Raw genomic sequence first — 57,671 nt, forward strand, 5'->3', positions numbered from 1 at the left:
ACGGGCTTTATGGCTCAGATACAGAGAAGTGAGGGAAACCTTTTACAAAGTTGTTGGTGCCATCCAGTGGGTCAACGATCCATTGTACATCAGAGTCTTTACCTTCAGTCAGGCCTTTCTCTTCAGAAATAATGCTGTGCTCTGGGTAAGATGCTTTGATTGTCTCAATGATCATGTACTCAGCTTCTTGAGCAATGTTAGTAACGTAATCGTTGTTACCTTTTAGAGACGATTCGATCTTATCAGTTGTTTCTAGAGATTTAGCAATATGGTTGCCAGCTTTACGCGCAGCGCGTATCGCAATGTTTAGCATTGGATGCATATGGTTTTTCCCACAAGATGTTAAAGAACAATTTAAAGCGGCGGCGAGTATACCAAAGTTTTACCAAAAGGGAAGTGGTTATTTTTTGAACTCTTGGTTTCACATTACGCGAAGGGTCTGACCATTTTACTTTGCTATGTGTTAATATCTCGCGATTATTTTTAAAGTGGTGTCATATAGCATGTTAGACAATGTAAAAGTCGTTCTGGTTGGTACGTCTCATTCGGGAAATATCGGATCAGCAGCTCGCGCAATGAAAGTGATGGGTTTGAGTCAATTAGTTCTTGTAGACCCTCAATGTGAAGTTGACGAGCAGACCTTAGCACTGGCTGCGGGTGCAGGTGACATCGCAGAAAACGCGACCATCGTTTCTACATTAGACGAAGCCGTAAAAGACTGTGGTTTGGTGGTTGGTTCGAGTGCACGTTCACGTACGCTTGAATGGCCAATGCTTGAGCCTCGTGAGTGTGGACAAAAGTTTGCGATTGAAGGTCAAAAGCACCCAGTCGCATTAGTGTTCGGCCGTGAACGTACTGGCTTGACTAACGATGAGCTTCAGAAGTGCCACTTCCATGTATGTATCCCAGCTAACCCTGAATACAGCTCGCTAAACCTAGCAATGGCAGTGCAGACTCTGAGCTACGAAGTGCGTGTCGCCCACCTTGATATGGTCGCTAGCCAATATCAGCCACAGCAACAAGATGAGTACCCTCGTCACGAAGAACTAGAAATGTTCTATGAGCACCTTGAAAAAGTGATCATTGATACCCAATTTATCTCTAAGGATAAGCCAGGTCAGGTGATGAATAAACTACGTCGTCTGTTCAGTCGAGCTCGTCCAGAGTTGCAAGAGATCAACACTCTACGCGGCATTTTGACTTCAATTGAGAAGAGCAAAAACGACAAATAAAAACCACACAAACTCTAAGGGTGAATACTTGACTAAAATAGTCAACTAAATACTTGACCAATTTAGTCAGGTATGGGAAGATTCCAACCACATAAACAATGTGGATTCGGTGTGATATGAAACTTACATCTAAAGGAAGATATGCGGTAACAGCTATGCTAGATGTAGCACTGCATTCGCAAAAAAGCCCAGTTCCTCTGGCTGATATTTCAGAGCGACAGGGCATCTCATTATCTTACTTAGAACAGCTATTTTCTAAGTTACGTAAAGCTGGCTTAGTTGCTAGTGTTCGTGGTCCTGGCGGTGGTTACCGTTTAGGTGCTGAAGCGAGCGACATCGCTGTCGGAACTGTAATTGCTGCAGTAGACGAATCAGTTGATGCAACTAAGTGTCACGGTCGAGCAGATTGCCAAGGTGGTAGTCGTTGTTTAACTCACACTCTTTGGCGTGATTTAAGCTCCCGAATCAGCAGCTTCTTAAATGACATTACGCTCGGTGAGCTAATGAAAGATAACGAAGTTTTAGAGATTTCTGATCGTCAAGATATCGATCTTGCGGTTAATAATGGTTTTGCACATAAAAATACGAGCACTACAACGATTAGTGCAGCACCTCACGGTGTTAATGCCCGCTCTTAGCGGTCAGTTTTTACATTGGAGTAGAAAATGAAACTGCCTATTTACTTTGACTATTCAGCTACATGCCCAGTCGATCCACGTGTTGCTGAAAAAATGGTTCAGTGCATGACGATGGACGGTAACTTCGGTAACCCTGCATCTCGTTCACACCGTTACGGCTGGCAGGCAGAAGAATCAGTAGATAATGCTCGTGAGCAAATTGCCGATCTACTAAATGCAGACCCACGTGAGATTGTTTTCACGTCAGGTGCTACAGAGTCAGACAACCTTGCTATCAAAGGTGCAGCGCACTTTTACGAGAAGAAAGGTAAGCACGTAATCACGTGTAAAACAGAACATAAAGCGGTTCTTGATCCATGTCGCCAACTAGAGCGTGAAGGTTTTGAGGTGACTTACCTTGAGCCTGAAGCAAACGGCATCATTGATTTAGACAAGCTACAAGCAGCAATGCGTGAAGATACGGTTCTTGTTTCTATCATGCACGTAAACAACGAGATTGGTGTAATCCAAGATATCTCTGCAATCGGCGAATTATGTCGTTCACGCAAGATCATCTTCCACGTTGATGCGGCTCAGTCTGCGGGTAAAATCCCACTAGATGTAAAAGAGATGAAAGTTGACCTTATCTCTCTTTCTGCACACAAAGCATACGGCCCTAAAGGCATTGGTGCTTTGTACGTTCGTCGTAAGCCACGTATTCGTCTTGAAGCACAGATGCACGGTGGAGGTCACGAACGTGGTTTCCGTTCTGGTACGCTTGCTACTCACCAAATCGTGGGTATGGGTGAAGCTTTTGCTGTCGCTAAACAAGACATGCAGAAAGATTATGACCACGCACTAGCACTTCGCGAGCGTCTATTGAAAGGGGTTCAAGATCTAGAAGCAGTAACGGTAAATGGCGACTTAGATCAACGTGTACCACATAACCTAAACGTGAGCTTTGCTTTCGTTGAAGGTGAATCTCTGCTTATGTCTTTAAAAGACTTAGCGGTATCATCAGGTTCTGCATGTACATCAGCGAGTCTTGAGCCTTCATACGTTTTACGCGCTCTTGGCTTAAACGATGAACTGGCACACAGCTCAGTACGTTTTTCATTCGGCCGTTTCACTACGGAAGAAGAAATCGACTACGCGATTGCACAAATCCGTGTAGCAGTAAATAAATTACGCGACATGTCTCCTCTATGGGATATGTATAAAGAAGGGATTGATTTGAACACTGTTGAGTGGGCTCATCACTAATCTCACGGAAATAGAGGATTCGAGGTAACTATCATGGCATATAGCGAAAAAGTAATTGATCACTACGAAAACCCACGTAACGTAGGTTCGTTTGATAAAGAAGATCCAAGTGTAGGTAGCGGCATGGTTGGCGCACCAGCTTGTGGTGACGTAATGAAACTGCAAATCAAAGTATCTGCAGAAGGTATTATTGAAGACGCAAAATTCAAGACTTACGGTTGCGGTAGCGCAATCGCTTCTAGCTCACTAGTCACTGAGTGGGTTAAAGGTAAAAGTATTGATGAAGCAGCTGCTATTAAAAACTCTGAAATCGCAGAAGAGCTAGAGTTGCCACCAGTGAAAGTTCACTGTTCAATTCTTGCTGAAGATGCAATCAAAGCAGCGGTTGCGGATTACAAAAAGAAGCACTAATCGTTTCTACAACGTAATCACTTCAAAAAAGTAATATTTGGGAGCACCCTTTGTGCTCCCCCTGAGTTCTCAATTTATATAAAACACAAGGTTGTAGTATGGCCATCACCATGACAGATACGGCAGCAAGCCGAGTTCAAGCTTTCCTAGATAACCGAGGTAAAGGTATCGGGTTGCGCTTAGCAGTAAAAACTACTGGCTGTTCGGGTATGGCGTATGTACTGGAATTCGTTGACGAGCTCAACGAAGAAGACGAAGTGTTCGAGCATTCAGGTGTTAAGGTCATCATTGATCCAAAGAGCCTAGTTTACCTAGACGGTACTGAGCTTGATTACGTAAAAGAAGGCCTAAACGAAGGTTTTGAATTCAACAACCCTAACGCGAAAGGCGAATGTGGTTGTGGTGAGAGCTTCAATGTATAAACGCCTCAATCGTTGAGCGTTTATAATGAGCGAAGAATAAAATTAGGCTCTAAGTAAAGAGCCTAAACTTAGGACCACCGTTACATGAATCATTTCGAATTATTTGGGCTACCACTTCAGTTTCAACTGGATGGTAGCCTTCTTTCTTCTCAGTTTAGAGATCTGCAACGCCAATTCCACCCTGATAAATTTGCCACGGCTTCTGAGCGAGATCGCTTGCTGGCTGTGCAAAAAGCTGCGCAAATCAATGATGCGTACCAGGTGTTGAAAAATCCAGTCAGCCGCGCTGAATACCTGTTAGTTCAACATGGTGAGGATATTCGTGGTGAGCAGCAGACTATGCAAGATCCTATGTTCCTGATGGAGCAAATGGAATTGCGTGAAGAGCTGGAAGATATCGCCGACAGTTCTGATCCTGAAGATGCTTTGTTTGCATTTGAAGGAAAGGTTAGCAAAATGTATAAACAACAATTAAGCGCTATCCAACAAGAACTCGACAGCGAAGCTTGGTTAGAAGCTGCAGACCGAGTAAGAAAGCTTAAGTTTATTGCAAAATTAAAGAATGAAATCGAGTTAGTTGAAGATCGTTTGATCGGCTAGTTCGTATAACAAGGACACATCCATGGCACTACTTCAGATTGCAGAACCAGGGCAAAGCGCCGCTCCTCACCAGCACAAGCTTGCAGTGGGTATTGATTTAGGTACAACAAACTCATTGGTTGCGTCAGTGCGCAGTGGTGAGGCAAGCACGCTTGTTGATCAACAAGGTCGCAGTATTCTCCCTTCCGTTGTTCACTATCAGTCAGAGTCGTACACCACTGGTGATGAAGCGCGTGTAAATGCACAAACTGATCCTAAAAATACCATTATCTCAGTTAAGCGATTAATCGGTCGTTCACTGTCAGATATTCAACAGCGATACCCATCTCTGCCATATCAGTTTGAAGAAAGTGATAATGGCCTGCCTGTGATTAACACAGCGCAAGGAAATAAGAACCCAATTCAAGTATCTGCAGATATTCTTCGTGCACTCGGTCAACGTGCTGAGTCGACGTTAGGTGGTGAATTGGCTGGTGCCGTGATTACCGTCCCTGCGTACTTTGATGATGCACAACGTGCAGGTACCAAAGACGCAGCGCAACTTGCTGGTCTTCATGTGTTACGTCTTCTTAATGAACCCACTGCAGCCGCGATTGCTTATGGCTTGGATTCAGGTAAAGAAGGGGTAATCGCTGTTTATGACTTAGGCGGTGGTACGTTTGATATCTCTATCCTACGCCTGTCTAAAGGTGTCTTCGAAGTTTTAGCAACCGGTGGTGACTCTGCATTAGGCGGCGATGACTTTGACCATTTAATTGCGGATCATTTCCAAGAGCAAATGGGCTTGTTAGAGCTGACAGCAGAACAGAACCGTATTCTTCTAGACGCAGCAACAGAAGCGAAGATTGGCTTATCTGAAGCTGAAAGCGTTAATGTTGAAGCACTAGGTTGGTCTGGCTCTTTAACTCGTGAAGAGTTCGAAGAGATCATCAAGCCACTAGTTAAGAAAACGCTGCTTTCGTGCCGCCGAGCACTGAAAGATGCGGAAGTTGACGCGGATGAAGTACTAGAAGTCGTGATGGTAGGTGGTTCAACTCGTACCTTACTTGTTCGTGAAATGGTCGGTGGCTTCTTTGGTCGTACTCCATTAACCAGTATTAACCCTGATGAAGTGGTTGCGATTGGCGCATCGATTCAAGCGGATATCTTAGTTGGCAACAAGCCTGACTCTGAGATGCTGCTATTGGATGTTATCCCTCTGTCACTGGGTATCGAAACCATGGGTGGCTTAGTCGAAAAGATCATCCCTCGTAATACCACGATCCCAGTTGCTCGTGCACAAGAGTTTACCACGTTCAAAGACGGTCAAACTGCAATGACAGTACACACCGTGCAAGGCGAGCGTGAGATGGTTGATGACTGTCGTTCACTGGCTCGATTTGCTCTGAAAGGCATCCCGCCGATGACTGCAGGTGCTGCTCATATTCGTGTTACTTACCAAGTGGATGCTGATGGCCTGCTATCGGTTACCGCAATGGAGAAGAGCACTGGCGTTCAAGCTGAAATCCAAGTTAAGCCTTCTTACGGTCTAAGCGACAACGAAGTGGCTAGCATGCTGAAAGATTCGATGACGTTTGCAAAAGAAGACATGCAAGCGCGTGCTCTTGCTGAGCAACGCGTAGAAGCGGATCGCGTTATCGAAGGCCTTATCGCTGCAATGCAAGCCGACGGTGACGAGCTACTTGATGAGCAAGGCAAACAACAACTTGTTCAAGCGATTGAAGCACTGATTGAAGTGCGTAATGGCGACAACGCTGATGCTATTGAACTAGAAATTAAGAATACCGACAAAGCGAGCCAAGACTTTGCTTCTCGTCGTATGGATAAATCAATTCGTGCTGCACTGTCAGGTCAGTCAGTCGATAATATTTAATAGTTAGAGAATAGATAAACATGCCAAAGATTATTGTTTTACCTCACGAAGATCTATGTCCAGAAGGCGCTGTTTTAGAAGCAAAAACTGGTGAGACGGTTCTTGATGTTGCACTGAAGGCCGGTATTGGTATTGAACACGCATGTGAGAAATCGTGCGCATGTACAACATGTCACGTTGTGATTCGTGAAGGTTTTGATTCTTTAGAAGAGAGTGATGATCTAGAAGACGACATGCTAGATAAAGCATGGGGCTTAGAGATGGAATCTCGCTTGGGTTGCCAAGCTAAAGTGGCTGATACGGATCTTGTTGTAGAGATTCCAAAGTACACGTTGAACCTGGCTTCTGAAGACCATTAAGAACCTGTTCTCAGTCATGGCTAATACAGCGATGACTGAGAGAGTTATTGCTTAGACAAACATACTAAGAAAACTGGCCTAGAATATAGATCATAAAGGTGACCAAGCGTCGCTGATAAATATAAGGAAGTGTTATGAGCTTGAAGTGGATTGATTCGCGAGATATCGCAATTGAGCTATGTGATTTGTACCCTGATACTGATCCTAAAACGGTACGTTTTACCGATCTGCATCAATGGGTGCTAGACCTTGAAGAGTTCGACGACGAGCCTAACCACTCGAATGAGAAAATCTTAGAGGCTATTATTTTGTGCTGGATGGATGAGATGGATTAATCCTCTTGTCTAATGATTTGGTCGCGGGTTGGCATCAGTCCAATATAAAACGCAGCCAAGTTAACAATTCTTACTAAAAAAAGCGGACCTTATGGTCCGTTTTTTTATCAAAATGACATTTTCCTCCTACATAATGCTAACATCAGTGAGCTAATAAAAAATAATCAGAATCACACTCTCGAAGTGGTTCATGACAAGGAGAAATCATGTCTACACAGATGTCAGTATTTTTAAGTCAAGAAGCTGCCCAGCCTCAGTGGGGAGCAAGAGCTATTTTATCGTTCTCAGAAGCGGGAGCGACAATTCACATTGGTGAAGGCCACGATCTAGGCGCAGTTCAACGTGCGGGTCGTACGCTTGACGGACAAGGTATCGCATTCGTTTCACTTCGTGGTGAAGGTTGGGATCTAGAAAGCGTTTGGGCTTTCTACCAAGGCTACCGTGGACCAAAGAAAAAGAATGCATTGGAATGGGATGCACTTTCAGAAGCCGATCAAACTGAGCTTGAAGCTCGTATTCGCGCAACTGACTGGACGCGTGACATTATCAATAAAACCGCTGAAGAAGTGGCACCTCGTCAACTTGCGACAATGGCTGCAGAATACATCAAGTCAGTGGCACCAGCGGGCACTGTTAAAGCGAAGATTGTTAAAGACAAGGATCTACTAACCGAAGGTTGGGAAGGCATCTACGCGGTAGGTCGTGGCTCTGAGCGTACATCAGCAATGCTGCAACTGGACTTCAACCCAACAGGCGATGAAAACGCACCTGTATTTGCCTGTTTAGTCGGTAAAGGTATTACGTTCGATTCGGGCGGTTACAGTATCAAGCCAGGCCAATTCATGACAGCGATGAAAGCTGACATGGGTGGCGCAGCAACGATTACTGGTGGTTTAGGTCTTGCGATTGAACGCGGTCTTAACAAGCGCATCAAGCTTATTCTATGTTGCGCAGAGAACATGATCTCTGGTCGCGCATTGAAGCTTGGCGATATCATTACCTACAAAAACGGTAAAACAGTTGAGATCATGAACACTGATGCGGAAGGTCGCTTAGTGCTAGCTGATGGCCTGATGTACGCAAGTGCACAAAGCCCTGAGCTGATCATCGACTGTGCAACGCTAACCGGCGCGGCTAAAAATGCATTAGGTAACGACTACCACGCACTATTGAGCTTTGATGATGAGTTGTCTCACCAAGCACTAACGGCTGCAAACCAAGAGAAAGAAGGCCTATGGCCATTGCCTCTTGCTGATTTCCACCGTGGCATGTTGCCTTCAAATTTTGCTGATCTATCAAACATCAGCTCTGGTGATTACACTCCGGGTGCAAGTACCGCTGCTGCGTTCCTTTCTTACTTTGTAGACGACTACAAAAAAGGTTGGATTCACATGGACTGCGCGGGTACTTACCGTAAGTCATCAAGTGATAAGTGGGCTGCAGGCGCAACGGGTATGGGCGTTCGCACACTGGCTCGTCTTCTTATCGACCAAGCAAAATAATAATAAGGGTGAGCGGTATTTTGTGCCGCTCATTCATAAAGCTCAGATCGAAAGATCTCAGTAATTTCAGTATTTAATAACAAAAAAATGAAGTGAAGGAATCCCTATGGCTCTAGAAAGAACGTTCTCAATTGTTAAGCCGGATGCAGTTAAGCGTAACCTTGTTGGTGAAATCTACCACCGTATCGAAAAAGCAGGCCTAGAAATTATTGCTGCTAAAATGGTTCGTCTTACTGAAGAGCAAGCGAGTGGCTTCTACGCTGAACATGAAGGCAAAGAGTTCTTCCCAGCTCTTAAAGAGTTTATGACTTCTGGTCCTATCATGGTTCAAGTGCTTGAAGGCGAAAACGCTATCGCTCGTTACCGTGAACTTATGGGTAAAACAAACCCAGAAGAAGCGGCATGTGGCACTATCCGTGCTGACTACGCAATCAGCATGCGTTACAACTCAGTTCACGGCAGCGACAGCCCTGAGTCTGCAGCTCGCGAAATCGAATTCTTCTTCCCAGAATCTGAAATTTGCCCACGCCCAGCTCAATAATCGGCACTGCAAATTATTCTAAAGGCTTCACCTCGATGAGGCCTTTTTTGTAAGTGGATTTTACGCTCTCGATAATCAATTTAGTCGTCATTCTCGAAAGCGACGAAGGAGCGTAATCGGGAATCTGTTTTTGTTATTGGAGATTCCAGATACTTCGTTCCTCAGTTCTGGAATGACGGGGAACTTTGGAGCAACCATCTCGTGGTAAATATTATCGAGCAATTGGTGATTATTTACGTCATTCCCGAAAGCGACGAAGGAGTGTAATCGGGAATCTTTGTTTAAATTGGGTAATCTCAGGCCGATAAATACAATTGTTCAAATTTTAATCGCTTAAGTTTGAATGTCTTAATAAACACAGGGTTTTACAATGCTTGTTGAAGTTGCGTAAAGCCTGTACAATTCGCGCCCTTAATTATTGTTCCGTCATTGAGAGGCATCATGACCACAGCTAAAGTCAATCTACTCGATTTTGATCGTAAAGGTCTTCGTAAATTTTTCACAGAAGAACTGAATGAGAAAGCGTTTCGAGCAGAGCAAGTGATGAAGTGGATTTATCACTTCGGTGTCGATGACTTCGAACAAATGAACAACATCAACAAAAAGTTACGTGAGAAACTTCAACGTCGCTGTGAGATTGTTGCACCTGTTGTTTCTGAAGCTCAACACTCTTCAGATGGCACAATTAAATGGGCGATGAGCGTTGGCGACCAAGACGTTGAAACGGTATACATCCCAGATGGTGACCGTGCGACGCTATGTGTATCTTCACAGGTTGGTTGTGCACTTGAATGTAAGTTCTGTTCTACAGCTCAACAAGGCTTCAACCGTAACCTAAAAGTTTCAGAGATTGTTGGCCAAATCTGGCGTGCATCTCGCGAAATCGGCCTAGAAAAAGAAACCGGTCGTCGTCCAATTACTAACGTTGTAATGATGGGTATGGGCGAGCCTCTATTGAACATGAAGAACCTAATGCCATCATTAGAAATCATGCTTGATGATCTAGGTTTCGCACTGTCTAAGCGTCGTGTAACCGTATCAACTTCTGGTGTTGTTTCTGGCCTTGACCAAATGACAGACAACATCGATGTCGCATTGGCTATTTCTCTACATGCGCCAAACGATGCACTACGTAGCCAAATCATGCCGATCAACGACCGTTGGGATATCCAAGACTTCCTAGCATCTGTTCGTCGTTACATTGCATCTTCAAATGCTAACCGCGGTAAAGTAACGGTTGAGTACGTGTTATTGGATCATGTGAATGATGATATGGACCACGCACGTGAACTTGCTGAGCTAATGAAAGAGACGCCTTGTAAGATCAACTTGATTCCATTCAACCCTTACCCGGGGTCGCCTTATAAGAAGCCAAGCAACTCTCGTATTGATCGCTTCCAAAAAACGCTGATGGAATACAACTACACAGTAACCGTTCGTAAGACTCGTGGTGATGATATTGATGCCGCGTGTGGTCAGTTAGTCGGTGATGTGATTGATAGAACCAAGCGTACTAAAATGCTTAAAGCAGCCTCTGAAGCGAACTTGATTGCCGGTGGTGTGATTGAAGTAAAAGCGGTATAAAACGCGATTAGAACCTAAACAAGCCAGAAGTCTTACTTCTGGCTTGTTGCTTTTCTGGGGTGCAGTTTTTGATTTTTTGGACTTCTTGCCCATGCTTTCTTACATTTTTCGTCAAATTTTGGACAAAACCATGAGCTGACGGTAAATTTTGTTTAAAGTGTTTTTGCCTTGTAATGGCATTAGCTTATGATTAACTAATCTTAAATTAATTTAAGTGCTCGCTTGCTACTGATCATCAATATGTCTATTTAGGTTGGCTACTTGATAAACTAGCTTCCTGAGAAGGTCATCCATAATAAATGAATGATGTTCGCCTTTAAGGGTTGATGATTTAGATAGCAGGAAAAATTCCACATAACGTGGGTTGTTAGATTGAGCTTAAACGACAATAAGAAAACGCTCTCCTCAACCTGCGATAATACTTTAGAAGTTCACTCTCTATGAACACAGAACAAGATACACAAGCGCAAGAAAACGTAGCTCCAGCTTTGGAAGCGGGAACGCTGCTTAAGAACAAACGAGAATCTCTTGGTTTAACGCAAAAGCAGATTTCTGATCGCTTGAAACTTCGCGTTACTCTGATCCAACAAATTGAAGAAAACCAATTCGAGTCAGATCAAGTGGCGACGTTTATGCGTGGCTATATTCGTTCATACGCGAAATACGTCAATCTTGACGAAAAAGTCGTATTGAGTGCGCTGCATCATGCCGGTGATGCTCAGCATCAAGAGCAAGAAATGCTGAGTTTTTCTCGTAAGACCAAAACCGAGAAGCACAACAGCCGTATTATGATCCTGACTTGGAGCATTTTTGCGGTCATTGCGGGTATCTCCTCACTTTGGTGGTGGCAGAACCAACAGCAAGACACCCTATCTCAATCTTTAGCGAATACTGAAAGCTCAGAAGAGCTAGCGGTAGAAGAATCACTTGCCCCTGAATTCACCTCTTTGGAAGTGATTGAAGCTGAACAAAACGAAGCGGGTGCTTCTGTTGTTGAAGGTGCTGAAGGCCTTGCTGCGATAAGCGATGCGGAAGAAAGTTCAGATGCTGTTACTCCAGCTGACGAAACTTCTGCACAGCAAGCAACAGAGACTGAACCAACTGCTGAAGTTGCTGCGAATGCAGAAACGGTTGAAGCTAGCACGGCTCCTGAAGCTGTGGCTAACGAACTAGTGATGCAGTTCACCGCTGATTGCTGGATCCAAGTAAAAGATGCAACGGGTAAAACCTTGTCGACTGGCATCAAAAAAGCAGGTCAGTCGTTAAATCTATCAGGAACTGCGCCATATAAAGTGATTCTAGGTGCGCCAGAAGGCGTATCAATGACATTTGCAAGTGAACCTGTCGACCTTTCTGGGTATACTTCAGGCAAAGTAGCTAGAATAACCTTACCTTAGAGTTAATATGCAACACGAATCTCCTATTATTCGTCGCAAATCAACCCGTATTTATGTGGGTGATGTGCCGATCGGTGATGGTGCACCAATTGCTGTGCAATCCATGACCAACACAAGAACAACAGATGTAGCCGCGACCGTTGCTCAAATTAGAGCTCTGGAAAAAGTTGGCGCTGATATCGTTCGCGTATCTGTACCGACTATGGATGCCGCTGAAGCCTTTAAGCTAATCAAGCAGCAGGTCTCTGTTCCTTTGGTTGCTGATATTCACTTCGACTACCGTATCGCCCTAAAAGTGGCCGAATACGGCGTTGACTGTCTGCGTATTAACCCAGGCAACATCGGTAACGAAAGCCGTATCCGCTCAGTTGTTGATTGTGCACGTGATATGAATATTCCGATTCGTATTGGTGTTAACGGCGGTTCTCTTGAGAAAGAGATCCAAGAGAAATACACAGAACCTACAGCAGAAGCGCTTGTTGAATCAGCAATGCGTCACGTAGATATCCTAGACCGTCTGAACTTTGATCAATTCAAAGTCAGCGTTAAGGCGTCTGATGTATTCCTTGCTGTCGGTTCTTACCGTTTGCTGGCTAAGCAGATTGATCAACCTCTCCACCTTGGTATTACCGAAGCGGGTGGTGCGCGTGCAGGCTCTGTGAAGTCAGCGGTAGGTTTAGGTATGCTTCTTTCTGAAGGTATCGGCGATACGCTGCGTATATCGCTAGCGGCTGATCCGGTTGAAGAGATCAAAGTTGGCTTTGATATTCTTAAATCTTTGCGCATTCGTTCGCGTGGCATCAACTTCATTGCGTGTCCGAGCTGTTCTCGTCAAGAGTTCGATGTTATCAACACCGTTAATGCCCTTGAAGAGCGCCTAGAAGACGTGATCACTCCAATGGACGTATCTATCATCGGTTGTGTGGTTAACGGCCCTGGTGAAGCTGAAGTGTCTCACTTAGGTTTAGCTGGTAGTGCACGTAAGAGTGCCTTCTACGAAGATGGTAAGCGTCAGAAAGAGCGCTTCGACAACGATGACCTTGTCGACAAACTTGAAGCTAAGATTCGTGCAAAAGCGTCAGTGCTTGATAAAGCAAATCGCATTGATGTAGAAAACTTAGAAGATTAATACAACGCGATGGGGTGTGATTGTCTATTCGCACTAACACCTGGTCGTGAGAAATTACGGAATAAATACTGTGGCTAAAAATATTCAAGCAATTCGAGGCATGAACGACTGCCTTCCAACTCAATCACCACTGTGGCAGAAAGTAGAAAGCGCAGTTAAAAACGTGGTGAGTGCATACGGTTACAACGAAGTACGTATGCCTATCGTTGAAGAAACAAACCTATTTAGCCGTGCAGTTGGTGAAGAGACAGACGTTGTTTCTAAAGAGATGTACACCTTTGACGACCGCAATGGCGATAGCCTAACGCTGCGTCCAGAAGGCACAGCAGGTTGTGTTCGTTCATGTATTCAAAACAGCCTTATCAACCGTGATGAACAGCGCCTATGGTACATGGGCCCTATGTTCCGTCACGAGCGTCCTCAAAAAGGTCGTTACCGTCAATTCCACCAATGTGGTGTTGAAGTGTTTGGCCTAGACGGTCCAGACGTTGACGCAGAACTTATCATGATGACAGCACGTCTATGGCGTGAGCTAGGCATCGACAAGCACGTTCGCCTAGAGCTGAACTCAATCGGTTCTCAAGAAGATCGCGTTAGCTACCGCACTGCGTTAGTGGCTTTCCTTGAGCAACACATTGATGTGCTTGACGAAGACTGCAAACGTCGCATGCACACTAACCCTCTACGTGTACTTGATACTAAGAACCCTGATGTTCAAGCTATCTTAGGTGACGCACCTCGACTATCTGAATATCTAGGTGAAGAATCGAAGCAACATTTTGCTGGTTTGTGTGAACTTCTTGACGCTGTTGGTATCGAATACCAAGTTAATGAGCGTCTAGTACGTGGCCTAGATTACTACAACCGCACTGTATTTGAGTGGATCACAGACAGCCTTGGTGCTCAAGGTACAGTATGTGGCGGCGGTCGTTACGATGGTCTTGTTGAGCAACTAGGCGGCAAAGCAACCAATGCAGTTGGCTTCGCAATGGGTCTAGAGCGTCTGGTTCTGATGATGGAAACGCTAGAGCTAACAGAAGTTCGTCGTAGCGTTGATGTATACGTAGTTGCTGCTGGCGAAGGTACTATGATCGCGGGCATGCAGTTAGCGAATCAATTACGCGACACCGTTGAAGGCGTGCGTGTAATGAACCACTTCGGTGGTGGTAACTTCAAGAAGCAATTCAAACGTGCTGACAAAGTAGGTGCTGTTGTGGCGCTGGTACTTGGTGAGAACGAAGTTGCTGACAATACAGTTGTGCTAAAAGATCTGGTTGGCGGCGAGCAAGAAACCGTGTCTCAAACGGAAGTTGCAGAGAAAGTTGCTGCGCTAATCTAATTAGCCATTGAGCAAACGCTCATAATGAATACTAACGTCAGCACTATGCTGGCGTTTAAAGAATTAAAGAGGACAGGAAGTGGAACTTTACGATAGCGAAGAGCAACAAGTTGAAGCCATTAAAGATTGGTGGAAAGAGAACGGTAAAGCCGTAATCTTTGGTGCGGTTATTGGTTTAGGTGGTCTATTTGGCTGGCGCTATTACCAAGATTCAGTAGTTGAAGCGCGTGAAGCAGCTTCAGAAAGCTACACCTCTGTAATTTCAGCTCTTGATGTGAAGGGTGTTGATGCTCAATCTGATATTCAAGCTTTCATCGACGCAAACAAAGATGCTGAGTACTCAGTACTTGCTGCTATGCAACTAGCAAAAGTACAAGTACAAGCAGGCGATCTAGCGGCGGCACTTGAACAGCTCGAGTGGGCAAAATCGGCAACTAAGGACGCGGCACTTGCGCCACTACTTACTTACCGTGTTGCACGTATTAAAGCTGAGCAAGGTGAATTTGACGCAGCACTGACTGATCTTGCTGCTATGACAGACGAATCTTGGAAAGGCCGTGTTGCTGAACTGCGTGGTGATATCTCACTTCGTAAAGGCGACACAGACGCAGCATACAGTGCTTACACAGAAGCACAGCAAGCTGTTGACGCTAGCCAAACGCTTCAAATCAAACTTGACGACCTAGCTAAATAAGGCGCTTTGAATGAAGAAGATGTTTCCAAAAGCGGCGTTGTGTGCGATTGCTCTTGGCCTACTAGCTGGCTGTGCGGGTGAAGAAGACACCGTAATCATGGCTCCAGTCCCAACGGTAAACAGCGAGTTCACTCCTAGTCAGGAATGGTCTACGTCGGTTGGTGATGGTGTTGGTCACTACTTTTCAAAACTAACGCCAGAATTGGCTTACGACAAAGTGTTTGTTGCAAGCCGTGAAGGTATGGTTAAAGCGCTTGATCCTGATACAGGTAAAGCGCTGTGGAAAGTCGATCTTGAGAAAGACGTATTGGCTCGTTTATCGGGTGGCTTAACGGCGGCTTACGGTAAAGTTTTTGTTGGTTCTGAAAATGGCGAAGTGATCGCACTGGAAGAATCGACCGGTGAAGAGCTGTGGCGTGTATCAGTCAATGGCGAGGTGCTTGCATCCCCAGCAACTGATAGCAACATGGTCATTGTTCATACCAGTCGCGGTATGTTGATCGCGTTAGATCAAGCAAGCGGTGAACAAAAATGGACCATCAGTACGGAAGTACCAAGCCTAACACTGCGTGGCGATAGCTCGCCTGTTGCAGTTTCTGGTGGTGTATTCTGGGGTACAGCAAATGGTCGTCTAGCTGCGGCTATCGTTGATCGTGGTCAGCTTATTTGGCAACAGCCAGTAGGCACACCAAAAGGTGCAACGGAAATTGATCGTTTGGTTGATGTTGATGCATCTCCAATTGTTCTTGGTGGCACCCTGTATACCGTAGGTATCAATGGTCAGCTGATTGCTATCGACCTTCGTTCTGGTAAGCCAATTTGGAAACGTAACTACTCATCAGCGATTGATTTAGCAAGTGATGGTAGCCGTTTGTTCGTTGTTACCGACAAAGACCATGTGGTTGCGGTTGATGCGCGTAGTGGTACTGAACTGTGGAGCACTCCATTGTTAGAAAACCGCTTACTGACAGCACCTGCTATTATTAATGGTTATGTAGTCGTGGGTGATACTGAAGGTTATCTGCACTGGTTGGATCGTTCATCGGGTGAGTTTGTTGCTCAACAGCTTGTCGATGATAGCGGCTTTGCGGTTGCACCAATTGAACTGCCTGAAGGCTACTTAGTGACGACTCGCAATGGCGATGTAAAGAAACTAACGATTAGCCAATAAAAGCGTGATATAATTCACAGTCGGCTCCTGGTTGGTAACAGCCAGGAGCCGTTTTGTTGTTAAAAATTAATAAACCGTGTGGTTATAGGTAAGAGTTTAAACTTGCGAACAAGTGCTTACCTATAACTACATTTAGAGAAGAAATTGTAGAGGTTGTTATGGTACCTGTTGTTGCTCTAGTAGGGCGTCCGAACGTAGGTAAATCTACGTTATTTAACCGATTGACTCGAACTCGTGATGCATTGGTTGCGGATTTCCCTGGCTTAACGCGTGACCGTAAATACGGTCATGCTCATTTTAGCGAGCATGACTTTATTGTTATTGACACTGGCGGTATCGACGGTACTGAAGAAGGTGTTGAAACTAAAATGGCTGAACAGTCGCTAGCGGCGATTGATGAAGCTGATGTCGTTCTATTTATGGTAGATGGCCGTGCGGGTCTAACACCTTCAGACGTGGCGATTGCTAAGCACCTACGTCAACTAGAAAAGCCTTCAATGCTAGTAGTAAACAAGGTTGACGGTATCGACCCTGATGCTGCAAGTGCTGACTTCTGGCAACTAGGTGTAGAAGACATGTACCAAATCGCTGCGGCGCATGGTCGTGGTGTTACTGCACTTATTGACCTTGCTCTTAACCCATTCGCAGAAGCGCTAAAAGCTGAGAATGGCGAAGTAAGCGACTTAACTGAGTTTGAAGACGAAGAAGAAGATCAGGTTGAATTTACAGAAGAAGAAGCTGAAGCAGAATTCAAGCGTCTTCAAGATCAACCGATCAAACTAGCGATCATTGGCCGTCCTAACGTAGGTAAATCAACGCTAACGAACCGTATTCTTGGTGAAGAGCGTGTGGTTGTTTACGATATGCCAGGTACGACTCGTGACTCTATCTACATCCCAATGCAGCGTGACGAGCGTGAATACGTTCTAATCGATACTGCGGGTGTTCGTCGTCGTAAAAACATCAACGAAACGGTAGAGAAGTTCTCAGTGGTTAAAACACTGAAAGCGATTGAAGATGCTAACGTTGTATTGCTGCTTATCGATGCTCGCGAAAACATCTCTGATCAAGATCTAAGCTTGCTAGGCTTTGCGTTGAACGCTGGTCGTTCAATTGTTATTGCCGTAAACAAGTGGGATGGCCTAGATAACGACGTTAAAGAACGCGTTAAGAAAGAGCTAGACCGTCGCTTAGGCTTCGTTGATTTCGCACGTATTCACTTTATCTCTGCACTTCACGGTACAGGTGTTGGTCACTTGTTTGAGTCTGTACAAGAAGCTTACAAATCAGCGACTACTCGTGTTGGTACTTCTGTGCTAACTCGTATCATGAAGATGGCGACTGATGATCACCAACCGCCTATGGTTCGTGGCCGTCGTGTGAAACTGAAATACGCGCACGCTGGTGGCTACAACCCACCGATTATCGTTATCCACGGCAACCAAGTTCGTAACTTGCCAGATTCATACAAACGATTCTTGATGAACTACTACCGTCGTTCACTAGAAATCATGGGTACACCTATTCGCATTCAATTCCAGAACAGCGAGAACCCATTTGAAGCTAAGACTAACAAGCTGACAATTTCTCAAGAACGTAAACGTAAACGTATGATGAGCATGGTTAAAGGTCGTAAGTAAACCTTTCCAATAGATTTGATACCCGAGCCTGTCTCGGGTATTTTTTTAAGCAAAATTCACGTTAAGCCATAACAATACGTTTTTATCATCATGGCTCAACGAATCAGACTAGATTCCAGAAGAAGAACGATATGACTACTAGCGATTTGATTACACCTGTGTCAGCAATCACACCAACCATCACTCAATTTTGTCATCAGGCTTGGCAGCTCAATGCTAAAGCGCAGTACGTTGAAAGCGATGACAGCAAAACTTACCTGATCACCGACGTGACACCTTTCCACCCAGTGAGTCATATTTGGCCCGATCACCCTGCAGACCAAGGCTTTGTGAATGTTGGTGACGTGCAATTTCCCGTTGAAGACTGCCTTGTTGGTGCTATAGAACAATCTACTGGCAAGCTTCATATCGCAGCAGATATCCCTGTTAAGCGTGATACGGAAGGGTGGGCGTTTGTTGTTGTCCACCAGCTACCTACATCTGCTTCTATGATTAAGGTTAACGACGAAGTCGTGTTGTCGGTTGATAAAGAGTACCAAGCCAGTTTGAGCCGTGGTCACAGTGCTGGCCACATCGCTTTCCTAGCCTTGAATAAAGTATTGGCTGAGAGCTACTGGCGTAAAGATGCGGACAGAAAAGATCCGCTTGGCAGTTACGACTTCAATAGTTATGCACAAGTGACGAGCTTTGTGACTCCAGAGCTGTGTACCGATAAGTATCGCTTAGGCAAAACCCTGAAGAAGCGCGGTTTGAACGTTGCAGACATGCTAGCAAATCTTGATGACATCGAAGCTGATATCAACCAAATGCTTGCGGGCTGGCTTGCAGAGCCGACGCCAGTTGCGATGAGACTAGAAGGCGAGGCGTTAACAGACTCTCGTTACTGGGAGTGGCAGCTTGACGCAGATACTCAGGTCACTATTCCTTGTGGTGGCACACACATTGGAAATACCTCAGAACTTGGTGCGCTGTCCGTTAAGCTGACCCAGCTAGATGGCCAAAACATTGAAATGCTGACGCATGTAATTCGATGATTTAGACTACAGATCGAAATGGCTTGTGCTGTTTATTTTATTTTTACATGTCACTTTTGATATAAATGACTATTTGAAATTGAAATGCAGCATATGTAACTTATGCTTTCGGTGTGTGGTGATATAAATATTCTTTTTGGGGTAGATCGCTGATCAAAATAGATAAAGCGAAAGATCAACCTATGATCTTCGATTGTGTGTCGTACTAATTTAGTGTGTTATTATTAACCAATAACAAGCTTGCATAAGAACAAGTTGTACCCGATTACACAATTGAAAGCCTTAGTGAATGGAACAACAATTTTTATTAGAAGGTCATCGAGCCGTCAATAGCTTGCTACGGAAGCTTGCGCTTGGGATGGATCGCAAAGATTTAAATCACAAGATTATTCAGCTTACCGAGCAGCTTTTTGGGCAGCGCATGGCTTCAATTCTACTGCTCAACTCAGAGTCTAAAACGTTACACCTTGAATATGCCCCAAACCTGCCTGATTTTTACAATCAACAGATTGAAGGGGTAGGAATTGGTGCGGGGATAGGCTCTTGTGGCGAGGCAGCTGCGCTTAAGAAAGCAGTGATGATCTCCAACATAAATGCACACCCAAACTGGGCACCTTTTCTGGCCCTCACCAATCAAGCGAATTTGCATGCCTGTTGGTCGGTCCCCATTATCTCGTCACGCGGTAATGTGTTGGGTACCTTCGCTATTTATAGTCAGTACATCTCTGAACCACATGAATTTGAGCTCGAGATCTTAGAACTACTGGCCTCCCTGTATTCGGTAGCACTAGAAAAGTTCGAGTTGGAGAATCAGCTTAACTTTTTCGCCAATCGAGATTCTTTAACCCATTGCTTGAATCCTCGTGCACTGTTCAATGAAGCCGAAAAAGTGTTGGCTAAGCGATGTTTTTCAGAAAAGGTGATGGCGTGTCTGTTTGTGGATGTCGATAAGTTCAAATCAATAAATGATACCTATGGCCACAGTTTCGGTGATGATGTGCTGTTGGCGGTTGCCGAAGTTCTTGATGAGGCAACCACAGCATGTGCCAAGATAGGGCGTTATGGTGGCGATGAGTTTGTGGTGTTCTCTTGCTTTGATGATCAAGAAAGCGTTGTTAGCTTCTACCACAGCTTAGAGAAAGCACTGCAACAAGCGCTTTTTATCAATGATGTGCAGTTCTCAGTGAGTGTTGGGTTGTCTTGTGACAAAGATCCTCAAGGATTAGACCAGTTGATCGCACAAGCTGATAAGAACATGTACCAAATCAAGCAAGCGAAGTCTCAGCGGTAGTAGATTGTAAAAATAGTAGTGAATTAGGAAATGCTAATGAGTGAAAATATCTGCCCTAAATGCCAGTCTGAGCTAGCTTGGGATGGCAAGTATCACTGTGAAAGTTGTCAGGCTCACTTTACTAAAGTTGGGTTTTGTCCTGAGTGCAGCAGCCAACTTGAGAAGCTTCAAGCCTGTGGTGCGGCGAGCTATTTTTGCAACGGTGATTGCAACGAGTTGAAATCTAAGTCGAGAGTAAAATTCGAATTTCAACCTGCGGAATAGCCTTAAACAGCATGGTTTGAACGACCATCGGTGATGTTATACCAGAGACCCAATACCAAAGTGTTGGGTCTTTTTTGTATCTGAAGAACAGGAATGTGTCATCTTGGTTCATTCCCACCGTCACTGCACCAGTATGAAACATAGTTACATGATTGCTATGCACTCTATTGGTGTGAGTTTCTTTTAAATTCTATTAATACAATTACTTATAAATAATTTCATTGGTTTATAAGTTTGGCACTCTTCTTGTAATTCTGTAATTGAATAACAAAAATACAATTATGGAGTAATATCATGAACAAGGTGTTCAATTTATCGCTAGCTGCACTGTGTACAACACTTTCATTTTCTTCTGCAACAGTGTTTGCTGCTGATGAGACCATCAAGGTCGGTGTTCTACACTCACTCTCTGGCACCATGGCGATCAGTGAGACAACGCTAAAAGATACCGTGCTAATGCTCATCGAAGAGCAGAACAAAAAGGGCGGTTTGCTTGGTAAGAAGCTAGAGCCTGTCGTGGTTGACCCTGCGTCAAACTGGCCGCTATTTGCTGAGAAAGCGCGTGAGCTTATCGAAAAAGAGAAAGTGGATGTGGTGTTCGGTGGTTGGACGTCGGTATCACGTAAATCCATGCTACCTGTCTTTGAAGAACTCAACAGCATCCTTTTCTACCCAGTACAGTATGAAGGTGAAGAGTCTTCTAAAAACGTTTTCTACACCGGTGCCGCGCCAAACCAACAAGCGATCCCAGCAGTGGATTACTTGATGGAAGAGCTTGAAGTCGAGCGCTGGGTACTTGCAGGTACCGATTACGTTTATCCACGTACAACCAATAAGATCTTAGAAGCCTACCTAAAAGATAAAGGTGTCGCAGAAGAAGACATCATGATCAACTACACGCCATTTGGTCACTCTGATTGGCAATCTATCGTTTCAGACATCAAAAAGTTCGGTGAAGCTGGCAAGAAAACCGCTGTGGTTTCTACTGTAAACGGCGATGCGAACGTACCTTTCTATAAAGAGCTAGGCGCTCAAGGCATTTCATCTGAAGACATCCCAGTTATTGCATTCTCTGTTGGTGAAGAAGAACTGTCAGGCATGGACACAGAACCATTGGTTGGTCATCTAGCAGCATGGAATTACTTCATGAGTGTTGATACTGAAGCTAATGAAGAGTTCGTTGAAACGTGGCAGTCGTTCATCAAGAGTGAAAAGCGTGTCACCAATGACCCAATGGAAGCGCACTATGTTGGCTTCAATATGTGGGCTCAAGCGGTCACTAATGCGGGCACAACCGATCCTGAATCTGTGCAAGATGCCTTGATTGGCGTGTCTGTACCTAACCTTTCTGGCGGCTACTCTACCATGCTGCCAAACCACCACATTACTAAACCAGTCCTGATCGGTGAAATCCAAGACGATGGTCAATTCGATATCGTTTGGGAAACCACTGGACTAGTGGCGGGTGATGCTTGGTCGAGTTACTTACCTGAATCGGCAAAACTGTTCTCTAGCTGGTCGAAGCCATTCTCATGTGGTGCGTTTAACGTCGAAACGAAGAAGTGTTCTGGCGGTAACTAGATCGTCAATTCAGGAATATTGAGCCTTCCGGTTTGGGAAGAACGCGTCTGTTTAACGGGCGAAGCGAACGGAAGGCTCATCGTTTCAGGTAACAACCACTATCCACACATCCTCCAAGTAAAAATAACAATATCTAACTTGGTTGGTTAAGGAAGCAGGGATGAAAAACGTATTAAACGTATTTAAAGTGCTGTTGCTCATGGCAGTCAGTGCTCAGTTGGCTTTTGCTGGAATAACGGATGAAGCTAGCTTTACCAAGGCGCTAGTTGGCAAGAAAACATCGGATAAAGAATTAGCTATCGATTGGGTGATTGAGACGCAAACGGGAGACGTGTCGAAAGCTATTTTAGATGGCTGGTTAAACGGAAACCTTTACTACTTCAATGAGAAACAGAGCGAGCAGTACAAACAGCTCTACCTCATTCAAAGTATCAAAACAGCGACGTCAGCTCAGTCAGTATGGGATGATTCAACGCTTAATATCGAGAATGCGAGACAGTTTAAAAAGGTTCGTGTGAATAACAAACTTCGCGGGATATTACGCGGGGAAATAGCCTCGATTGGACTGAACAGCGGCAACCCTGATGTGCGTTATAAGGCGGTTTTGGATTTGTTAGGAACCAAAGACGCTGACATTATCGAACGACTAACTGAACTCAGAGCCAATGAATCAGATGGCAAAGTAGCTGAGCTAATGGATTTGTCGTTAGCGATTGCCACTTCTCTTAATAACAGTGCCACCATTGAAGATCGTGTGGCTTCAATTGAACGAGTTGGCGACTTCAAACAATCCGTCGTGCTAAGGACGCTAAACCAACTGCTCAACAGCGAGCAAGATCCAAAAGTATTGGCCGCGGCAGAGCGTGCTCTTGATAGCTATCAACAGAGCCAAGCACTCTATTCGGGCGTTGAGACCGTATTCTTCGGTTTGAGCTTAGGCTCGGTATTGGTACTGGCAGGCATTGGCTTAGCGATTACCTTTGGTGTGATGGGCGTTATCAACATGGCTCATGGTGAGCTGATCATGATTGGCGCTTACACCACCTATGTATTGCAGTTGTTGATGCCGAATCATATTGGCCTAGCGCTGATACTTTCCATTCCTGCGGCATTCATTGTTTCTGGCTTAGTGGGCATTGCGATTGAGCGCAGTGTGATTCGTCATCTTTATGGTCGCCCATTGGAAACCTTACTCGCGACCTTTGGTATTAGCTTAATCTTGCAGCAGGCTGTTCGTTCTATTTTCTCTCCTTTGAACCGCTCAGTGAGCACGCCTGAATGGATGTCTGGAGCACTTCAATTAAACCCAATGTTGTCCCTGACCTACAACCGCCTTTACATCATTCTCTTCTGTGGTTTGGTGTTTATGGGCTTATTAATGGTTCTGAAAAAGACACCACTAGGTTTGCAGGTTCGTGCGGTTTCTCAAAACCGTGGCATGGCTCGTGCGATGGGTATTCGTTCAGAGCGAGTTGATGCGATGACCTTCGGTTTAGGCTCTGGCGTTGCGGGTGTTGCAGGCGTGGCACTGTCTCAACTGACCAACGTTGGCCCTAATATGGGACAGGCGTACATCATCGACTCATTCATGGTGGTGGTATTCGGCGGTGTTGGCAACCTATGGGGCACGCTAGTCGCAGGCTTAAGCCTTGGTCTGTTCAATAAAATTTTAGAACCATGGGCTGGTGCGGTTCTCGCCAAGATTCTGGTACTGGTTTTCATCATTCTATTTATTCAAAAACGCCCACGCGGACTCTTCCCGCAACGTGGTCGTGCGGCTGAAGGTTAAGGACAACATCATGCAGTCAAAATCATTTGTACTTTCGGCAATGCGTGGTGACAAAGGTGGCCAACTGACCATCCTTGCCATTCTAGCGGCCGTTATTCTTATCCCACTGGCTAACACCATGTTACCAAGTGGGCACCCGCTCCATGTAGAGACTTTTACTATCTCGCTGATGGGCAAATATCTGAGCTACGCAATGTTGGCGTTGGCGCTCGATCTGGTGTGGGGCTATCTCGGAATCTTGAGCCTTGGCCACGGTGCTTTCTTTGCGCTTGGTGGTTATGCGATGGGCATGTACTTGATGCGTCAGATTGGTGACCGTGGGGTTTATGGTGATCCAGTCTTACCAGATTTCATGGTGTTCCTTGATTGGTCTGCGTTGCCGTGGTTCTGGCAGGGCTTTGACCAGTTCTGGTTTGCTTGCCTGATGGTGGTGCTAGTGCCGGGCGCATTGGCTTACTTGTTCGGTTATTTAGCTTTCCGCTCTCGTGTGTCCGGGGTGTATCTTTCTATCATGACTCAGGCATTAACTTACGCATTGATGCTGGCATTTTTCCGCAACGAAATGGGCTTTGGTGGCAACAACGGACTGACGGATTTCAAAGACATCATCGGTCTGAGTTTGCAGAGTGATGCGGTCAAGATAGGTCTGTTTGTCGCGACTGGTATTGCGCTTATTCTCAGCTACATAGCTTGTCGCATGGTGGTGACCAGTCGATTAGGTCGTGTGGCATTAGCGATTCGTGATACGGAATCACGCACTCGCTTTATGGGCTATGACGTCGATGGCATCAAGCTGTGGGTCTTCGTTCTTTCTGCGGTTATCGCCGGTATTGCCGGGGCTTTATATGTCCCTCAAGTGGGTATTATCAATCCGGGAGAATTTGCTCCTCTTAACTCGATTGAGATTGTGGTTTGGGTAGCCTTAGGCGGTCGTGCCACTCTGTTTGGTGCCATTGTCGGTGCATTGATCATCAACTACGCCAAGAGTTGGTTTACGGTTGAGTTCCCGGAGGTGTGGCTGTTTGCTCTGGGTGGACTATTCGTACTCTCAACCATGTACTTCCCACAAGGTGTGATTGGCTTTGTCAGTGAAAAGTGGCAGCAGCTGCGCAAGGCATCAAATGGGAAAAACCAAGATAAAGATAAGGATGATCAGCACAAGGCCAAGGAGGTGATCGCATGACCACATTTAATAGCGTAAAGGAATCGGTTCAGGCGTTGACTCGTCGAGACGAAGTCTTTGATTACCTCAAACCCGATATTCATCCTGCCATCGATACTCGACATAACGTGCTATTGTATGTCGAAGGCGTCAACAAAAGCTTCGATGGTTTCCAAGCGATAAACGACCTCAACCTTTACATCAAAGAGGGAGAGCTACGCTGCATCATCGGCCCTAATGGTGCAGGTAAAACAACCATGATGGACATCATTACCGGGAAAACTAAGCCAGATACTGGCGAAGTATGGTTGGGTTCGAACATCAACTTATTGAAGATGAACGAAGCCGAAATCGCCAATGCAGGCGTTGGGCGTAAATTCCAAAAGCCGACTGTGATTGAATGCTTAACCGTGTGGCAAAACCTTGAGTTGGCCATGGCCGGTGACCGTTCAGTGTGGGCGACTTTCACTGCTGTGATGTCTGGTGAACAGAAAGACAAATTGACCTCTGTGCTTGAGCTGATCCATTTAAAAGACGAAGCGGCTAACTTGGCAGGTAACCTGTCTCACGGACAAAAGCAGTGGTTAGAGATAGGCATGTTACTGATGCAAAACCCTAGGTTGTTGCTGGTGGATGAACCCGTTGCAGGCATGACTCACCAAGAGATGGACCGTACCTCTGAGTTACTCAATTCACTGGCAGGTAAGCACTCGGTTGTGGTAGTTGAACACGATATGGATTTCGTTCGTTCTATCGCAAGCCATGTCACTGTACTTCATCAAGGTCATGTGCTGGCTGAAGGCACCATGGACCAAGTGCAGGCTCACCCAGAAGTTAAACAAGTTTATCTCGGAGAATAGGATGTTAGAGGTTAAATCAGTTAATCAATATTACGGTGAGAGCCACACGCTGTGGGATTTGGACATGCAGATCCCAGAAGGTAAATGCACGGTGCTAATGGGGCGAAATGGTGTCGGTAAAACCACCTTACTGCAATGCATTATGGGGTTGGTGAAGGTTGAAAGCGGTGACATCTCCTTATCGGGTGAGTCACTTTTGAAAACCGATGCCGAGGACCGTCCACGCCAAGGGATCGGCTATGTACCGCAAGGTCGCCAGATCTTCCCAATGCTCACTGTTCAAGAAAATCTAGAGGTCGGTTTACCGATTCGTAAAAAGGGTGACCGCAAGATCCCTGAATTCATCTTCGATATTTTCCCAGTGTTAAAAGAGATGCTACATCGTCGCGGTGGTGATTTATCGGGTGGCCAGCAGCAACAGCTAGCGATTGGGCGTGCGCTGGTGGTTAATCCAAAGCTATTGATCTTGGATGAGCCGACGGAGGGTATTCAACCCAATATTGTGCAAGAGATTGGCGACATCATTCGCATGCTCAACGAGAAAATGGGGCTCACGGTTCTGTTGGTTGAACAGAAGCTGCCGTTTGCAAGAAAGGTCGGTGACCGTTTTTGCATTATCGACCGTGGACGCCAAGTAGCAGAAGGTGAAATGACAGGGCTCGATGAGTCCTTGATAAAGGAGTACCTAACCGTATGAATTCTCTCTTTTCTCCGAATGAAGTAAGCAAGGCTTCTTTAGTAGAAGCTTTATCTTTGAATGAGACCATCGAACAAGATATTCGTGATGGTTGGCAAGCGAGTTTAAACCTCACCTTTGTCGATCGAGGTGATAAAACCGTATTAAAGAATCGTCAGCAGTCTGGTCCGCTTGCGGTGCAACGCCCCCTGTATCCTGATGGGGAAACGTGTCACACCTACTTACTCCATCCCCCCGGCGGAGTGGTAGGTGGTGACACTCTCAATATTAACGTGAATCTTGAGCACGGTGCTCACGCGTTGATTACCACACCCGGTGCGACCAAGTTCTATCGCTCAAACAACAAGTACGCCAAGCAGAAGCAGACCCTACGAGTGAAGAAAGATGCACGCTTGGAATGGATGCCGCAAGAGAACATCTTTTTCCCGAATGCACACGTTCGTTTAGATACTGAAATTCGCCTAGAAAAGGGTGCACAGTTTTGGGGTTGGGAGATGCACTGTTTTGGACGCCCTGCACAGAATGAGGGATTCGAGCATGGTCATCTCGTTGGGAAAACAGAAATCTATCTTGATAATCAAAGGCTTCTGACTGAAGGCTTTAATTTTCATGGTGGCGATAAGTTAATGATAAATATGGGGTTACTTGATTATTCAATGATGGGAACCTTTTATATCACCTCAAATGAGAAGCAAGATCTAGAGTTGGTACAGAGCTTGCTCATATCTATTACACAGCAAGCTTCACAGCAATCAGTTACATCAAAAACGTCGAGTGAACCCACATTAATATTGGGTGCTACTCAGATAGAAGGATTGATTGTGGTGCGAGCCTTGGGTAATTGGAGTGAAGATATCCTCCAAGCCTTTGGTCAGATTTGGCAAGCAACTCGCTCTCATTTATGTGGTACGACTCCTGATTTACCAAGGATTTGGGCGACTTAGCGATTAGCCCTATTTGTACCGAGGGCGACTTCCGGCCCTCGGTACATTTTTTCAAGCTTGCTGTGATTGAATCCCACTTACTGCTCATGCGTTTCTGAGCAATAAGAAAACAACACTAACAGCGGGCAGCTAAATGGAATTAACACCAAGAGAAAAAGATAAGCTACTTATCTTCTGCGCAGGAATGCTGGCACAGCAGCGTAAACAGAAAGGCTTAAAACTCAACTACCCAGAATCTATTGCTCTGATCAGCAGTGCCATTCTTGAAGGTGCCCGTGAGGGGAAAACCGTTTCGGAATTGATGGATTTTGGACGCACACTGCTTACCGTCGATGACGTTATGGAGGGGATCCCTTCCATGATCCCAGATGTACAAGTCGAAGCGACTTTTCCCGATGGCACCAAGTTGGTGACCGTTCATGAACCTATCGTGTAGGGAGAAGAAATATGGCTGGATCCACCAAACAATATTCAGGCTTAGTGCCCGGAAAAGTAGAAACCGCTCCCGGTGATATCACTCTAAACGAAGGCCGAGACACGACGTCCGTAAAGGTTCAAAATATAGGCGACCGTCCCGTGCAAATCGGCTCTCATTACCACTTCTATGAAGCAAACCCTTCGCTGATCTTTGACCGAGAAGCCACTAAAGGCTTTCGACTCAATATCCCTGCGGGCACCGCTACCCGTTTTGAACCGGGTCAGTCACGTAGCGTCGAGTTAGTGCGTTATGCCGGTAAGTTAGAGATTTATGGCTTCCAAGGAAAGGTGATGGGCAAGCTCTAAGCGCTCCCATAGAAAGAATTAAAACAACAAAGGATTGATCATGGCGACGATATCCAAACAGGCTTATGCCGAAATGTTTGGGCCTACAGTCGGTGACCGAGTGCGTCTTGCTGACACCGATTTATGGCTAGAAGTTGAAAAGGATTACACCGTATACGGTGATGAAGTGAAGTTTGGCGGAGGTAAAGTGATCCGTGATGGACAAGGGCAAAGCCAACGTCCAAGTGCCGAAACTCCAGATTTGGTGATCACTAACGCGATTGTGTTGGATTACTGGGGCATCGTAAAAGCCGATGTCGCAGTCAAAGATGGTCGAGTTCAGGCATTGGGCAAAGCGGGCAACCCAGATGTTCAACCGGGCGTTGATATTGTGATTGGCCCGGGCACGGAAATTTTAGCAGGCGAAGGTTCAATCTTGACTGCTGGTGGTATTGATTCACACATTCATTTTATTTGCCCACAACAGATTGAAGAAGCACTGGCGTCAGGTGTGACAACCATGATCGGCGGTGGCACTGGACCAAACACAGGTACTAACGCGACCACATGCACACCGGGGCCTTGGAACATGCACCGCATGCTAGAGTCACTCGATCAATTCCCGATGAACTTTGGTTTGTTAGGCAAAGGCAATGCCAGTCAGCCAGAAGCACTACGTGAGCAAGTAGCGGCAGGCGCGGTGGGTTTGAAGTTACACGAAGACTGGGGAACCACTCCCGCTTCAATCGATACCTGTTTGAGTGTGGCTGACGAGATGGACGTACAAGTAGCGATTCATACCGACACTCTGAATGAATCTGGTTTTGTTGAATCGACACTTGGCGCAATCGGCGACCGCGTGATTCATACCTATCACACCGAAGGTGCGGGCGGTGGTCATGCTCCCGATATTATTCGTGCTGCAGGTGAGCCGAACGTTTTGCCTTCCTCAACCAATCCAACACGCCCTTACACCATCAATACCGTCGATGAGCACTTAGACATGTTGATGGTCTGTCATCACTTGTCACCATCGATTGCTGAAGATGTCGCGTTTGCTGAATCTCGTATCCGCCGTGAAACCATTGCCGCAGAAGACATTCTTCATGACTTAGGTGCCTTTTCGATGATCGCTTCGGACTCACAAGCAATGGGACGTGTAGGCGAGGTGATCACTCGAGCTTGGCAAACTGCGCACAAGATGAAAGTTCAGCGCGGCAGCCTAAAAGAAGATTCAGACTACAGCGATAACTTCCGATTAAGACGCTATGTCGCTAAGTACACCATCAACCCAGCGATCACTCATGGTATGTCTCATGAAATCGGTTCTATCGAAGCAGGGAAATTAGCAGACTTAGTGTTGTGGAAGCCCGCTTTCTTTGGTGTGAAACCTAGTGTGATTTTGAAAGGCGGCATGATCGCCATGGCGCCGATGGGTGACCCAAATGCTTCAATCCCAACACCTCAGCCAGTCCATTACCGTTCAATGTTTGGTAGCTACGGCAAGGCATGTCAAAACACATCGATGTTGTTTGTCTCTAAAGAAGCCAAAGCGCAGAACATCGATAAGCAATTGGGTTTGCAGAGTTTGATTGGTGTAGTGAGCAACTGCCGAAATATCAGTAAAGCCGACATGAAGCTCAATGATTGGATGCCAAAAATTGAGGTGGATTCTCAGACGTATCAAGTACGCGCCGATGGGGAACTGCTGACATGTGAGCCTGCAGAAGAGCTGCCAATGGCTCAGAGATATTTTTTATTCTAATAGCTCGGCTGAAGGCTGTTATTTTAGCGCTGAGCTGAAGGCTCTTGTTCTAGCTCTTAGCTAAGGGCTTTTAGGCTGAAGGCTCCTAATTTAAACGTTATAAATCTCACAAGGAGATTGAGGTAATAGCATGATTGAACTGACTCAACTGAATACTCAAATACAAAATGCACCGGACGGCTACTTAAGCCTGCCGATCGATAGCCGCATTAAGAGCCGTCTTAAGGTGATGCTCGATGACGGGCGCAATGCCGGACTGTTTCTACCACGAGGTCATATCTTGCGGGGTGGCGAACAACTCTCAAGTAAATGCGGTTTAGTCGTAGAAGTGAAAGCGGCACCAGAAACCGTTTCGACTGTTTACTGTGAAGACTTGCTCCTGTTAACGCGAGTGGCGTATCACCTTGGTAACCGTCATGTTCCGCTGCAAGTGGAAGCGGGTTGGGTTCGTTATCAACACGACCATGTTTTAGATGAAATGGTTGAAGGCTTAGGCGCGAAAGTGACCACTGAGAAACAACCGTTTGAACCAGAAGGCGGTGCTTATGGCGGTCGCTCTGGTGGACATCATCACCATCATTAATCGAGTCATTGATGACTCACTAAACGATTTATATAACAACGATATTAATAACAATAATACCAATCACAGTAAGTAAGTGATCAACAATAGCGCAGAAAAAAGGCTTGAGAACAAGGCATAATTTTTCGATAAGTAGTTATTCTACAATCAAAAATTATAACGCAGTTATCGAGCATTTTAGCAAGCTAGGGTGAGCAATTATTTACTACGATTGGTATAAAGCAAGGAACTCGCGATGAACTTTAAAACAGCTGCAGGCTTATGCACTTTCACAATAGCTTCTCTAACAACATCAACGATGGCTTTCGCTCACCCAGGACATGGGGCGCATTCAGTTCATGAGTCTCACTCGTTTATGTCTGGCTTAACTCACCCTGTGACTGGCATGGATCATCTGATCATGCTGATCGCTTTCGGTTTATTAATTGGCGCATTGTCATTTTCCACCAAGACAAAAGCATCTCTGATTGGCGGTGGATTGGTGTCTTTAGTGGTAGGGCTTATCGCAGGCCAAGCCCTAGGTTTCTCTGTGATTGTTGAGCCTGCCATTATCGCTTCTCTGTTTGTCGTCAGCTTATGTTTATGGCATGTATTCTCACCATCAACCAAGCGTGTAAACAGCGTATTAGTTGCTTCGATTGCTATGTTGTTTTTCCATGGTTACGCACACGGCGTTGAAGCCGCGAGCAACCTGACTCAGTTCGCAACAGGCATGAGTATCAGTGCTTTGGCTCTGATGGTTATCGGTACTTTTGTTGGTCGCGCGGTTTACTCTAAATGGTTGTCAGTCGGCGTGGCTTCAGCAAGCGCACTATTGCTGTTAGGCGCGTAGGCTCTCGAACTTATTTGATTCTGGAAGACTGAGGGCACGATTATGACCACAACAGAAAATGTAGCCGTCTATCGTCTGTTTCAATTGATCAGTCCATCGTTGCCGATTGGTGGGTTCACTTATTCGCAAGGCTTAGAGTTAGCGGTTGAAGCGGGGTGGGTGACCGATCGCAACAGCATGGAACAGTGGCTTAATACCATCGTCAGTTCCAGTGTCGCAACTTTGGAATTACCTATCTTAGAGCGTCTTTATCACGCGCTAGAAAAGGGTGAAATCGATGAGATTGAGCATTGGTGTAACTACTTATACTCAAGCCGTGAAACCAGTGAATTGCGAGCGGAAGAGAAGCAGCGTGGGCATGCATTGAACACCTTGTTGAAGCGCTTGGATATCGATATTTCGCTGGTGGATTCTGTTGATAGTCATCCAAACCAATTGTTGGGCATGTGTATGGCGGCTCAGCATTGGGGTATTGATTTAGAGAGCCTCAAGCAGGGTTATTTATGGAGTTGGCTTGAAAACATCGTTACCGCAGGGGTCAAGTTAGTGCCTTTAGGTCAAACCGATGGTCAGTTGGCATTGATTAATATCACCAACACCTTTCCTGAGGTGATCGAAAAGGCCCGCACGATAGAAGATTGGATGATAGGCAGCTTTTCGCCTTCGATGGCATTAGCGAGTTCATTGCACGAAACACAATACACACGACTATTTCGTTCGTAGCGGTTAGCGCGAACGATGTAGCAAAAAGAATATAAGGAAGTAGACAATGGAAAGTTATAAGCAACCACTTCGAATTGGTATTGGCGGCCCGGTAGGGTCTGGTAAAACAGCGCTATTAGAAGTGCTTTGTAAAGCGATTCGTGACAAGCTCAATATCGCAGTGGTAACCAACGACATCTACACTCAAGAAGATGCCAAGATACTTACGCGAGCAGAGGCTCTAGAACCAGATCGTATTATTGGTGTTGAAACGGGTGGCTGTCCGCACACGGCGATCCGTGAAGATGCGTCGATGAACTTAGCTGCGGTAGAAGAGCTTGCCAAGCTGCATAAGAACCTCGATGTGGTATTCGTCGAAAGTGGCGGTGATAACTTGAGTGCGACGTTCAGCCCTGAATTAGCCGATCTTACCATCTACGTGATTGATGTAGCGGAAGGGGAGAAGATCCCACGTAAAGGCGGACCGGGTATTACGCGTTCTGATCTGCTGGTTATCAATAAGATCGATTTAGCACCATATGTGGGTGCGTCACTTGAGGTGATGGAGCAAGACACACAACGCATGCGTCCAACCAAGCCATACGTGTTCACCAACCTCAAAGAGAGCCAAGGGCTAGACTTCATCATCAACTTTATTGTGACTGAAGGAATGCTAACCATGAAGGAGCCTTCTACTACTGAGTAGGGTTGGAATAGGTTAGTTTTTTGAAAGCGTTAGATACTAAAAAGCCCTGTCGATTATCGATAGGGCTTTCTGGTTTGAAACGTTAGGTCGAACTTAAAGCTCGCTCTTAGTCACTCTTGTGGTCACTTGCGACTCAATCACACCGTCTTCAACTTGAGTGGTTATCACTTCACCGACTTCGACATCGTTAATCGATGATACCGTCTTGCTCGATTCTGAATGAGTAATGCTGTAGCCACGCTTTAGGGTTGCCAGTGGACTAACGGTCTCTAACTTCTCTGCAGCCATAGCGAGCTGGTGGCGAGTGGTTAGTAATGTCTTGTCCATTGCATCCAATAGCTTTTGCTCTGAACGTTGCAGATGCAGTTTCTGTTCGCCAAGGCGTTTCACTGGCGAGTTCAATTGAAGCTGGTGCTGTTTACGTTCAACACGCTGTGCATGCTGTTTTAGGTATTGAGTCATACCACGACGCAAACGCATATCTAGGTCATCAAGCTGCTGACTCTGCTTTTGAAGTTGGTAGCTAGGGTGTTGCTTCTCTAAGCGGTATTTCAACGTTTGAGTGGATTGTGCTTGTTTGATTAACACATGACGAATCGCACTCACCAAGCGAGCACGTTTAGAGGCATAAGCTTGCTCTTTATGACTGTTGTCACGGCTAACCAATTCTGCAGCAGCTGACGGCGTTGGAGCACGCATATCTGCGACGAAATCGGCGATAGTGACGTCAACTTCGTGGCCAACTGCGCTGATAATCGGGATCTGGCTTGCTGCAATTGTGCGAGCAACGATCTCGTTATTGAAGCACCATAGGTCTTCCAGTGAGCCGCCACCACGGCCGACGATTAACACATCACACTCATTGCGTTCGTTAGCGCGTCCAATCGCTTGGGCAATCTGAATCGCCGCCTCTTCGCCTTGAACCATGGTCGGGTAAACCACAACCGGTAGCGAAGGATCGCGCCTTTTTAGTACATCAAGAATATCAAACAGCGCTGCACCGGTTTTAGATGTGATAACGCCAACACGTTTTGGGTGTTCAGGAAGAGCTTGCTTACTTGATTGAGCAAACAGTCCTTCTGCGGCAAGGTTCATCTTCAGTTTTTCAAACTCTTGCTGAAGCTTACCGTCACCCTCTGGCTGCATGCTTTCGATGATCAGTTGATAATCACCACGTGGCTCATAAAGAGACAGGCGAGCTTTGACTAGAACTTGATTACCATTCTGGGGCTTAAAGGTGACACGGCGGTTATTGCCACGAAACATGGCGCACTTAACTTGAGCGCGAGAGTCTTTAAGCGTGAGGTACCAGTGACCAGATACAGGTGCAGAGAAGTTTGAGATTTCACCAACGAGCCAGACTATTCCCATTTCGTTTTCTAATAGGAGACGAACCTCTGAGTTGAGGCGAGAAACAGTAAAGATGTTTGGATTAGTCATAGAAGCACTATCTTTCCTTGAAGGAAGGTCTTTCTTGGAATCTCACAGGGCGTGAGTATGGAAGATAGCGGCAATATAATACATAGCAAGGGGGTAAATGCAAATTAAAAGTACAAAAATGTGTAGCCAAGCGATTTCGCCGTGCGTATAATCCGTCTGCAATATCAAATCCAAATAACTTTATTATGCGAAACGATAAAGTTGGGTTTACTCCTTTTAACACCTTTGTTGTGAGATATTGCAAATGCTACGAATCGCAAAAGAAGCTTTAACTTTTGATGACGTTTTACTCGTCCCAGCACACTCAACCGTTCTTCCGAACACAGCTGATCTTCGCACTCAGTTAACGAAAAACATTTCTTTAAACATCCCAATGATCTCTGCATCGATGGATACTGTTACGGAAGCACGCCTAGCAATTGCCCTTGCGCAAGAAGGTGGTATTGGCTTTATTCATAAGAATATGTCAATCGAGCAGCAAGCTGAAATGGTTCGCCAGGTTAAAATTTACGAAGCTGGTGTGGTTTCTCACCCAGTAACAGTAAGCCCTGACGCGACAATCGCTGATGTTGTAGCCCTTACCCAAAAACACGGCTTTGCCGGTTTCCCTGTTGTTACTGAAACAAACGAACTTGTTGGTATTATTACTGGCCGTGACGTTCGCTTTGTTACTGACCTTTCTAAGAAAGTTGATGTAGTAATGACACCTAAAGCTCGCCTTGCTTCTGTTAAAGAAGGTGCAACTCGTGAAGAAGTTCAAGAGAAAATGCACGAAGCGCGTGTTGAAAAAGTTCTTGTTGTAAATGATGACTTCCAACTTACTGGAATGATCACTGCAAAAGATTTCCACAAAGCAGAACGTAAACCAAACGCTTGTAAAGATGAGCGCGGCAGCCTACGTGTAGGTGCAGCTGTTGGTGCTGGCGCTGGTAACGAAGAGCGCGTTGCTGCTCTAGTTGAAGCTGGCGTAGACGTTCTACTTATCGACTCTTCACACGGTCACTCTGAAGGCGTACTTAACCGTATCCGCGAAACTCGCGCTGCATACCCTGATCTACAAATCATCGGTGGTAACGTAGCAACTGGCGCTGGCGCTCGTGCTCTTATCGAAGCGGGTGTTAGTGCGGTTAAAGTAGGTATCGGCCCGGGTTCAATCTGTACGACTCGTATCGTTACTGGTGTTGGTGTTCCTCAAGTAACAGCAATCGCAGACGCAGCTGAAGTAGCTAACGAATACGGTATTCCAGTAATCGCAGATGGCGGTATCCGCTTCTCTGGCGATATCTGTAAAGCTATCGTTGCTGGCGCATCTTGTGTGATGGTTGGTTCAATGTTCGCGGGTACTGAAGAAGCACCGGGTGAAGTTATTCTTTACAACGGTCGTTCTTACAAGTCTTACCGTGGTATGGGTTCTCTTGGCGCTATGTCTCAAGGTTCTTCTGACCGTTACTTCCAATCTGACAACGCTGCAGACAAGCTTGTTCCAGAAGGTATTGAAGGTCGTATCGCATACAAAGGTCGTCTAAAAGAGATCGTTCACCAACAGATGGGCGGTCTACGCTCAAGCATGGGCCTAACGGGTTCTGCAACTGTTGAAGACATGCGTACTAAAGCTGAGTTTGTTCGTATCTCTGGTGCGGGCATGAAAGAATCTCACGTACACGATGTTCAAATCACGAAAGAAGCACCTAACTACCGTTTAGGTTAATAATACGTCCAAACGTTTGAATAATGTGCTGATTTAGTCGGCACATTAATATACCAATCGTAGTAAATAACTGGTCATCCTAGCTTGTTAAAAACCTCGATAACTTCGTTAGAATTTTTGATTGTAGAATAACTACTTATCAGAACTCTTTGTCGAATAGAGCAGCCTCGTTCTCAGGCTTTTTTCCTACGCTATTCCTGAACACTTACTTACTGTGATTGCTATTATATCTACCGCCTGTTTTGTTAAAAGTCCGATTTTCTCAAAACACGTGGTTAAAGATATCTAACGAAAACGTTTGCTTTATTTCTTGAAGAGTTAATCAGAGGTGAGTAAACTCACCTCCGTTTTATCACATAGCCAATAAGACTGCTTACAATGACTAAAAATATTCATGACCAACGTATTCTAATTCTAGACTTCGGTTCTCAATACACACAGCTAGTAGCTCGTCGTATTCGTGAGATCGGTGTTTACTGTGAACTTTGGAGCTGGGACGTAGAAGAAGCGGATATTCGTGAATTCAATCCAGACGGCATCATCCTATCTGGTGGTCCTGAAAGTGTAACGGAGGAGAACTCTCCACGTGCACCTCAGTACGTATTTGATTCAGGTGTTCCTGTATTCGGTATCTGCTACGGCATGCAAACTATGGCTGAGCAACTTGGCGGTAAAGTAGCAACGTCTACTGAGCGCGAGTTCGGCTACGCAGCGGTACAAGTGACTGGCGAATCTGCACTTTTCGCTGACCTTGAGTCTACTCAAGATGTTTGGATGAGCCACGGCGACAAAGTAGTTGAGATTCCAGCTGATTTCACAAAGATCGCTGAAACAGACACTTGCCCATACGCTGCAATGGCAAACGAAGAGAAGAAGTACTTCGGTGTTCAATTCCACCCAGAAGTAACACACACTAAAAACGGCCTGAAAATGCTTGAGAACTTCGTTCTTAACGTATGTGGTTGTGAAGGTCTGTGGACTTCAGCTTCAATCATTGAAGATGCAGTTGCACGTATTAAAGAACAAGTAGGTGACGACGAAGTTATCCTTGGTCTTTCTGGTGGTGTTGATTCATCTGTAGTTGCGATGCTTGCTCACCGCGCTATCGGCGACAAACTAACATGTGTATTTGTTGATAACGGCCTTCTTCGTCTAAACGAAGCTGAGCAAGTTATGGATATGTTTGGTGACCAGTTCGGCCTAAACATCATCAAAGTCGATGCAGAAGATCGTTTCCTTAAAGCTCTGGAAGGCGAAGCTGAACCAGAAGCTAAGCGTAAAATCATCGGTCACGTATTCGTAGATATCTTCGATGAAGAGTCTAAGAAACTATCTAATGCTAAATGGCTTGCTCAGGGTACTATCTACCCAGACGTAATCGAGTCTGCAGCATCTAAGACAGGTAAAGCACACGTAATCAAATCTCACCACAACGTTGGTGGCCTTCCTGATGATATGGAAATGGGTCTTGTTGAACCTCTACGTGAGCTGTTTAAAGATGAAGTACGTAAGATCGGCCTTGAGCTTGGTCTTCCATACAACATGCTTTACCGCCACCCATTCCCGGGTCCTGGTCTAGGTGTTCGTGTTCTTGGCGAAATCAAGAAAGAGTACTGTGATCTACTGCGTCGCGCAGATGCTATTTTCATTGAAGAGCTTCACGCTGCTGACCTTTACCACAAAGTATCTCAAGCATTCACGGTATTCCTACCAGTACGTTCAGTTGGCGTAATGGGCGATGGCCGTAAGTACGATTGGGTTGTATCTCTACGTGCCGTAGAAACTATCGACTTCATGACTGCTCACTGGGCACACCTACCATACGACTTCCTAGGTAAGGTTTCTAACCGTATTATCAACGAAGTTAACGGCATTTCACGTGTTGTTTACGATATTTCTGGTAAGCCACCAGCAACTATCGAGTGGGAATAATCTCTTAGAGATTTAACCAGCTTTGATTAAGATCTTAAGCCTCGAACTCAGTTTGGGGCTTTTTTCTTTTCGATTGATTATATTGATTCATTACATTAAAGGCTTATGAGCAATACCTCGAAATCAAATGAACAATAACTAGAAACCAAATGAGTTGGAAACTAGATATCAGCTCAAGAAACCATGAGACGCTTTGTTGTGCTGAGCCATGTATCAAAAAGATCACTCGCACTTTTTATAAATTCACACAGCTACAGCTAGGCCATTCCACATGTGAAGCATACTCTTTGATGGACTTATTAAGGACAGATAAGAGAATCCATCATGTTAAAAATCAAATATTTGGCGACAGTACTGGGCTGCACATTAGCAGCGCAAAGTCATGCGTCTTTGAACATTCAACCTGATCCGCAAAACCCGAATGGTTACCTTGTTGAAAAGTCGGCTTTACAAGCTGCTGAACAAGCGAAAACATCCGATCCTATGTATGCGATCTGGTCACAGGCCCTTCAAACTCGCCCGAATACAATCGTTGAAGCGATTGACCCCGGTTCCCCCTCGAATCCTGAAAACATAAAGCGTGTAGAGCGCGTGTTCCCACAATCTGAATGGGACTTCCTCACTCAGATGGCAGCGCCAGAATACACCTACACTCGCTTCTTACGTGCGATCGGTAAATTCCCAGCGTTCTGTGGAGAGTACACCGATGGCCGTGACTCCGATGCCATCTGTAAGAAATCCATCATCACGGCCTTTGCTCACTTTTCACAAGAGACGGGTGGGCACATCGCGATAGGCAACACCTCTGATAATCCATTAGCTCTAGAAGAGTGGCAGCAAGCGCTGGTGCATGTTCGCGAAATGGGTTGGTCTGAAGGCCAAGAAGGTTACACCACAGGTTGTGGTCAGAATGATTGGCAGAATGCCCGTTGGCCATGTGCTGCGGGGCAGGGTTACTTCGGACGTGGTGCTAAACAGCTTTCTTACCATTTTAATTACGGCGCGTTCTCTGAAGTGATGTTCGATGGCGATGCGACGGTGCTTCTCAATAATCCGGGCTTAGTGGCGGATTCTTGGTTGAACTTAGCGTCTGCTATCTGGTTCTTTTTAACACCACAAGCGCCTAAACCGGCAATGCTGCATGTAATTGACCGAACATGGACACCATCTCAACGTGAATTGGATGCGGGTATTGGCTATGGCTTTGGTACCACAATCAACGTGATCAATGGTGGTATTGAATGTGGCGAGCAGAACAAAGACAAAGGCCAACCCGTTAACCGTATTCGTTATTGGGAAGGGTTAGCTGCGCACTATGAAATTCCGGTAGAAGCGGATGAAGCCAATACTTGTTGGCAGCAAACGCCTTACGGAAGCTTAAACCTCAACGGAGCAACGGATGTGTTGTACACCAACTGGGATGGTAACTGGAAATACTACGCAGACCGCCCAGAAGGTTACTCGTTTGAGTGTGAGCTTGTTGGTTTCCAAACGGCTTATTCCGCACTGGTGGCTGGTGATTACGAGAAGTGTGTGACCAACTTCTATGGTTCTCATGCGAGTTGGCCTGAAGTGAAAGTTGTCGATAAGCTGGATCCGGTAGATCCTGGTACTGATCCGGGTGGTAATGGTTGGAGTGCGACCAAGGTTTACAACGCGGGTGACCAAGTGACGCATAACGGCGCAACCTATGAAGCGAAATGGTGGACACAAGGGGATGACCCTGCCAATGGTGGCCCTTGGAAACTAGTAGCGGGCGAGCCAACACCACCAGTTGTGACAGATCCAACGCCTGTTGATCCTGCCCCTGTCGATCCAGAACCAGTAGACCCAACACCAGTTGAACCACCTGTTACCGAGCCGCCTGTCGTCGTTGACCCATCGGTGTTTATCACATGGCAAGCGGGCGTTAGCCAAGTGAGTAACGGTGATAAAGTGACGCATAACGGCAAGTGTTTCTTAGCTAAAAACGGTCCGGGTGTTTGGGAAAGTCCTGTTCAATCGAATTGGTTCTGGGATGAAATTAGCTGTAATTGATCGTTTGAATACTGAAAAGTGGTCTAACCGACGAGTTCAGTAGTACGACCATAATGATATAAATAGTCAAAAGCCGAAAGTTTCTACTTTCGGCTTTTTTTCGTTTCGAACTTGGCTATCTAAGGAGGGCTGTTGGTCTATTTGGCTATGTTGAAGCGCATTTAAAGACTAATTATCCAGTTAGAGGATAAAGTTCTGTACAAATGTCGATTGTGAATTTATATTCAAATTTAATTTATATTTATTCTTTTATTTTAGGGTTAAGGTGTACCTATGGAACAGACAGATATCACGTCACTCATCCCCATTGTGATTACTTTGGTGTTGTCGTTGGCGACAAGGAATGTGGTGATAGGCCTTTTTGCTGGCGTGCTAAGTGGCGTTGCGATGCTGACTGGCATGTTTAGCGAACTCAATCCGCTTGATACGTTTGGTACCATGGTTAAAGGTTACTTAGTCCCTCAATTGACTGATAGCTACAACGCTGGCGTGATCATGCTGTTGGTGTTCATCGGTGGTTTTGTTGCTTTGATGGAGAAATCGGGTGGTGGTGTTGCGTTTGCAAAACGTGTTACTCAATGGGTAAGCAACAAATGCCAAGCTCAAATCTCAGCATGGTTGGGTGGAATCGTGATATTTTTCTCAGACTTAGGTACTCCGTTAATTGTTGGCCCTGTTTTTCGTCCCCTTTTCGATAAACTGAAACTTTCTAGACAGAAGCTAGCATTCATCATCGACTCAACCTCGTCGCCCGTCGCTATTCTTATCCCTTTCATTGGATGGGGCGTTTACATCATGAGTCTTATCCAGAAAGAATTTACTGCGTTGAGCGTTAACATGTCTGACTGGGATGCCTTCATCGGTGCGATTCCTTTTCAGTTCTACGCATTCCTAGCGATTTTCATCGTCCCGTTAGTGTCCGTTAAAGGTTTAGACTTTGGGCCAATGGCAAAAGCCGAGCGTGATTGCCAAGCGGGAATCGATACTGGCGTGAATAGCGAATCACTGAATCCGTTCTCGCATAAAAATGCAAAGGCATCTTTTGTCTGGGCACCATTGTTAGTGATGCTGGTGGTGTTGTGTGCCATGTTGGTGCCACAAGGCTTCCCATTCCAAAAGGTCGCAGGTTCATCGTTCAGAGCGGCATTATCATCGGCTTATTTCTTTGCGGCGATTACATTAATTTCGTTAATGGCTTACTACGGTGTAAGAAAGTTGTCTGATGGTGTTTCTGTGTACTTAAAAGGCATGGGAAACATGATGCCAGTCGCGATCATCTTGGTATTGGCTTGGGCATTAAGCACCGTTGGTAAAGAGTTGGGTGCGGCAGCTTATATTGCTGAGCAAGCACAGAGCGGCTTTCCATATTGGTTAGTACCTGCGGTCGCGTTTTTATTATCGGCTATCATTTCATTCGCAACGGGATCGTCGTGGGGAACCTTCGCGATAATGATGCCATTGGTTATTCCAACCGCGATTGCGATAGATGCTCCGCTTCTCGTCGCAATTGGCGCTGTGTTGTCTGGTGGCTTGTTTGGTGACCATTGCTCACCGATTTCTGAAACCACGATTCTTTCTTCAACCGGGGCAGGGTGTGATCAGTTTGAACACTTTAAGACGCAGCTTCCTTACGCATTGATGAACGGCTCTATTGCTCTGATTAGTTTTGTAGTCGCAGGCTTTACGGGAAGTGCATTGGTTGTGTTAGGCGCTCTTGTTGCTCAGTTGATTGTCGTGACGTTGTTAGCCAAGCGCGATGCGAGTAAAAACGCTTCTTCAGACGTTCAATCTCAAGTGTCTGAGTCTAAAGCTCAACAAGCATAATTTAAGATAACGGGTGAGAGAGTAGATACGGGATGCGAGTAAACGAGTAACGAAAAGCTCGCTCTCTTGTTCTTCATTTCACTTACTTGCATCTAAGCAAACTTCCGTCATTCCCTACAGTGAGGAACGAACGTGATAGGGAATCTCTTTAGTGCGCCAAACGTGCTTATATCGAAGAGGAGATTCCAGATATTTCGTCCCTCGATTCTGGAATGACGCTTCAATCGAGACCTGCTCCTCTTATCCCGCTTACTCGAATCTAAAGACTCTTTTCGTATCTCGCATCTCGTTACTCGCATCTTTTTCATAGCGCGACAGGGAATTTGTTCATTTATAGGTTCTATGAATTAATTAGCGTTGTTATGAAACTAATCTTCCATAAGATCATTTACACAATCTTAGTTTTCGATAACTGGATTACCTAGTTGTACGGTTTATAGATTAAAATTTTCTGATAATTTTTATCGCTTTTTTTTAATCAACCACTTTAATAAGGTAAATTCGCAATGTCGACCAAACTAGCTAACCCAGCGCCACTAGGCTTAATGGGTTTCGGTATGACCACTATTCTTCTTAATATCCACAACGCAGGTTTCTTTCCAATCGATTCAATGATTCTTGCTATGGGTATTTTCTACGGTGGTTTGAGCCAAGTTATCGTGGGCACAATGTGTTTCAAACGTGGTGACACGTTCGGTACAACTGCGTTTACTTCTTACGGCCTATTCTGGTTGTCTTTGGTTGGTTTAATCGTGATGCCTTACATGGGCCTACCTGCAAGCCCTGCAGCATTCATGGGTTGGTACCTACTACTATGGGGCATCTTCACAGGCTTCATGTTCATCGGCTCTCTATGCTACCCAGTGGCGAAGCAAGTAGTATTCGGTTCACTAACTATCTTGTTCTTCCTACTTGCAGCTCGTGATTTCACTGGCAGCGAACTAATCGGCACTATCGCTGGTTTTGAAGGTATCTTCTGTGGCGCTTCAGCTATTTACTTTGCAATGGCACAAGTAATCAACAACGAATATGGCCGCACAGTACTGCCTATCGGTGAGAAGAAAGCACCTCAAATGGCAACACAAGAAATCGCTGCTTAATACTCTAACTCGGGAACAGTTAGTTTGTTATAAGCCATTTATTGGTTATGAATAAAACAAAAGGGGTTAGCCGAAATAGCTAACCCCTTTTTTATGCGTTATTAATAGCACTATTTGTTAAAGCGATCTATTTGCTAAGGAAAGCTTAAGCTGAAGGTTGCTCTACAGGTTTAGTGTCTGCAGCTTCTGCTTCTGGAGACTTGCCTGTTTTACGCTTGTACTTCTCTTCCCAGTAAGTTGCACCTTTAATGCCTAGTTTTACAGGGTTGAATGTGTACTCAGTTACGCCTTGTTTCTGCTGTTCTTCGTAGTCAGCTAGAGCTTTAAGCGCAGGCTTAGACATGAAGAAGATGATCAGAATACCAACGATGTTTAACCATGCCATCAAGCCAACACCAACATCACCCATTGCCCATGCAAGGTTCGCTGTTTTAACTGTGCCATAGAAAACGGCAGTGATAAGAACAAGCTTAAGTACGAACATCATGCCAGGGATCTTGATGGTACGACGTAGGTAAGCAATATTCGTTTCTGCAATGTAGTAGTAAGCAAGAATCGTTGTAAATGCGAAGAAGAACAGAGCAAATGCGATGAATGGCTTACCAATGCCTGGTAGTGCACTTTCAATAGCAAGCTGTGTAAATACAGGACCATTCGCACCGATGTTTGCTGCTAGGTTCTGAACAAGGAACACACCCTCAGCACCGCCGTGAACGTTGTAAGCACCAGTGATGATGATCATGAACGCTGTAGCTGAACATACTAGAAGTGTATCGATGTAGATAGAGAACGCTTGTACTAAACCTTGCTGAGCTGGGTGATCAACACTTGCAGCAGCTGCCGCGTGAGGACCAGTACCTTGACCTGCTTCGTTTGAGTAAACACCACGCTTAACACCCCAACCAATTGCAGCACCGAAGCCTGCCATAGGTGTGAATGCATCACCAACAATCATTGCGAAAACAGTTGGCACTTGGCTGATGTTTAGCAGAATGATAACGAACGCGATGATGATGTAAGCCAATGCCATGAAAGGAACAACGATCTGTGTGAAGTTCGCAATACGTTTAACACCACCAAAGATGATGAAAGCAAGGATGATAGCAACAACAGTACCGGTGAAAATTTTAGCGAAACTGAATGTACCGACAGCTGTTTCAATCATGTCACCTGAACCAAATGCAGCTTCTACAGCATTACCAATACTGTTTGACTGAACACCTGGAAGCAAAATACCACATGCAAAAATAGTCGCGATTGCGAAGATCCATGCGTACCACTTCTGACCCATTGCTTTTTCAATGTAGTAAGCCGGACCACCACGGAACTGGCCTTCGTCTTCTTCTTTGTAGATTTGCGCTAGCGTAGATTCTGCATAAGCAGTCGCGGCGCCAAAGAAGGCTACAACCCACATCCAGAATACTGCACCTGGGCCACCGAAACCGATAGCGGCAGCAACACCAGCAATGTTACCTGTACCTACACGGCCAGATAGCGAAACGGCTAGAGCTTGGAAAGACGAGATGCCTTTTGATGAGCTTTTACCCGATAGTAGCAAGCGCCACATTTCAAAGAAGTGACGGATTTGAACAAATCGAGTCATGATGGAGTAGAACAAACCTGCACCTAAACATAGGTAGATAAGTACTGGGCTCCAGATTATTCCATTCAAAAAATCAACGAATGACTGCATGAGTATTTTCCCTGTTAGTTTTGCTTATGATTGTTTTTCGAACAACACAATACTTCACTTGTAACCTGAGTGTTAAATTATTTAACTGCCTATTAGGATTACTGTGACATAAAGCATGTTACAGGGAGTGTTTGTTAACGCTTAGTGCTAATTTGATAATCGTTTCATTAAAATTGATATGCAATTGGTTGTTTTTAGTGTCGGTTTGTAAAGTGAATAAATAGTGATTAATACAAATTTTCGAAACTCACAATATGTGTCAGAAGGGAAAGTAGAAGAAAAATGAGAGGAAACGTTGTTCAGTACTAATGACTGTTAACACATTACGACGGTAAAGACGCAAGAATATATCACCGATATAGTGAAATTAGGCAGGTTTAAGGGGAGGTATTATTTAAAATATCAGTAGTGATTTTTAGAACTTTCCGTAAGGATTACCGCAATCAGAAATCGTGAATCAATCGCCTGTTTTAAACGACTTTAAATCCTTTTCCAACCAAAGCTTGAGCGAACTCAGACTGAGTGTTTGGATCTCCGTGAATCAAATGTACCTCTTTGGGTGGCACGGTTATTTCTTCTATAAATCGATTGAGATCATCTTTATCAGCATGAGCAGAGTAGCCAGACATACTATGGATCTGAGCCTTCACCTCAACGTGTTGGTTATCGATGGAAACCTGTTTTTCTCCTTGTTGTAGCTCTCGCCCGAGCGTTCCGTGAGCTTGATAGCCTGCTAAAATTACATCGGTGCGTTTATCGGGAAGTAAAGCTGATAAGTAGTTCATTATCCTACCACCCTGACACATCCCAGAAGCTGCGACCACAATCGCGGGTTCACCTGTCGACTTGAGGCGATTCACGATTTTCTTGTGCATTCTATGTCCATCGACGGTAATGCACTGCTCAAAAGCGAGTGGGTGGCGTTTCAGTTCAAGACGCTGCTTTGCTTCTTGTCCCCACAACTCTTTAAAACGTCGGTATGAACGCGTCACTTTTTGAGCCATCGGAGAATCGAGAATAATAGGAATATCGCTACTGAGTTGATGCTCAAAGATCAGGTGTTCGATATCAAAAAGCAATTCCTGCGTTCTGCCGATACTAAATGCCGGAATTAGAATAACGCCACCGTCGAGCAGTGAACGATCAATGATTGCTTTGAGACGCTCAGCTCGCGTAGCAATATCATCATGTGTACTGGTGCCATAAGTGGATTCGATAAACAGATAGTCGGCTTGTCGTGGTGGCTTTGGATCGGGCAGTAGTGGTGTGTTACTTGGGCCTAAATCGCCAGAGAAGACTACCACCTCTTGGTTGGGTAACTTAATCTCGATATAGGCAGAACCTAAGATGTGCCCCGCAGGTTGAAAGCGAGCATACAGAGTATTTGGCCTATCATGATCCTTTCCGTTGTTTTGCTGTTTAGACGTGATTGGAAACCATTCCCCGTAAGGCCTGGGAGCAATTAACGAATGAATCTTTTTGAGTATCAGCTTCGACTGTTTATTGCTGAGTCCTTGCAGCTTTAAGCCATCCTCAATCATTAAAGGGGCAAGTTCAGCGGTGGCTTGCGTGCAATAAATCGGTTGGTTAAACCCACTGGCGAGTAACCAAGGTAATCGGCCAATATGATCAATGTGAGTATGGGTCAGCAGCAGAGCGTTGAGGTGGGATGTTTCAAATTCAATATCAAGAGGGCGAGTGTCCGCACCTTGAAGCTTTTTACCTTGAAGATCTAAACCTTGAAAAAGGCCACAATCGATGAGCACCGCTTGGCCTGAATCTCTTAATTCGTGACAAGATCCTGTGACAGTATGTTTGCCACCATGGTGAATCACTTCCATCGTTTACTCCCATTGCTCTATAAGGCAGATAACGCCTGTTTTTATTTTGCGGATAAGCGCCAGCAAGTAAAACAAGAACAATGAGAGTTGCGATCGTTGAGTGTCTTTTTAAGTAACTGAGCGATGACTCAGTGGTTTCGTTGCGAGTTAGTTCGTAGAAGAACGATCTGAATCCAACTCTGTTTTTTGCTGCGCCTCTAAACGAGCCACTTCGGCATCAAGCTCTGCTATTTTCTCTGCCATGAGTGCGTGACAGCGATTGGCCAACTCTCTCGCATCGCTAAGCTTGTATCCGGATACATCGATAGGTTCCAACATCTCGGTGATCACAATGCCATTATTGGCACGATTAAAGTCGATCTTATTGTGCGTGGTGCTAGTACACATCGGGGTGATAGGCACACCAGCTTCAATTGCCATTCGGAAAGCGCCTGTTTTGAATGGCAGTAGTCCACGCCCTTTACTACGGGTTCCTTCCGGGTAAACCCAAACAGACAGATCTCTCTGATGAATCGCTTCCGCCACTTGCTTGATGGTATCGCGTGCTTTGGATTTGTCTTCGCGGTTAATCATGATGTTACCGGTGATCCAATACAGCAGGCCAAAGAAAGGCACGTACAACAAATCGCGCTTGCCCAATGAAACGGTGCGCGGTCTTAGCATTCCTGGATCGGTCACAAAGTCCAATATGCTTTGGTGGTTAGAGATGTAGACGCTGTTTTCTGGTGTTGGGGCATTGTCTAGGCCGCGCTGCACCAGTTTTACACCGATGATCTTTTGGAGTTGGTTGAACCAACGACAGAAAACGTACACATGCTTGGGGTTCTTGGGGCTAAACAAGCAGTAAACAAAAGCACATAGAGTGGTGAAAATAATAAACACCGTAGCCAAAATAATACGAAGAACAGCAAGCACAATTCACTCCTTACTCACCGCAAGATGGCAGTGATTAAATAGTTTTAGATGCTTGAAGTCTTCACTCTATTTAACCGAATTGCAACAATTAACTGTGATAGGGGGCTATTTTTAGATCTTTATATAAAACAAGGACTAACAATGGATGCTTGACACAGTTATCGAGCTTACACGTGTTCACCAGTAATGGCTCATGATCACCAATACTGTTTATTTGGATCCGATTTTTCTACCCATTCCGGATCTTGACGCGACTCTAAATAGAGTTGTAGGCCGTTATAAGACATGAAAGCTGCAGGGCCGCCGAGGTGCTCGAAATAGTCAAAATACTCATCTTCGAGAGCACAAAGGTGGGCTAAATCTTTAACCTTGTTAGCCAGGGCCCACTGAATAGCAAACACAGGCGCTATTGAGCCTGAAATATTCACCTCTTCGACGTTTGGGTTAAACATTGAATTAGCTTGCTCAAGCAATATCTCTTCTTGTTCAGACTCCTGTTGCAGCACCTCTTCGACGATCTCCGAGCGCTTGGTATTAGAGACATTCTTGTTCAGCTTGGCGATTCGCAGTGCGTAGCTAAACCTTTCTGATGAAACGATGTCGACAAGCTGCGACAACAGCTCTTTGTCTACGCCTGCTGCCTTGGTGAAATAGTCGATACATGAATTGATTGAGGCATAACGAGTACCGTCAAACTCAAAGCCACTGGTTTCGTCGTATACCTCAAGTGGGATGTCATCAACCGACAAAGGCCAGCCTTTATAATCGACGCGTTGCTTGGCGATTTGATACATCTTCCAAGCGCTGCGCCCAAACCCACCGAGCGTCGAACCCGAGAAATCAGAATCAATAAGCTCTTGCTCCGTCCAGTTCTCACCGATGCCAAGGTGCTTAGCGTACTTGTCTATCAGAGTGTGTTTTATCTGATCGCGCACAGACCAAATTGAGGTCAGATTCTTTGAATAGTTAATTCTCGCACACTCATTACAAGCCGGCAGTGCTATCGGTGAATGGCCAATCTTGGCAACTGCCTGCGCTGTCTTAGGAAATTCAACAAGGTTACTGGAAGGCTCACCACAAAACCAACAGCTGTGGCGCAGATTGAATGGGGTATCTATGTGCGAGTATGTGTTCATTAGTTTTCTATCGGTTTGGTGCTTGAGGCGAGTTAATCATCTTCAAACAATTATCTCTGTTCGCACGTCAGCTTGCACCTTGTTTGTTTTTGTTTTTCTGACGAGATCAATTCGAGGTGTGACTCGCCTGATGAACTCATTAGGTGGATATTGATATAAAACAGTCACTAACGATAAATATTGCTCGGTGTGGCTGAACTTGCATGAGCTGCTAGCAATCGCCTAAGCTCCCCATTACTATTGAGATAGACTCCTTACTCCAATAGCGCATATGTCCTCATCGATTCCTTTTTACGATAAAAATGCTCACACACTTTGCCAGCAGTACAACTCAGTGACGTTCGAGACGGTGCATAAAAGCTGGCAAGCTTATTGGCCTTTAGAGGGCGATAAAGTATTAGATGTCGGTGCTGGGAGCGGTCGTGATGTGCTATGGATGCACAAAGCCGGAGCTGATGTTATTGCGATAGAACCAAGTGCTTCATTACGCGAACAAGGCTCGAAATATACAGGCCCAAGTGTTACCTGGATTGATGATTCACTGCCTTCGCTTAGCCGCACTGAAAACCTCGGAATGCGTTTTGACTTGATATTGGTCAGTGCGGTTTGGATGCATCTCGCTCCGTCTCATCGAGAGCGCGCATTTAGAAAGTTGTCTAACTTGCTAGCTCCAAATGGCAAGTTGGTGATCACTCTGCGTCATGGGGAGTTTCAAGACGACCGAGAGGGTTATGAGGTCTCGGTTGAAGAGCTTGAGCGTTTGTCGAAGAACAGTGCTTTGTTGGTGCGTCATGTTGATAACAGCCAAGACACCTTGAAGCGCTGTGAGGTTTGGTGGCAAACCGTGGTGATGACCTTGCCAGATGATGGCTCCGGTGATTTGAACAAGGTGCGCCACATTATTGTGAATGACAACAAGTCGGCCACATACAAGTTGGCTTTGTTGAGAACATTACTGCGAATTGCTGATGCGCATTCAGGCGCTGTGATTGATCGAACTGATGGAAAAATTTCTCTACCAGTGGGCTTGGTTGCTCTGTATTGGGTTAGGCAGTTTAAGCGACTGATTGATATCGACATAGAAGGCGCAGGGATTCAGCAAAATAGCAACACAACGAAGGGACTTGGGTTTGTAAAAGAGGATGGGTGGAATAAACTCAAACACTTAAGTGCTGATGATCTAGCGATAGGCGCTATGTTTCTCGGCGATGAAGCTAAGGCTCTACAAAAGCTATTTTCACAAACGATCAGCACCATTAAATCAGGACCTGTGACTTTCATTTATCAAGGCTCGAAAGACAACCGACTATTCGATATATACCCACCTCACAAACGACGGAAGAGCCGAGAATCACTGGTCATTGATAGTGAGTTCTTAGAAAGTTTTGGTTATTTTACTCTCGATGAAAGCCTGTGGGAGTGCTTTAGAATCTACCACTCGTGGATTGAACCGCTGGTGGTGAATCAATGGGTCATGGAGATGCAGCGTTTCGAGTTGAACCGACAGCGAAGCATTTCACTACAGACTTATCACGACTGCTTGGTATGGATCGATCAAAACCATGATACTCGCGATGTGCGTAAACGTGTCGAGCAACTTAGATCTGATCGTGCAGACATTGTCAGCGTGTGGAGTGGAAAATCATTAAAAAATGAGTATCACGTTGATCACTGTTTGCCTTTCGCTTACTGGCCAAACAACGATAAGTGGAACCTCTTTCCTACTACAAGCAAAGAGAACTTAAGTAAAAGTGATAAAGTTCCTACGGCTGAAAAGCTGCGCTCGTCTAAGTTGAGGATTCTAGAGTGGTGGCAACTCGCTTGGAACGATTCGGCTCATTTTGAACAACAATTCTTTTCAGAAGCCGCGCTTTCGTTACCTAACATCCCTGCGCAGTGTCGAGACTTTGAAGAGGTGTTCGATGCAATGGGCTTGCAGGTACGTGGTGTAAAAAGCAGACTGCTGATTAGTGAGTGGCACTGATCATTAAGTGGGCTAGTTATCCCAAATAACCCTCAACAAACTAATCATCGAGAACATAATGAAATACATCGGAATTGATGGCTGCAAGTCGGGTTGGATCGCTTGGATTGTCTCTGACAATGAGATACCTGCGTTTAAAGTGGTAAACACCCTCGATGAGCTAGCGAGTGATCTTATCGGTTCAACGGCGCTTATCGATATGCCTATTGGTTTTAGTGATGCACAAACTCCAGATCGCTTGTGTGACAAAGCAGCAAGGCGTTTTCTAACCAGCAAACGTGGTTCTTCGGTGTTTCCGGTTCCGTGTCGTGAGGCGGTTTACCAAACCGATTACATTGCGGCGTGCAGTGCCAATGTGGAGCAGCTTGATAAGAAGTTTTCTAAACAGACTTGGGGAATTGTGCCCAAGATTCGCGAGCTTGATGAGCTCATTGAAACTCATCCCAATCTTTCTATCAGGGAATCACATCCTGAAGTGGTGTTTGCAGCATTGAAAGACGAACCGCTGACGTTTTCAAAACGAACGCAAGAAGGCAAAGAGGAACGGCTTTCTATTATTCAGCAGCTATCCCCTCAATGGTGTGACCGCTTGTCGTTGGCCATTTCAAATACCAAACGTAAAGACGCCGCGATAGACGATATTTACGATGCGTTCGTACTTATGTTAGTTGCCTATTACGCTCCGCAATTATCGACCTTACCTGAACTTTCTGATGTTGGTGGAGAAGCTGACAAGGATCAGAACGGACGAGTTAGAGAGATTGTTTACTGGAACAAAACACGCTAACAAAGCGTGCGCTCAACTTGGCTTAATATGCTATTTTCCAACTTCTGCTACTTTTCACTCTTACTATTTTGAGTTTTTGATATGAAACGTTTTATTGTCGGCTGTCTGGCCACTGTGCTCAGTGCAGTGAGTTATGCCCAAGTCGCTCCTATATCTCAATGGCAATGCGACATGATGAAAAAGAACAATGTCTTGAGTAGTGGTGCGCCCGTTGGTTGTGAGCGACTATCCAAAGTGGATTTCGATTTCATTAGTTTCAAAGGGGAAACGCAACAGGGCAATGTGATCGTGCTTGATGTTATTGCGCCTGCTGTTGAACAAATCTTTTCAGAGCTCAAACAGCGCAATTTTCCTCTTCATTCCGCTCGCCTAATGCGTGAATTCAGAGGTGATGATAGCGCCTCAATGGATGCGAACAACAGCAGCGCCTTTAACGCTCGTCCTATTACAGGCGGAGGAGGTTGGTCGAAACATGCCTATGGTGTGGCAATCGACATCAACCCAGTTCAAAACCCTTTCTTAGAGTTTGATAGCAACGGAAGAATCACGGTAAAGCCTTCACAATCTGCGACTCGTTATGTGAACCGTACTCGTTTTCGTGCTCGTGATGAAATTGAACGCCGCGGCATGGCTGAAGATGTGGTGGAGCTGTTTGCCCATCACGGATTTATGATCTGGGGAGGGGATTGGAATAGCCCAATCGATACTCAGCATTTTGAGGTTGGATCAAGAAAGTTCGTTAACCAACTGCTCTCTAAACCACAACCTGAAGCCGAGGTGTTATTTGAGCGCTACGTCAAATCTTATCGACAGTGCTATCTCAAAAATAAAGGTGAGGACGCAGAAAAAGCTCGAGCTATCTGCGCAAAGAAAACAGTCGGGACTTTTTAGTGCTATGTTTATCTAGAACCGTTTGTGTTTTAGCAAGTTAAACTCGCTTCAGGTGTGTTTTGAATAGCTAAGGTCAGCGCTCGTCGTTGGCCTTTTTTGTATTCATTTCTTCAATAGAACACCGAGCATTGAAAAGGTTATTGGGTATCCATTAGTCAATAATCGATAAGCGAATGCAGCGCAAAGTCATCGGTTTGTCATTTAAAAACTCATAGCGTTAACGTTATGTGAGAACCATTGCTGGTGGGGGAACTCTTCGCGCAAACGCCAGTATTATTAGTGAACTGATCACAACGGACCAACTAATGAAAAAGATACCTTTGGCTCTAACTCTTTTAAGCACTCTACTTTTTTCACAATACACTTTGGCTACTGACACTTCACCTACCACTCAAAATCCCACTTACGAACTCGATGGTAAGTCGGTATTAGGTCGCACTGAGAACGTGTACCTATCTAGCGTTCAAGGGTTAAAAGACGTTCCTTTCATTGGTAAAATTGATACCGGTGCGGAAACCACTTCTATGCATGCTGAAGACATTCATGTGAAGAGCTCTAATCCCGATTACCAAAATCTCAAAGACCAAGAGTTGATGGCGGCGTTAACCGAAGACCTGTTGAACAATTCCGATGTTGATTACGATGATTGGGATGGCAGTACCTTTGCGAAATATGAGGCTGTGGTGTCTTTTAAGGTTCAAAACCCGCGGACGGGAGACATGGTATTAATCGAAGCGCCTTTAGAGCGTGTCAGCATGATACGCAGCCGCACCAGCAGCACGCCTTTGCTTCGCCCTACCGTAAAAATGTCGCTCACCATTGCAGACCAAGAGCTAAAAACCGACGTTAACCTGACCGACAGAAGCCACTTCTCTGCGCCAGTGCTGATTGGTAAAACCTTCCTTGCGGATAACGCGCTGGTGTTTGCAGGTTATGACTATTTACAAGAGCAAGAGAACGCGACCGTTGTTGGCCGAAAAGAGGTGGTGTCTATCTCTGGAATGGCGATGAACGCGACCTTCTCATTAAAAAATCGCTACAGCATCCTTCATGCAAAAGACATCGATATAGATAAGAAGAACAGTGAAGTGACGTTTGATATGTTCGACAACGACGGCAAGCAAAAAGAGATGACATTGCCGTTGGTTCGTATGTTAAGCGTGAGCGGTAAGAAGAGACCTTTGGTGTATGTGCCTGTTCAACTCGATGAAAACACGACTAAAGACGTTCTGGTGTACCTACGTGAGCGCTCGAGTAGTGAGTCGCAGTTGAGATTTGGAACCAACACCGCCAGCGAACTCTTCATGATTGACACCAGTGCTGAGAATATTTTATTAGAAGGTTCAGAGAACTTTAGTGATGTGGCTGAGTCTGGTGAGCCTATGATTATCTCGCCGGAAGAGGACATCACCCTAGATGACTTCCCGCTTAAGGCTGTGGCTTCTTTCACTGTCAATACACCTTTGCTGAAGGTCGACAGTTTTGAAATGACAGGTAAAGGCAAAGATGCTTCCGTTGAATTTTATCTTACGGATGTAAATGGTGAGAAGCAGAAGGTGACCAAGCCAATTATTAAGAAGCTTAAAGTCGGGGATGATACTCGCCCTGTTGTAAGTGGTGAGTTTGCGGTGTCTGGAAAAGTGCGTACGCAAGAGTTCGCCATCGACGTGCTCAATACAAATGAGAAAGAAGCGTACTTTATTTTAGGCAAGAAGATGGCAAAAGAGGGCGTTTACGTTAATACGCGTTCTGATTACCTTCTGAAAGCCGAACCACTGTTTAAAGTTGGGCATATTGAAGTAGTAGAAGTGAACGGCATGAAGTTCCCGGCCAAGCTCGACACTGGTGCGGATGTAAGCTCAATGAACGCAGTCAACATCAAACGATTTAAGAAAGATGGCCAAGACATGGTGAGTTTTACCTATCAAAACAACCAAGGCGATAAGCAAGACTTTACCAAGCCAGTGATTGATGTAATGCGCATTAAAGCCAAGAAAGGCGAGAAGGTGAACATTCGCCCTGTGGTAGAAATGAAGGTTAAGCTCGGAGACCTAGAGAAAGAGGTGAGGGTAAACCTTCAAGACCGTTCTCGCTTCGAATACAGCATGATCCTAGGTAAGAACTTCTTGAAGCACGGCGCAGTAGTGAGCAGCGATGAAGATTACTTGTTAGGTGATATGGAGTAACCCCTAAACTTATCTAAGTTCGTAGCAGAACAGAGCTAAACAGCCACACATTTCATTAATGGGATGTGTGGCTTTTTGTTGAGTTTACTTTTTATGTGCAGGTATGAATGAGACCTTAAAACCACGCCTTAAAAGACTCGCCCCCATAATGTGATGATACACATGCCCCATAGCTAGCGAGGTATTATTTAGACGTTGACGGACTGTATGGAGTTATTTGTCTCGATGAATCCAAAAGATCAGAGAACTACGATTGACTGTTTTGTAACTAGGCTACGAGAGGTGCGAACGTAGCTGTTCAGCTCGTAGGTTCTTGATTCAGTCTGATTGATATATGCAACATGTATACTATTATGATTGATAGCTAGTGAAATATATGTAGAAGCTATTGATTGTCCTTCGCTATTTTTTTTGGGGGAAACAATAACTTTCTCTTTAATGAAGCGGAACGGAAATAGTAGAAGGAAAAGTATGTTTAAAAATTTGATATTGATATCAGCGTTGCTTGCGTCTACAACTGCGTCGGCTTCTCACTTTCGGGGAGGGAGTATTAAGTGGCAGTTGGCAGACTTAGATGGGGGAGGGGTAGACAACGATGTTACGTTAACCATCACAACCGCGTGGGCATTAAATCGTGCTAACACAATTAGTGTCTCAAGTGGGTCTAGTGGATTGAATGCGGATAACGGTATGGTTCTAGTGCCTGTTGATGGTTCGGAGGTGAGGCAAAACTTTTCTACTGACTCAGATACTGCGAACCAATATACGCTGCAGACCTCTAAGTTTACAGCGAGCAACATCGATTTAGGCGAGCAATACAATGTGTACTATAAGAGTTGTTGTCGTATTTCAAATTTGCAAAATAATAGCGATGATTATTGGAAAATACAGACCATTATAGATCCAAGGAATGGAAACCAGGCTCCCACGATACAGTTGCCGATTATTTTAGAAGTGCCTAAGTTGCAGGCTGATGGTGTCACCAGTCTCGTTGATTGGACGTATCAGCTCAATGTGTTGGACCCTGATGGTGACCGTGTGTCGTATCGTATGGCCAATTTGGATGAGTTGGGTGGAGAGGGTGTTAACCCTGTTGGAATATCCATTGATACTGCGACGGGGCTTATTACATGGACAGGATCTGGCTCTCTTAGTGAAGGGTTGTATTCAGGTGGTTTTGTCGTGGAGGATTTTGATGCTGACAATGCCATTAAATCTAAAACGCATGTCGACTTAATTTTCTATCTGCAGGATAAGAGTACTACAGAGGAGTTTTATCTCTCTGACAACATCCCTTCCGAAACAAAGACTATTACTCTAGAAGACAACACTCCCTTTACGTTTACTGTTGATGGGGCGGGTATCACTACTGAGAATATTGGTAATGTGTTTAACGCTAGCAATGAACCTGCACTAACGGATAACGAAGAGAATCAATTTACGTTTGATCCGGATGGGTTAGAACCTGGGGTTTATCCTATCAATCTCTCTGTGAAAGAGAGTGAGAAAATTCGCAATTACTTAACAATTAATTTCATCATCCCAAATCCAGATGCTCCGAGCATAACGTACTTTCCGGGTGATGGTGCTACGTCACTCAATGGTGATGAGGTAATGATTGATGTGGGTTCGGACGCAGTGATAGTGTCTGATGATTCTAGTTTTGATGGCTATACATTATCAGTTAGTACGCCATCGGTGACTAATCACTCTAATCAAATTACTCTTCGTTCGGTAGGAACTGGGTCCAATGAAATTCTCATTGATGGCTCGAGTGTATTGTTTGAAAGTGTGACGATTGGGGCGCTAGTGGCCAGTGATTCGAACCTTGCTATTTCTTTTGGCGCTAATGCAACGTTAGCGGCGATGGAGGCAACATTAAGAAGTGTGGTGTTTACTTCGGATAAGGGGGGAGCTGATGCCGATAATTCAACACGGATAATGACTACTAAGATAGAGGATACTAATGGGAATGCCAATAATTACACCACATCGGTAACGATTTCGGGGAGTGTAAACCACCCTCCTGTCGCGAATGGCGTGTTAAGCCCAGTTGGGAATGTACGTGGTAGTGATATTGTCTATCACTTGCCAATAAATTATTTTACTGATCTTGACAATGATGTGCTGACACTCGATATTCAGAGTCTATTAGCCGGTTTATCGATAAGCTATGACCATAATGCAGGCACGGCAACGATTAGCGGTAAGACCACATTAACTACTGCTTTATCAAACTATGGTGTGACAGTTACCGCCAGAGATGGAAATGGTGGCGTCGCTAACGCTAACTTCATTATTAACGTAAACCCTAACCTCTCCCCAGTTTTCAATAATGAATTTAGTGCCCACAGCAGAACAGAAGATATCGAAATTGAAGCGATAGATACTGCTCTGGCCTACAGTGATCCGGAAGGAGGAATGGTTATTGTTGGAAGTGTTTTGGGATTACCTGCGGGTTTGAGTTTTGATAGTGATAGTGGATTGATTACGGGTACTGCCATAACTCCTGGTGTGTACTCGGCTGCGATTTCAGCTACTGATGATGGCGGTCGACAGTCTAGCAATACTTTTAATATTGAAATACTGAATTCAAACGATGCACCAGTCGCTAATCAAGTGTTGGTTAATCAAGTTTTTGATATTACCGATGTTGGAGACGATCTGAACTATACGTTGGCTGACGCGAGTTTCGTTGATGAGGATATTACTCAAGGTCAGAGTGATACCATTACTTATTCAGCCACTCTTTCAAATGGCGATCCCCTCCCTTTATTTATCAGCTTTAGCACTGAGCAGAAACGATTTGTGACTGCACCAACATGGTATGATATTGGTACTTACACTATAACCGTTACCGCGAGGGATATTGCACTAGAAAGTGCTACGAGTGATTTCACTATTGAGGTCACCGGAACCAATACAATGCCAATGAAGCACCACTGGACGACATTGGAGGTGAATGAAGGGGGAGGTATTACTTTTGTTCATGACGATGTGCATTTTATGGATGTTGAGCAGAATTATGATGATCTGGTCTATGTCATTACTCGCCTACCTGAGTATGGTGCTCTGTTCAAGTCAAACACTGAACTCGCGGTGAATGATACCTTCAC

General features: G+C 45.2%; 49 protein-coding genes and 1 pseudogene (1 of these 50 running past the window's edge). 44 read left to right on the top strand and 6 right to left on the bottom strand.

Annotated elements, in window-relative coordinates; all coding sequences use genetic code 11:
• Nucleotides 1-16 precede the first annotated feature (16 nt).
• Nucleotides 17-322: pseudogene (locus tag AB4329_RS01670) on the bottom strand (inositol monophosphatase family protein); the annotation flags it as partial.
• Nucleotides 323-503: 181 nt separating this feature from the next.
• On the opposite strand from AB4329_RS01670, the gene trmJ reads away from it, so the two are divergent.
• The 34 genes from trmJ (at nucleotide 504) to ureG (ending at nucleotide 33,081) form a co-directional block, all read left to right on the top strand.
• A complete protein-coding gene (trmJ, locus tag AB4329_RS01675) occupies nucleotides 504-1,232 on the top strand; it encodes a tRNA (cytosine(32)/uridine(32)-2'-O)-methyltransferase TrmJ (RefSeq protein ID WP_017062835.1) in 729 nt (242 codons plus the stop codon).
• Nucleotides 1,233-1,348: 116 nt separating this feature from the next.
• Entirely contained in the window at nucleotides 1,349-1,870 is a 522-nt protein-coding gene (iscR, locus tag AB4329_RS01680; RefSeq protein ID WP_010440512.1) for a Fe-S cluster assembly transcriptional regulator IscR, read from the top strand.
• Between the two features lie 27 nt (nucleotides 1,871-1,897).
• The gene (locus AB4329_RS01685; RefSeq protein WP_010440514.1) at nucleotides 1,898-3,112 is read left to right on the top strand and encodes an IscS subfamily cysteine desulfurase; all 1,215 of its coding nucleotides are present in this window, start codon (nucleotides 1,898-1,900) and stop codon (nucleotides 3,110-3,112) included.
• 33 nt (nucleotides 3,113-3,145) lie between these two features.
• The gene (gene iscU / locus AB4329_RS01690) at nucleotides 3,146-3,523 is read left to right on the top strand and encodes a Fe-S cluster assembly scaffold IscU (protein WP_004735094.1); all 378 of its coding nucleotides are present in this window, start codon (nucleotides 3,146-3,148) and stop codon (nucleotides 3,521-3,523) included.
• A 98-nt stretch (nucleotides 3,524-3,621) separates the two neighbouring features.
• Entirely contained in the window at nucleotides 3,622-3,945 is a 324-nt protein-coding gene (gene iscA / locus AB4329_RS01695; RefSeq protein WP_010440519.1) for an iron-sulfur cluster assembly protein IscA, read from the top strand.
• Nucleotides 3,946-4,029: 84 nt separating this feature from the next.
• Nucleotides 4,030-4,545: a co-chaperone HscB gene (gene hscB / locus AB4329_RS01700; RefSeq protein WP_010440522.1), complete on the top strand. Its 516-nt coding sequence runs from the start codon at nucleotides 4,030-4,032 to the stop codon at nucleotides 4,543-4,545.
• 22 nt (nucleotides 4,546-4,567) lie between these two features.
• A complete protein-coding gene (gene hscA, locus AB4329_RS01705) occupies nucleotides 4,568-6,418 on the top strand; it encodes a Fe-S protein assembly chaperone HscA (RefSeq protein ID WP_017062518.1) in 1,851 nt (616 codons plus the stop codon).
• 20 nt (nucleotides 6,419-6,438) lie between these two features.
• The gene (gene fdx, locus AB4329_RS01710; protein ID WP_010440525.1) at nucleotides 6,439-6,777 is read left to right on the top strand and encodes an ISC system 2Fe-2S type ferredoxin; all 339 of its coding nucleotides are present in this window, start codon (nucleotides 6,439-6,441) and stop codon (nucleotides 6,775-6,777) included.
• 134 nt (nucleotides 6,778-6,911) lie between these two features.
• On the top strand, nucleotides 6,912-7,112 hold the full coding sequence (gene iscX, locus AB4329_RS01715) for a Fe-S cluster assembly protein IscX (protein WP_004740335.1): 201 nt from the start codon (nucleotides 6,912-6,914) through the stop codon (nucleotides 7,110-7,112).
• Between the two features lie 206 nt (nucleotides 7,113-7,318).
• On the top strand, nucleotides 7,319-8,614 hold the full coding sequence (pepB, locus tag AB4329_RS01720; RefSeq protein ID WP_372137597.1) for an aminopeptidase PepB: 1,296 nt from the start codon (nucleotides 7,319-7,321) through the stop codon (nucleotides 8,612-8,614).
• A 106-nt stretch (nucleotides 8,615-8,720) separates the two neighbouring features.
• The gene (gene ndk / locus AB4329_RS01725; RefSeq protein ID WP_016797173.1) at nucleotides 8,721-9,155 is read left to right on the top strand and encodes a nucleoside-diphosphate kinase; all 435 of its coding nucleotides are present in this window, start codon (nucleotides 8,721-8,723) and stop codon (nucleotides 9,153-9,155) included.
• A 441-nt stretch (nucleotides 9,156-9,596) separates the two neighbouring features.
• On the top strand, nucleotides 9,597-10,739 hold the full coding sequence (locus tag AB4329_RS01730; protein WP_017062516.1) for a bifunctional tRNA (adenosine(37)-C2)-methyltransferase TrmG/ribosomal RNA large subunit methyltransferase RlmN: 1,143 nt from the start codon (nucleotides 9,597-9,599) through the stop codon (nucleotides 10,737-10,739).
• A gap of 440 nt (nucleotides 10,740-11,179) precedes the next feature.
• A complete protein-coding gene (gene rodZ, locus AB4329_RS01735; protein ID WP_372137598.1) occupies nucleotides 11,180-12,136 on the top strand; it encodes a cytoskeleton protein RodZ in 957 nt (318 codons plus the stop codon).
• Between the two features lie 7 nt (nucleotides 12,137-12,143).
• Entirely contained in the window at nucleotides 12,144-13,265 is a 1,122-nt protein-coding gene (gene ispG, locus AB4329_RS01740; protein ID WP_009848294.1) for a flavodoxin-dependent (E)-4-hydroxy-3-methylbut-2-enyl-diphosphate synthase, read from the top strand.
• 70 nt (nucleotides 13,266-13,335) lie between these two features.
• Nucleotides 13,336-14,604 carry a histidine--tRNA ligase gene (gene hisS / locus AB4329_RS01745; protein ID WP_017062514.1) on the top strand — a complete coding sequence of 423 codons (1,269 nt, stop codon included), beginning with the start codon at nucleotides 13,336-13,338 and terminating at the stop codon, nucleotides 14,602-14,604.
• A 79-nt stretch (nucleotides 14,605-14,683) separates the two neighbouring features.
• Nucleotides 14,684-15,298 (top strand): YfgM family protein, encoded by a 615-nt coding sequence (locus AB4329_RS01750; RefSeq protein WP_017062513.1) that lies wholly within the window; start codon nucleotides 14,684-14,686, stop codon nucleotides 15,296-15,298.
• 10 nt (nucleotides 15,299-15,308) lie between these two features.
• Entirely contained in the window at nucleotides 15,309-16,469 is a 1,161-nt protein-coding gene (bamB, locus tag AB4329_RS01755; RefSeq protein WP_017062512.1) for an outer membrane protein assembly factor BamB, read from the top strand.
• Nucleotides 16,470-16,627: 158 nt separating this feature from the next.
• Nucleotides 16,628-18,109 (top strand): ribosome biogenesis GTPase Der, encoded by a 1,482-nt coding sequence (gene der, locus AB4329_RS01760; protein ID WP_372137599.1) that lies wholly within the window; start codon nucleotides 16,628-16,630, stop codon nucleotides 18,107-18,109.
• A 131-nt stretch (nucleotides 18,110-18,240) separates the two neighbouring features.
• Nucleotides 18,241-19,143: an alanyl-tRNA editing protein gene (locus AB4329_RS01765; RefSeq protein WP_372137600.1), complete on the top strand. Its 903-nt coding sequence runs from the start codon at nucleotides 18,241-18,243 to the stop codon at nucleotides 19,141-19,143.
• Nucleotides 19,144-19,432: 289 nt separating this feature from the next.
• Nucleotides 19,433-20,434: a sensor domain-containing diguanylate cyclase gene (locus AB4329_RS01770; protein WP_372137601.1), complete on the top strand. Its 1,002-nt coding sequence runs from the start codon at nucleotides 19,433-19,435 to the stop codon at nucleotides 20,432-20,434.
• A 36-nt stretch (nucleotides 20,435-20,470) separates the two neighbouring features.
• Entirely contained in the window at nucleotides 20,471-20,698 is a 228-nt protein-coding gene (locus tag AB4329_RS01775; protein ID WP_017056199.1) for a zinc ribbon domain-containing protein, read from the top strand.
• A 294-nt stretch (nucleotides 20,699-20,992) separates the two neighbouring features.
• Nucleotides 20,993-22,279, top strand: a complete 1,287-nt coding sequence (gene urtA / locus AB4329_RS01780) for an urea ABC transporter substrate-binding protein (protein ID WP_004735113.1) — start codon at nucleotides 20,993-20,995, stop codon at nucleotides 22,277-22,279.
• 160 nt (nucleotides 22,280-22,439) lie between these two features.
• Complete coding sequence (urtB, locus tag AB4329_RS01785; RefSeq protein ID WP_372137602.1) at nucleotides 22,440-24,068, top strand: urea ABC transporter permease subunit UrtB; 1,629 nt, start codon at nucleotides 22,440-22,442, stop codon at nucleotides 24,066-24,068.
• Between the two features lie 10 nt (nucleotides 24,069-24,078).
• The gene (urtC, locus tag AB4329_RS01790; protein ID WP_017062507.1) at nucleotides 24,079-25,251 is read left to right on the top strand and encodes an urea ABC transporter permease subunit UrtC; all 1,173 of its coding nucleotides are present in this window, start codon (nucleotides 24,079-24,081) and stop codon (nucleotides 25,249-25,251) included.
• The gene (gene urtD / locus AB4329_RS01795) at nucleotides 25,248-26,090 is read left to right on the top strand and encodes an urea ABC transporter ATP-binding protein UrtD (protein ID WP_372137603.1); all 843 of its coding nucleotides are present in this window, start codon (nucleotides 25,248-25,250) and stop codon (nucleotides 26,088-26,090) included. The genes urtC and urtD overlap by 4 nt, the downstream gene beginning before the upstream one ends.
• Nucleotide 26,091: 1 nt before the next feature.
• Nucleotides 26,092-26,787 carry an urea ABC transporter ATP-binding subunit UrtE gene (gene urtE, locus AB4329_RS01800; RefSeq protein ID WP_017062505.1) on the top strand — a complete coding sequence of 232 codons (696 nt, stop codon included), beginning with the start codon at nucleotides 26,092-26,094 and terminating at the stop codon, nucleotides 26,785-26,787.
• Nucleotides 26,784-27,731 carry an urease accessory protein UreD gene (locus AB4329_RS01805; RefSeq protein ID WP_017062504.1) on the top strand — a complete coding sequence of 316 codons (948 nt, stop codon included), beginning with the start codon at nucleotides 26,784-26,786 and terminating at the stop codon, nucleotides 27,729-27,731. The genes urtE and AB4329_RS01805 overlap by 4 nt, the downstream gene beginning before the upstream one ends.
• Nucleotides 27,732-27,864: 133 nt before the next feature.
• A complete protein-coding gene (ureA, locus tag AB4329_RS01810; protein ID WP_004735119.1) occupies nucleotides 27,865-28,167 on the top strand; it encodes an urease subunit gamma in 303 nt (100 codons plus the stop codon).
• An 11-nt stretch (nucleotides 28,168-28,178) separates the two neighbouring features.
• Complete coding sequence (locus AB4329_RS01815; RefSeq protein WP_017069302.1) at nucleotides 28,179-28,514, top strand: urease subunit beta; 336 nt, start codon at nucleotides 28,179-28,181, stop codon at nucleotides 28,512-28,514.
• A gap of 40 nt (nucleotides 28,515-28,554) precedes the next feature.
• Nucleotides 28,555-30,258: an urease subunit alpha gene (gene ureC / locus AB4329_RS01820; protein ID WP_372137604.1), complete on the top strand. Its 1,704-nt coding sequence runs from the start codon at nucleotides 28,555-28,557 to the stop codon at nucleotides 30,256-30,258.
• A 130-nt stretch (nucleotides 30,259-30,388) separates the two neighbouring features.
• Entirely contained in the window at nucleotides 30,389-30,841 is a 453-nt protein-coding gene (ureE, locus tag AB4329_RS01825; RefSeq protein WP_017062501.1) for an urease accessory protein UreE, read from the top strand.
• 235 nt (nucleotides 30,842-31,076) lie between these two features.
• Nucleotides 31,077-31,673, top strand: coding sequence for a HupE/UreJ family protein (locus AB4329_RS01830; protein ID WP_372128860.1), 597 nt, complete (start codon nucleotides 31,077-31,079; stop codon nucleotides 31,671-31,673).
• A gap of 42 nt (nucleotides 31,674-31,715) precedes the next feature.
• Nucleotides 31,716-32,396: an urease accessory protein UreF gene (locus AB4329_RS01835; RefSeq protein WP_065584651.1), complete on the top strand. Its 681-nt coding sequence runs from the start codon at nucleotides 31,716-31,718 to the stop codon at nucleotides 32,394-32,396.
• Between the two features lie 46 nt (nucleotides 32,397-32,442).
• On the top strand, nucleotides 32,443-33,081 hold the full coding sequence (gene ureG / locus AB4329_RS01840; protein WP_017062498.1) for an urease accessory protein UreG: 639 nt from the start codon (nucleotides 32,443-32,445) through the stop codon (nucleotides 33,079-33,081).
• Between the two features lie 93 nt (nucleotides 33,082-33,174).
• Here the strand turns inward: ureG and xseA are convergent, their stop codons facing one another.
• A complete protein-coding gene (xseA, locus tag AB4329_RS01845) occupies nucleotides 33,175-34,521 on the bottom strand; it encodes an exodeoxyribonuclease VII large subunit (RefSeq protein WP_017071855.1) in 1,347 nt (448 codons plus the stop codon).
• Between the two features lie 244 nt (nucleotides 34,522-34,765).
• Between xseA and guaB the strand changes: the two genes are divergently transcribed.
• From guaB to AB4329_RS01870, 5 genes are all read left to right on the top strand, one after another.
• Entirely contained in the window at nucleotides 34,766-36,229 is a 1,464-nt protein-coding gene (guaB, locus tag AB4329_RS01850; RefSeq protein ID WP_017062496.1) for an IMP dehydrogenase, read from the top strand.
• Between the two features lie 378 nt (nucleotides 36,230-36,607).
• A complete protein-coding gene (guaA, locus tag AB4329_RS01855; RefSeq protein WP_017059729.1) occupies nucleotides 36,608-38,161 on the top strand; it encodes a glutamine-hydrolyzing GMP synthase in 1,554 nt (517 codons plus the stop codon).
• Between the two features lie 324 nt (nucleotides 38,162-38,485).
• Nucleotides 38,486-40,198, top strand: coding sequence for a glycoside hydrolase family 19 protein (locus tag AB4329_RS01860; RefSeq protein WP_372137605.1), 1,713 nt, complete (start codon nucleotides 38,486-38,488; stop codon nucleotides 40,196-40,198).
• 273 nt (nucleotides 40,199-40,471) lie between these two features.
• The gene (locus tag AB4329_RS01865; RefSeq protein ID WP_372137606.1) at nucleotides 40,472-42,022 is read left to right on the top strand and encodes a Na+/H+ antiporter NhaC family protein; all 1,551 of its coding nucleotides are present in this window, start codon (nucleotides 40,472-40,474) and stop codon (nucleotides 42,020-42,022) included.
• A gap of 506 nt (nucleotides 42,023-42,528) precedes the next feature.
• Nucleotides 42,529-43,122, top strand: coding sequence for an acetate uptake transporter (locus AB4329_RS01870; protein WP_010440610.1), 594 nt, complete (start codon nucleotides 42,529-42,531; stop codon nucleotides 43,120-43,122).
• Nucleotides 43,123-43,267: 145 nt separating this feature from the next.
• On the opposite strand, the gene AB4329_RS01875 is transcribed toward AB4329_RS01870, so the two are convergent.
• The 4 genes from AB4329_RS01875 to AB4329_RS01890 form a co-directional block, all read right to left on the bottom strand.
• Nucleotides 43,268-44,815 carry a sodium:alanine symporter family protein gene (locus AB4329_RS01875; RefSeq protein ID WP_017069529.1) on the bottom strand — a complete coding sequence of 516 codons (1,548 nt, stop codon included), beginning with the start codon at nucleotides 44,813-44,815 and terminating at the stop codon, nucleotides 43,268-43,270.
• Nucleotides 44,816-45,285: 470 nt separating this feature from the next.
• Nucleotides 45,286-46,656, bottom strand: coding sequence for an MBL fold metallo-hydrolase (locus AB4329_RS01880; protein ID WP_372137607.1), 1,371 nt, complete (start codon nucleotides 46,654-46,656; stop codon nucleotides 45,286-45,288).
• A 147-nt stretch (nucleotides 46,657-46,803) separates the two neighbouring features.
• Entirely contained in the window at nucleotides 46,804-47,571 is a 768-nt protein-coding gene (locus AB4329_RS01885; RefSeq protein WP_065584647.1) for a 1-acylglycerol-3-phosphate O-acyltransferase, read from the bottom strand.
• Between the two features lie 197 nt (nucleotides 47,572-47,768).
• The gene (locus AB4329_RS01890) at nucleotides 47,769-48,707 is read right to left on the bottom strand and encodes a hypothetical protein (protein WP_372135896.1); all 939 of its coding nucleotides are present in this window, start codon (nucleotides 48,705-48,707) and stop codon (nucleotides 47,769-47,771) included.
• Nucleotides 48,708-48,978: 271 nt separating this feature from the next.
• Between AB4329_RS01890 and AB4329_RS01895 the strand changes: the two genes are divergently transcribed.
• From AB4329_RS01895 to AB4329_RS01915, 5 genes are all read left to right on the top strand, one after another.
• On the top strand, nucleotides 48,979-50,691 hold the full coding sequence (locus tag AB4329_RS01895; protein WP_372137608.1) for a class I SAM-dependent methyltransferase: 1,713 nt from the start codon (nucleotides 48,979-48,981) through the stop codon (nucleotides 50,689-50,691).
• Nucleotides 50,692-50,749: 58 nt separating this feature from the next.
• Nucleotides 50,750-51,478, top strand: coding sequence for a DUF429 domain-containing protein (locus AB4329_RS01900; protein ID WP_017062812.1), 729 nt, complete (start codon nucleotides 50,750-50,752; stop codon nucleotides 51,476-51,478).
• A gap of 81 nt (nucleotides 51,479-51,559) precedes the next feature.
• Nucleotides 51,560-52,369, top strand: coding sequence for a M15 family metallopeptidase (locus AB4329_RS01905; protein ID WP_372137609.1), 810 nt, complete (start codon nucleotides 51,560-51,562; stop codon nucleotides 52,367-52,369).
• 305 nt (nucleotides 52,370-52,674) lie between these two features.
• Entirely contained in the window at nucleotides 52,675-54,555 is a 1,881-nt protein-coding gene (locus AB4329_RS01910; protein ID WP_372137610.1) for an ATP-dependent zinc protease, read from the top strand.
• A gap of 471 nt (nucleotides 54,556-55,026) precedes the next feature.
• On the top strand, nucleotides 55,027-57,671 hold the 5' end (the start) of the coding sequence (locus AB4329_RS01915; RefSeq protein ID WP_372137611.1) for a putative Ig domain-containing protein. Its footprint extends 2,884 nt past the window's final position; 2,645 of the gene's 5,529 nt are visible here — the first part of the coding sequence; it begins with the start codon at nucleotides 55,027-55,029; the stop codon falls past the right edge of the window.

This window comes from Vibrio sp. 10N.261.54.A5 (assembly GCF_041471145.1).
In the GTDB taxonomy this organism is placed as follows: Bacteria; Pseudomonadota; Gammaproteobacteria; order Enterobacterales; family Vibrionaceae; genus Vibrio; species Vibrio crassostreae_C.

Coding starts and splice junctions, on each gene's coding strand:
- trmJ (WP_017062835.1), top strand. CDS start 504: ATGTTAGACAATGTAAAAGTCGTTCTGGTTGGTACGTCTCATTCGGGA.
- iscR (WP_010440512.1), top strand. CDS start 1,349: ATGAAACTTACATCTAAAGGAAGATATGCGGTAACAGCTATGCTAGAT.
- AB4329_RS01685 (WP_010440514.1), top strand. CDS start 1,898: ATGAAACTGCCTATTTACTTTGACTATTCAGCTACATGCCCAGTCGAT.
- iscU (WP_004735094.1), top strand. CDS start 3,146: ATGGCATATAGCGAAAAAGTAATTGATCACTACGAAAACCCACGTAAC.
- iscA (WP_010440519.1), top strand. CDS start 3,622: ATGGCCATCACCATGACAGATACGGCAGCAAGCCGAGTTCAAGCTTTC.
- hscB (WP_010440522.1), top strand. CDS start 4,030: ATGAATCATTTCGAATTATTTGGGCTACCACTTCAGTTTCAACTGGAT.
- hscA (WP_017062518.1), top strand. CDS start 4,568: ATGGCACTACTTCAGATTGCAGAACCAGGGCAAAGCGCCGCTCCTCAC.
- fdx (WP_010440525.1), top strand. CDS start 6,439: ATGCCAAAGATTATTGTTTTACCTCACGAAGATCTATGTCCAGAAGGC.
- iscX (WP_004740335.1), top strand. CDS start 6,912: ATGAGCTTGAAGTGGATTGATTCGCGAGATATCGCAATTGAGCTATGT.
- pepB (WP_372137597.1), top strand. CDS start 7,319: ATGTCTACACAGATGTCAGTATTTTTAAGTCAAGAAGCTGCCCAGCCT.
- ndk (WP_016797173.1), top strand. CDS start 8,721: ATGGCTCTAGAAAGAACGTTCTCAATTGTTAAGCCGGATGCAGTTAAG.
- AB4329_RS01730 (WP_017062516.1), top strand. CDS start 9,597: ATGACCACAGCTAAAGTCAATCTACTCGATTTTGATCGTAAAGGTCTT.
- rodZ (WP_372137598.1), top strand. CDS start 11,180: ATGAACACAGAACAAGATACACAAGCGCAAGAAAACGTAGCTCCAGCT.
- ispG (WP_009848294.1), top strand. CDS start 12,144: ATGCAACACGAATCTCCTATTATTCGTCGCAAATCAACCCGTATTTAT.
- bamB (WP_017062512.1), top strand. CDS start 15,309: ATGAAGAAGATGTTTCCAAAAGCGGCGTTGTGTGCGATTGCTCTTGGC.
- der (WP_372137599.1), top strand. CDS start 16,628: ATGGTACCTGTTGTTGCTCTAGTAGGGCGTCCGAACGTAGGTAAATCT.
- AB4329_RS01765 (WP_372137600.1), top strand. CDS start 18,241: ATGACTACTAGCGATTTGATTACACCTGTGTCAGCAATCACACCAACC.
- AB4329_RS01770 (WP_372137601.1), top strand. CDS start 19,433: ATGGAACAACAATTTTTATTAGAAGGTCATCGAGCCGTCAATAGCTTG.
- AB4329_RS01775 (WP_017056199.1), top strand. CDS start 20,471: ATGAGTGAAAATATCTGCCCTAAATGCCAGTCTGAGCTAGCTTGGGAT.
- urtA (WP_004735113.1), top strand. CDS start 20,993: ATGAACAAGGTGTTCAATTTATCGCTAGCTGCACTGTGTACAACACTT.
- urtB (WP_372137602.1), top strand. CDS start 22,440: ATGAAAAACGTATTAAACGTATTTAAAGTGCTGTTGCTCATGGCAGTC.
- urtC (WP_017062507.1), top strand. CDS start 24,079: ATGCAGTCAAAATCATTTGTACTTTCGGCAATGCGTGGTGACAAAGGT.
- urtD (WP_372137603.1), top strand. CDS start 25,248: ATGACCACATTTAATAGCGTAAAGGAATCGGTTCAGGCGTTGACTCGT.
- urtE (WP_017062505.1), top strand. CDS start 26,092: ATGTTAGAGGTTAAATCAGTTAATCAATATTACGGTGAGAGCCACACG.
- AB4329_RS01805 (WP_017062504.1), top strand. CDS start 26,784: ATGAATTCTCTCTTTTCTCCGAATGAAGTAAGCAAGGCTTCTTTAGTA.
- ureA (WP_004735119.1), top strand. CDS start 27,865: ATGGAATTAACACCAAGAGAAAAAGATAAGCTACTTATCTTCTGCGCA.
- AB4329_RS01815 (WP_017069302.1), top strand. CDS start 28,179: ATGGCTGGATCCACCAAACAATATTCAGGCTTAGTGCCCGGAAAAGTA.
- ureC (WP_372137604.1), top strand. CDS start 28,555: ATGGCGACGATATCCAAACAGGCTTATGCCGAAATGTTTGGGCCTACA.
- ureE (WP_017062501.1), top strand. CDS start 30,389: ATGATTGAACTGACTCAACTGAATACTCAAATACAAAATGCACCGGAC.
- AB4329_RS01830 (WP_372128860.1), top strand. CDS start 31,077: ATGAACTTTAAAACAGCTGCAGGCTTATGCACTTTCACAATAGCTTCT.
- AB4329_RS01835 (WP_065584651.1), top strand. CDS start 31,716: ATGACCACAACAGAAAATGTAGCCGTCTATCGTCTGTTTCAATTGATC.
- ureG (WP_017062498.1), top strand. CDS start 32,443: ATGGAAAGTTATAAGCAACCACTTCGAATTGGTATTGGCGGCCCGGTA.
- xseA (WP_017071855.1), bottom strand. CDS start 34,521: ATGACTAATCCAAACATCTTTACTGTTTCTCGCCTCAACTCAGAGGTT.
- guaB (WP_017062496.1), top strand. CDS start 34,766: ATGCTACGAATCGCAAAAGAAGCTTTAACTTTTGATGACGTTTTACTC.
- guaA (WP_017059729.1), top strand. CDS start 36,608: ATGACTAAAAATATTCATGACCAACGTATTCTAATTCTAGACTTCGGT.
- AB4329_RS01860 (WP_372137605.1), top strand. CDS start 38,486: ATGTTAAAAATCAAATATTTGGCGACAGTACTGGGCTGCACATTAGCA.
- AB4329_RS01865 (WP_372137606.1), top strand. CDS start 40,472: ATGGAACAGACAGATATCACGTCACTCATCCCCATTGTGATTACTTTG.
- AB4329_RS01870 (WP_010440610.1), top strand. CDS start 42,529: ATGTCGACCAAACTAGCTAACCCAGCGCCACTAGGCTTAATGGGTTTC.
- AB4329_RS01875 (WP_017069529.1), bottom strand. CDS start 44,815: ATGCAGTCATTCGTTGATTTTTTGAATGGAATAATCTGGAGCCCAGTA.
- AB4329_RS01880 (WP_372137607.1), bottom strand. CDS start 46,656: ATGGAAGTGATTCACCATGGTGGCAAACATACTGTCACAGGATCTTGT.
- AB4329_RS01890 (WP_372135896.1), bottom strand. CDS start 48,707: ATGAACACATACTCGCACATAGATACCCCATTCAATCTGCGCCACAGC.
- AB4329_RS01895 (WP_372137608.1), top strand. CDS start 48,979: ATGTCCTCATCGATTCCTTTTTACGATAAAAATGCTCACACACTTTGC.
- AB4329_RS01900 (WP_017062812.1), top strand. CDS start 50,750: ATGAAATACATCGGAATTGATGGCTGCAAGTCGGGTTGGATCGCTTGG.
- AB4329_RS01905 (WP_372137609.1), top strand. CDS start 51,560: ATGAAACGTTTTATTGTCGGCTGTCTGGCCACTGTGCTCAGTGCAGTG.
- AB4329_RS01910 (WP_372137610.1), top strand. CDS start 52,675: ATGAAAAAGATACCTTTGGCTCTAACTCTTTTAAGCACTCTACTTTTT.